The following is a 57,671-nucleotide window of genomic DNA, read 5'->3' as shown; positions in this document are numbered from 1 at the left end:
GGCTTCATGACGGCGGTGCGGGAGGCAGGCATTGCCTATGAAATCCCCGAGGCAGTCGATCTCGATACACCGGCAGACGTGCTGCGCGACTTCATCCGCAGCCGCGCTGATGCCCCGGATGCTCCTGATGGTTTCATCTGTCCCGGCGAAGTTTCGGCGCTCGCCGTCATCAGCGGCGTGAGCGATGCCGGCCGCATACTCGCCGTCGATTACGATATCGTCGCAAAGGAGACGTCCCGCCTTCTCACCCAGCTGCAGCCGAAGGTCGACACTATCCACGAGGACCTGACGGCGGCCGGCGAGGATCTGGGACGCATGCTGCTGCAGCGCATCAGCAATCCGGACGCCGAGGATCTGCAGCTCCTGCTGCCGCCGCAGATCAACTTTCCGATCGGTTAGGCTACTCGGCTATGGGAGGCGCTAGCACCCCGAAGCCAAAAACCGCCGTGAAATCAATGTCATCTCATCGTTTAATGACGCTCACGCTTCAAAACTGTTTCCATGACGCGTGATTTGTCCTAGAAGCACCGCTTAATCCGGTCGCAGCCCACCCGGTCAAAACAAGGGATCCAAAATATGAAAACCATCGTCGTCTGCTCCGGCGGACTGGACTCCGTTTCGCTTGCTCATAAGGTAGCGACGGAAAAACAACTTATCGGTCTCGTCTCCTTCGACTACGGCCAACGGCATCGCAAGGAACTCGACTTCGCCGCCAGATGTGCCTTACGCCTCTCCGTTCCCCATCATATCGTCGACATCGCCGGCATCGGCGGCCATCTCAGCGGATCGGCCCTGACAGACAATGTCGAGGTTCCGGATGGCCACTACGCCGAGGAAACCATGAAAGCCACCGTCGTGCCGAACCGCAATGCCATCATGCTGGCAATCGCATTCGGTCTGGCTGCGGCGCAAAAAGCAGATGCCGTTGCCGTCGCCGTGCATGGCGGCGACCACTTCATCTATCCGGACTGCCGGCCTGGCTTCATCGATGCCTTCCAGCGCATGCAGAACGAAGCGCTGGACGGTTATGCCAGCGTGAAACTGCTGGCCCCCTACGTCGATGTTTCCAAAGCCGCGATCGTTGTTGACGGCGAAAAACACGGCACGCCGTTTTCGGAAACCTGGTCCTGCTACAAAGGCGGCGAACTTCACTGTGGGCGCTGCGGAACCTGCGTGGAACGCCGCGAAGCGTTCCATCTTGCCAATGTTCCCGATCCCACGGAGTACGAAGACCCGGACTTTTGGAGAGCGGCCGTGTCGCGATACTCGGCCACGGAGGTGCGTTGATGTACCGCATCACCAAGGAGTTTCATCTCTCCGCCTCCCATCAATTGGATCACCTGCCTGTCGACCATCAATGTGCTCGGCTCCACGGTCACAACTACGTCGTCGTCGTCGAACTGGCTGCGGAAAACCTGAATGATGATGGCTTCGTCCGTGACTATCACGACCTCTCGCCGCTCAAACGCTATATCGACGAAACTTTCGATCATCGTCACCTGAACGATGTCTTCGGCCATTCGAAAGTTACCTCCGAATTTCTGGCAAGGCACTTTTACGACTGGTGCAAACAGCGCTTCCCGGAGACATCGTCCGTTCGCGTCAGCGAGACCCCTAAAACCTGGGCGGAGTACAGGCCGTGAGCGTGGGGAGCATTCGCGTCAGCGAAATCTTTGGCCCGACCATACAGGGTGAAGGTGCTTTGATCGGGCTGCCGACTGTGTTCGTGAGGACAGGCGGCTGTGACTATCGGTGTTCCTGGTGCGACAGTCTTCACGCGGTCGACAGCGCATTCCGGGATCAATGGATTCCCATGTCCACTGAGGCGATCTGGCATAAAGTCACCGAACTCTCCGGGGGAAAGCCACTGACGGTTTCCCTTTCCGGAGGCAATCCGGCGATTCAGCCCTTAAAGCCGCTGATCGAGCTTGGCCATTCGCAAGGATATCGCTTCGCCCTGGAAACACAGGGAAGCGTAGCCCAGGGCTGGTTTCGCGATCTCGACACCCTGGTCATCAGCCCCAAACCGCCATCAAGCGGAATGCTGACGGATTGGAACCAGGTGGATCATTGTCTTCAACTGGCCGCCGGCGGACCGGAGGTCGCATTGAAGATCGTTGTCTTCGATGAAACCGACTACGAATTCGCCCAACAGGCGGGGCAGCGCTATCCCCAAATTCCCTTGTTCCTTCAGCCCGGCAATCATACGCCGCCGCCGCCCGATGACGATGACGCGCGCGTTGATATCGACGGCGTGATGGATCGGATGCACTGGCTTGTCGATAAGGTGACGGCCGACCAATGGTTTGCGGTACGCGTACTGCCCCAATTGCACGTGCTGCTCTGGGGAAACAAGCGAGGCGTATGAGCCTGCCTGCACTGAAACTATGCGGCAACACGCTCCGGAAAGGCGAAAACATCGACGGGCTCTCCAAGCCCGCGCAGCGGGAAAGTGCCGAGGCTATCCATGTCCTTCGCGCAGTCCGCCATTTCGACGAAGGCCCGCGATAAGAGTACTGGACGCTTGACCTCCTTGGTCAAGGTTTCCAGCCGAGAGGCGACATTGACCGCAGGGCCGATCACGGTGAAATCCAGCCGCCGGCGCGAGCCGATATTGCCGTACATAACGTCGCCGACATGCACGCCGACGCCATAGCGCAGCGGTTCGCGTCCGTTGCCCGCATACTGCTCATTCAATTGCGCCATTAAAGCCTGCCCTTCGCGGATCGCCTGCAGCAGATCATGACAGGCCGTGTTCTTGCTCAATGGGAAGATCGCCAGCAATCCGTCGCCCATGAACTTCAGGATTTCTCCTCCATACCGCTCGATCGGGTCCGACATGGCGTCGAAATAGTCGTTGAGCAGATGGATGACATCGTCACGCGGCCAGAGATCGGAGATCGCCGTAAAGTCGCGCAGGTCGCAGATCATGATGGCGGCACCGACGGTCGCGCCGCTGCCGCGCGTCGTGACGCCCGACAGGATCTGTTCGCTCGCATGCGGTCCGACATAGGTCTGCAGCAGCGTGCGTGCCATGATGTTCTTCAGCCGGATTTCGCTGACGAGGGTTAATGCCGGCAGCAGATCGCGCAGGAAATCGACATGCTCGCCGGTAAAACCTCCCGGGCGACTGGTGGAAAATGTCGCGACATGCCGTTTGCCGAAAGTATGCTCGAGGGGCCAGGCGATATACTCTGTGAGGCCGTCATCGCGCAGTTCCTGATAGAATGAATCCTCGTCGCCGCTGGCTGTGCCTTCCAGTTGTCTGCGCACCTCCTCCGCACCCTGATGGATCGCGTTGACGGGACTGTTCAGGAACTCCGGCGTATTTTCGACACCATAGGCGAAAGTGTTGATCTTCGCCTCGGCCAGGCCCTCCTTCCAGAGGATGCGGGCGCCGATCCATTGCGGATGGTTCGTCCTGAAATGCAATGTCGCCCGCGCCAACGGCACTCCTGAGGCCAAAAGCTTCTCGCACATCTCCACCAGGATATTGTCGATGAACCGCTCGCCGCGCGTCTCGTTCACCAGCCAGTCGAGAATCCGTCTTCTGCGGATCGGCCAGACGCCCTCTTCCGCTTCGACAGCAGTCCCGACCTTGTTCAAAATAGACGACATCAAAAACTCCCGCTATGCCGCATCATCGGCGAAGACCGAATTTAGTTTCCGCTGAATGTGGGCGATCAGAGAGCAAATGATAAGAGGCAGACGGCGATCGAGCCTCAGAAATCCCAGTCTTCGTCCTCCGTCGCGACCGCCTTGCCGATGACATAGGAGGAACCGGAGCCGGAGAAGAAGTCGTGGTTCTCGTCGGCATTCGGCGAAAGCGCCGACAGGATCGCCGGATTGACCTTGCAAGCCTCAGCCGGGAACAGCGCCTCATAGCCAAGGTTCATCAGCGCCTTGTTGGCATTGTAGTGCAGGAATTTCTTGACGTCCTCAGTCAGCCCGACGCCGTCATAGAGCGCCTCGGTATATTTCGCCTCGTTGTCATAGAGTTCCAGCAGCAGCTCGAAGGCGAAATCCTTGATCTCCTGCTTCCGCTCGTCGCCGAGCCGCTCCAGCCCGCGCTGGAACTTGTAGCCGATATAATAGCCGTGCACCGCCTCGTCGCGGATGATCAGCCTGATCATGTCGGCCGTGTTGGTCAGCTTGGCGCGGCTCGACCAGTACATCGGCAGGTAGAAGCCGGAATAGAACAGGAAGCTTTCGAGGAAGGCGCTCGCGACCTTCTTCTTCAGCGGATCGCCGGAGCGATACTGCTCCATGATCAGCGCCGATTTCCGCTGCAGGAATTCGTTCTCCTCCGACCAGCGATAGGCATCATCGACATCAGGCGTCGAGCACAGCGTCGAGAAAATCGAGGAATAGGAGCGCGCATGCACCGCTTCCATGAAGGAGACGTTGGAAAGTACCGCCTCCTCGTGCGGGGTGACCGCATCCTCCATCAGCCGGATGGAGCCGACGCCGTTCTGGATCGTGTCGAGCAGCGTCAACCCGGTGAAGACGCGGATGGTCAGCTGCTGCTCGGCCGGCGTCAGCGTTGCCCAGGAGGGAATGTCGTTGGAAAGCGGCACCTTTTCCGGCAGCCAGAAATTGCCGGTGAGCCGGTTCCAGACTTCGAGATCCTTGTCGTCCTCGATGCGGTTCCAATTGATGGCGCGCACGCGGGAGGCGGGTTTGATTTGCATGTTCATTAGGTCGTCCCTCTTGAGAAATGTGTCCGGATTTGCCCCTCATCCGCCTGCCGGCACCGTTGCCTGGGTCGAGCCACTGGTCTCGACCCGTCCTACGGACCCCCGCCAGCGGGGCGAAGAGGACATGCCGCGCCCTTTTCCGTCTTTATTGCCGGTTCGTGTGGCAAGTCCCCTCTCCCCGTCAGAACGGGGAGAGGATTAGGGTGAGGGGAAAATGCTCCGGCGCGAAATATCAACTTACAGTGTACAAGACACGCAGCCCTGCACCTCGGTGCCGGACAGCGCCATCTGGCGAAGGCGGATGTAGTAGATCGTCTTGATGCCCTTCTTCCAGGCGTGGATCTGCGCCTTGTTGATGTCGCGCGTCGTTGCCGTATCGCGGAAGAACAAGGTCAGCGACAGGCCCTGGTCGACATGCTGGGTCGCCGCCGCATAGGTGTCGATGATCTTCTCCGGCCCGATCTCATAGGCGTCCTGATAATAGTCGAGATTGTCGTTGGTCATGAACGGCGCCGGATAGTAGACGCGGCCGATCTTGCCCTCCTTGCGGATCTCGATCTTCGAGACGATCGGATGGATCGAGGAGGTCGAGTGGTTGATATAGGAGATCGAGCCCGTCGGCGGCACCGCCTGCAGGTTCTGGTTATAGAGGCCGGAGGCCATCACCGCCGTCTTCAATGCGGCCCAGTCTTCCTGCGTCGGAATGTGAATACCTGAGCTCTCGAACAGCGCCCTCACCGTCTCCGTCGCCGGCTCCCAGAGCCGGTCGGTATATTTGTCGAAATATTCGCCGGAGGCATATTTCGAGTTTTCGAAGCCCTTGAAGCTCGTGCCGCGTTCGACCGCCAAAAGGTTCGAGGCGCGGACTGCGTGATAGGTCACCGTATAGAAATAGATATTGGTGAAATCGATGCCTTCCTCGGAGCCGTAGAAGATGCGTTCGCGGGCGAGGTAACCGTGCAGGTTCATCTGACCGAGGCCGATCGCATGGCTCTCGTCATTGCCCTTCTCGATCGAAGGAACCGAAGAGATGTGGCTCATGTCGGAAACGGCCGTCAGCGCCCGGATCGAGGTTTCGATCGTCTTGCCGAAATCGGCCGAATCCATTGCCGCGGCAATATTCAGCGAGCCGAGATTGCAGGAAATATCCTTGCCGAGATGTTTGTAGGAGAGGTCGTCATGATATTCGCTAGCCTCGCTCACCTGCAGGATCTCCGAGCAGAGATTGCTCATCGAGATGCGCCCGGCGATCGGGTTCGTCCGGTTCACTGTGTCCTCGAACATGATGTAGGGATAGCCGCTCTCGAACTGGATTTCGGCAAGCACCTGGAAGAATTCGCGCGCCTTGATCTTCTTCTTGGAGATGCGGGCGTCGTCCGCCATCTCGCGGTACTTTTCCGTCACCGAAATCTCGGTGAAGGGCACACCATAGACGCGCTCTACGTCATAGGGCGAGAACAGGTACATGTCCTCGTTGTTCCTCGCCAGTTCGAAGGTGATGTCGGGCACGACGACGCCGAGCGACAGCGTCTTGATGCGGATCTTCTCGTCGGCATTTTCGCGCTTGGTATCGAGGAAGCGCATGATATCGGGGTGGTGGGCATTGAGATAGACGGCCCCCGCGCCCTGGCGCGCGCCGAGCTGGTTGGCATAGGAGAAACTGTCTTCGAGCAGCTTCATCACCGGGATGATGCCTGACGATTGGTTCTCGATATGTTTGATCGGCGCGCCCGCCTCGCGGATGTTCGTCAATGACAGCGCCACGCCGCCACCACGCTTCGACAATTGCAGCACCGAATTGATCGACCGGCCGATCGATTCCATATTGTCCTCAACGCGCAGCAGGAAGCAGGAAACCAGTTCGCCGCGCTGCTTCTTGCCGGCATTGAGAAAGGTCGGCGTCGCCGGCTGGAAGCGGCCGGAAATGATCTCCTCGACCATGTCGCGGGCAAGCCCCTCGTCGCCGCGCGCGAGCGCCAGCGCCACCATGCAGATGCGGTCCTCATAACGCTCGAGATAGCGCTTTCCGTCGAAGGTCTTCAGCGTATAGCTGGTGTAGTATTTGAAGGCGCCGAGGAAGGTCGGGAAACGGAATTTCTTGGCATAGGCCTGGTCGAACAGGTCGCGCACGAAATTGAAGGAATACTGGTCGAGAACCTCCTGCTCGTAGTAACCCTCGGTGACGAGGTAATCGAGCTTTTCCCGAAGGTTGTGAAAGAACACCGTGTTCTGGTTCACGTGCTGCAGGAAATACTGCTTGGCAGCCATTCGATCCTTGTCGAGCTGGATCCGTCCCTCATCGTCATAGAGGTTCAGCATCGCGTTCAGCGCGTGATAGTCGAGCATTTCCGCCGCTTTCAAAGGGCGTTCGCCGGCGGGATGAGCAAAAGTGTTATGCGGTTTTGCGCCCGCATCCCGCGTCAGAGTTGTTCCCGTGTCCAAAACCGTTCCATTCCGTGTTTGACGTTGGCGACATCCACCTCCGTGCCCAGCAGCTCGAACCTGTAGAGGTAAGGCACCTGGCATTTCTGCGAGATGACGTCGCCGGCGAGCCCGTATGTCTCGCCGAAATTGCTGTTGCCCGCGGCAATCACGCCGCGGATGTGTCCTCGGTTTTCCGCATCGTTGAGGAAACGGATCACCTGCTTGGGAACGGCACCCTTGCCGCCGTCGCCGCTATAGGTCGGCACAACAAGCACGAAGGGTTCGCGGATATGGAACGCGTCAGCTGCGCCTGCCGGAATGCGCGTTGCGCGCAGTCCGAGCTTGGCGACGAACCGATGGGTGTTCTCGGATCGGCTGGAATAATAGACGATCAGGCCCATCGCTTTTCTTCAGGAGAGCGCGCTGATCATGTCGGGGCGGAAGCCTGCCCAATGCTGCTCGCCGGCGATGACGACAGGCGCCTGCATGTAGCCGAGGCTGCGGACCCGATCGAGCGCTTCGGCATCCTCAGAGATATCGACGATGTCATAATCGACGCCCAACCGGTCGAGGGCTCGGTAGGTGGCAGTGCACTGGACGCAGGCAGGCTTGCTGTAGACGGTAATGGTCATGATATTCCTCGTGACGACGCGATTGGGACGCAGAAGATCGATCGGAAATCTGTCGATATCCGTCGAAAAATCTCTGATGATTTGAGCTATGCGGCTGTTTAGCCGCTGGGCATACTCCGCCCTCTGCCTCTAGCGGGTGGCGGCCTGAACTGAGATACTGACATGACTTCACCCCGAAGTGGCTCAATACGAAGGTTTCGGGGGCGGAGGCTCAGGCCTGCGAAACGTGATGCGGAGATTCCCCGCAGCCATGTAACGCGATCTTCCGGACACCCCGCCCGTGGACGTTTCGTTCGAGGCAGGTCTCCTGGCTCACGGGTCAAAGCACCCTGCCCCAGCCTTCCCGGAGCATCATGCTCCAGTGACCTGAAATCGGACAGTTGCTCGCCGCTTACAGTTGCGGGGGCAGCTCCGGCATTGCCGCGCCATGATGGCGAGGCGCACCGTATTCCCGTCTTAGCCGCCGATCCTCACGAATCGATGGAACCTCGAACACTAGATATAGTACGCCAATCCAAATTCGCGTCAACGGATGGTTTGTGCATTGCGTTACGACAGGTTTGAAATCGCTACGTTCCTGTGAAAAACATGGATAACGAAAGCTTAAAGAAAGCAAGCTGTGGAGAAAGCCCCCACGATGAGAGCCGACCTATGGCCGGTCCCGCGATTTTCGATTCGAGATCTGGCTCGAATCGTCGATGGCACATCCCGCCGGTGACGAGCGCCGGAGGAGGAAGTCAGAAAAGTTATATTTTTATCCGGAGCAGCCTCAGCGCGTTGATCGTCACCAGCACGGTGGCGCCGGTATCGGCGAGGATCGCCGGCCAGAGCCCGGTGATGCTGGCGATCGTCGTCACCAGAAACACCGCCTTCAATCCGAGGGCGATGGTGATGTTCTGCAGGATGTTGCGCATCGTGCGTTTGGAAAATTCGATCATCCGCGCCACATCGCTAACGCGTCCGTGCAACACGGCGGCATCCGCCGCCTCCAGCGCCACATCGGTGCCGCCGCCCATAGCAATGCCGATATCGGCAGCCGCCAGCGCCGGAGCATCGTTGATGCCGTCGCCGACTTTGGCGACGATGAAACCCTGGCGCTTCAATTCGCCGACGACCTGCTGCTTGTCCTCCGGCATCATCTCGCCGCGCCAGTCGATGCCGAGCATGCCGGCAACGGCTGCTGCCGTCCGCTTGTTGTCGCCCGTCAACATCATTGCCTTGACGCCTGCTGATTTGAGGGCAGCGAGCCCGGCCTCGGCATCCTCACGCGGCTCGTCGCGCATGGCGATCAGACCGGCCGCAACACCGTTGACGAGCAGCACCGACACGCTCTTGCCCTCGTCGTTCAGCGCCGCGATGCGTGCATCCTGTTCAGCACTGAGCGCCCCGCGCTCACAGGCGGCGGGCGGCGACAGCAGGTCCAGCGTCTCGCCGCCGACTTTGCCGCTGACGCCCTTGCCCGCCAGCGCTTCCAGCTCGAAGGCCGGCGGCACGGGAACGCCGTCTGACTTGGCGCGGTTGAGGATCGCCAGCGCCAGCGGATGGCTGGAACCCTGCTCCAGCACCGCCGCGCGCGACAGCACCTGCGCCTCGCTCAATCCGAAGGAGATGATATCGGTGACCTGAGGCCTGCCTTCCGTCAGCGTGCCTGTCTTGTCGAAGGCGACCATCGTCACCTTGCCGAGCGTTTCCAGCACCGCGCCGCCCTTCATCAACAGCCCGCGCCGCGCACCTGATGAAAGCGAGGCGGCGATTGCCGCCGGCGTCGAAATGACGAGTGCGCAGGGGCAGCCGATCAAGAGGATCGCAAGGCCCTTATAGACCCATTCGCCCCACGGGCCGGCAAACAGCAGCGGCGGAACGACCGCGACCAGTGCTGCAACCACGACCACGCCGGGCGTGTAATAGCGCGAAAACCGATCGATGAAGCGTTCGGTCGGCGCCTTCGATTCCTGCGCTTCCTCCACCAGCTTGACGACACGGGCGATGGTGTTGTCGGCGGCCGCCGCCGTGACGCGAACCCTCAGCACCGCATCGCCATTGACCGTGCCGGCAAAAACGACGGCATCGACGCCCTTGCGCACCGGCGTGCTCTCGCCCGTCACCGGCGCCTCGTCGATTGCACTCTCGCCTGAGATGATGATGCCGTCCGCAGAGATACGGTCGCCAGGACGAACCATGATAGTCGCGCCGACCGAAAGGCTTTCTGCCGGCACTTCCCGCGTCTGCCCATTGTCTTCGAGCAGCGCATTCTTCGGCACCAGACCCGCCAACGACTGGATGCTTTCGCGCGCCTTGCCGGCCGCCACCCCTTCCAGCATCTCGCCGACGAGGAACAGGAATACGACGGTTGCCGCCTCTTCGCCGGCATTGATGATGACGGCGCCGACGGCGGCAATCGTCATCAGCATCTCGATCGAGAACGGTGTACCTGATAGGGCGGCAATGATAGCGCGCCGCGCGATCGGCACCAGCCCGACCAGCATGGCGACGATGAAGGCATAGGACGCAATCGCCGGCACAAGATGGCCGACGGTGTAGGCGGCAACGAGTGCGGCACCGGAAAGGATGGTCAGCCGGCCCTTCCGGCTCTGCCACCAGAGACCCGCCATCGGCGCGTGGTCATGCCCGTGCAGCCCCTCGATTTCCTTCTCGCCATGATCGTGAAGGTGGTCGTGGTCATGACTTGCATGATCATGGTCATGGCCCGCGTGATCGCCGCAGTCATGTCCATGGTCGTGACGATGCTGCGAGCCCTGGGTGCGCGCAGGCGCAGCGCTTCCAGCAAGCGGCGCGACGGAATAGCCGAGCCCCGTCACCTTCCTCTCGATCACCTTGAGATCGCTGCTGCCATCGTGCCGGACGGTCATCGTGCCCGCCATCACCGAGACGGAAACATCGGCGACACCCGCCACGCGTCTGACCGCCGTATCGATCTTGGTTGCGCAGCCGGCGCAATCCATGCCGCCAACCCGGTATCGTGTCTCGCTCTCAGCCATCATCCGCTTCCTTGTCAAACAGAAGCATCCCTCCTACATCCTCTAGCGACTAGAGGTGCAAGAGGAAAATCATGAAAAAGATCACCATTGGTGAAGCTGCTCGCCAAAGCGGCGTCAAGGTGCCGACGGTCCGTTATTATGAGAGCATCGGCCTGCTCGCGGCGCCGAGCCGCAGCGAGGGCAACCAGCGCTCCTTCGAGCCCGCCGATATCAGCCGCCTCGCCTTCATCCGCCACGCCCGCGAACTCGGCTTCGAGATCGAGGCGATCCGCACGCTGCTCACCCTGCAGGATGATCCGTACCAGTCCTGCGCCTCGGCCGACGCCATCGCCAAGGCGCGTCTCATCGAAGTCGAGCAGCGCATCCGCAGCCTGATGGCGCTGAAGGCCGAGCTGGAAACCATGGTGGAAGGCTGCGGCCACGGCCGCGTCGACCAATGCCGAGTCATCGAGGTGCTCGCCGACCACGGCCAGTGCACACATCCGCACCACTGACCGCTGCCCTTGCAGGCGGTCCGCGCCCGCGCCAAAACTGAATGCAGACAGAATCGGGCGAAGACATCCATGAACCAGAAACGGATTGCGATCATCGGCGGCGGCCCGGCGGGTCTCGCGGCTGCCGAACTGTTGTCCCGTTCCGGTCACGCGGTAACGGTCTACGACGCCATGCCGACCTTCGCCCGCAAGTTCCTCTTGGCCGGCAAGTCGGGTCTCAACATCACCCATTCCGAGGATTACGCCCGTTTCACCACGCGCTTCGGCGCGGCTTCCGCCCATCTGCGCCCCGCTCTTGATGCCTTTACCCCTGATGATATCAGGGATTGGGCAGCAGGGCTCGGGACCGAGACCTTCGTCGGCTCGTCCGGCCGGGTGTTCCCGAAGGTGATGAAGGCCTCGCCTTTGCTGCGCGCCTGGCTCAGGCGACTGGAGGCGCAGGGCACTACGCTGCGCACCCGCCACCGCTGGACCGGTTTTGCCGAAGATGGTTATGCTTTCGAAACGCTCGAAGGGCGCAGCATCGTCCATTGCGACGCAGCCCTGTTGGCGCTCGGCGGCGCAAGCTGGCCGCGTCTCGGCTCCGATGCAAGCTGGCTGACTCGGCTATCGGAGAGAGGCGTCGAGATCGAACCCTTTAAACCCGCCAATTGCGGCTTCGCCGTTGGCTGGAGCGGTAGCTTCAGCGAGCGTTTCGCCGGCGAGCCGGTAAAGTCGGTCACCGCAACATCCGAGGCCGGCACATTTCCCGGCGAATTCGTCATCACCGGGAGCGGCATCGAGGGCAGCCTGATCTATGCCCACACCGCCAGCCTCCGCGACCGGCTGCTGAACCACGGCAGCGCTGCCCTGACCCTCGACCTCGCACCCGGCCGCACCACCGAGAGGCTGAGCCGCGACCTTGCGCGGCAGGATGCCAAATCGAGCTTTTCAAACCGCCTGCGCAAGGGTGCCGGCCTCGACGGCGTCAAGGCGGCGCTGCTGCGCGAACTCGCTCCCGAGCGCGACCGAGCCGATCCGGAGCGTCTCGCCGGCATGATCAAGGCGCTGCCGGTGCCGGTGATCGAGACCCGGCCAATCGGCGAGGCGATCTCCTCGGCCGGTGGCATCCGCTGGAGCAGCATCGACGACAGCTACATGTTGAAGGCGCTGCCGGGCACCTTCGTCGCCGGTGAGATGCTCGACTGGGAAGCGCCGACCGGCGGCTATCTCCTCACCGCCTGCCTGGCGACCGGCCGGGCGGCAGCGCGCGGCATAGAGGCCTGGTTGCAGCGCAGAGCATGATGCCGAGAAGTGTGATCGGTTTTCGGACGACATCATGCTCCAGCTCTTAATTTAGAACAGGATTCAGATTTTAGGCCGACCCGGCCTAAAATCATCCTGTTCTAGCCGCAGGCAGTCGTCTGCATCGGACAAGGCCATCTCTCGGTCAGGCCGAGGCGGGACGGAATGTCATGGCGAGCCCATTCATGCAGTAGCGAAGCCCGGTTGGCTTCGGGCCGTCATCGAAGACATGGCCGAGATGCCCGCCGCAGCGGCTGCAGTGCACGGCGTTGCGCACCATGCCGAAAGTCGTGTCGCTCGTGGTGCCGACGGCTTTTTCGAGCGGCGCCCAGAAGCTCGGCCAGCCGGTGCCGCTGTCGAATTTGGTGGTCGAGGAAAAGAGGTCCTGGTCGCAGCCGGCGCAGGCGAAATTGCCCTTTCGCTCCTCATGCAGCAAGGCACTGGTGAAGGGCTGTTCCGTCCCCGCCCGGCGCAGGATGACATATTGATCCGGCGTCAGCAGCTTGCGCCATTCCTCGTCGGTGTGCGTCACCGCAAACGTCTCGGCGGCGATCGCCTTGCCGGCCGGGCCCAGGCGAACCGCAAACGCCCCAAAAGCGGCGCCCATCAGCAACAATCGTCTATTCAGCATGGTCGGATCTCCTCATCTCGCAAACCTTGCTACCGTACAGAACTACGAGAGAGAGGCGTCATTTGTTACGCCATGGCCGCCCAAACACCGAAATGTGATCTCCGCCACTTTCGTCAGGAAGAGCCGCATGCTGACGACCGCCAGTACCGGCCGATTGCAAACCAGCCGCTTTTCCATCAGAATGTGCTGAACTTCGGTGGGAGGAGCCGATGCACGAACACTCTGCGCACGCCGAGCACGTCTACACGTCTGCCCAGCGCGATTCTGCGGCAGCCAGTTCTCCTGTAGTCGCCTCATGGCGGCGGTGCATGACCATGCACCAGCTCGCCCCCGAGGACCAGCGGGCTCCACTGCGCCTCACCGACCAGGAATTCCGCCGTGCGCGCGAGCAGTCCGAACAGCTGATCGCCAGCGCGACGGAAGAGCTCGATCGTCTCTTTACCACCGTTGGCAGGGCAGGCGGGCTGCTGCCTGCTTCTGACCGACAAGAACGGCATCGCGCTGGAGCGCCGGGGGGCTGCCGGCGACGACAAGGAATTCCGTGAACTCGGCCTGTGGACCGGCTCGGTCTGGACCGAGGCCAGCATCGGCACCAACGGCATCGGCACTGCACTTGCCGACGAGCGTGCCGTCGCCATCTTCCGCGATCAGCATTTTTTCTGCTCGAATACCAGCCTCAGCTGCACGACGGCACCAATCCGCGATCATCGTGGCCGAGTGGCAGCAGCCCTCGACATCTCCACATGCCGCGACGACGTCAACGAGATGACGCTGGCAATCCTGACGCAGACCGTGCGCGATGCGGCGATGCGCATCGAGCTCAACCTTTTCCGCTCGGCCTTTGCCGGCGCGCGTTTCCTGATGGTCCCGGCAGGCGCCAATTCCGCCGCCGCTCTGCTTGCCGTCGACAGGCATGATCTGGTGCTCGGCGCAACGCGCGCTGCCCGCATCGCACTGCAGTTGGACGACAAGCGCATCGCCGCCGGCATTCCTGCCGCCGATGCCCTGCACGAGGCTGGCGTCTCCCAGCAGGACGAGATCGTCGAGGCGGAAAAGGCGGCACTGCTACGGGCACTGTCGCGCGCCGGCGGCAATGTCTCGCAGGCGGCGATCGCGCTTGGCATCAGCCGCGCCACGCTGCACAGGAAGATGAAGAAGCTCGATCTCCACTGATCAGGGTAAAGGTTCCGCTCCTGAAGCAATCTTGACGCGATGCTGTCGCAGGTCTGCGACACTGTGCAGTGCGGTATGGAAGACCCGCCCTATTCCCTCCGCCAAAATATGCACATTTTCCTCCCACTGGTTCGCTTGGGAACCTGGATCATCAAGGGAGGATGACATGCTTCATCAGAAAATCGTCGAGTCGCCGTTCAAACTGAAATACGGCAACTATATCGGCGGCGAATGGCGCGAGCCGGTCGAGGGGAAATACTTCGAAAACCTGACGCCCGTTACCGGCGGCAAGCTCTGCGACATTCCCCGCTCCAATGAAAAGGACATTAATCTCGCGCTCGACGCCGCCCATGCGGCTAAGGAAAAATGGGGCCGCACCTCCGCTGCCGAGCGCTCCAATATCCTCATGAAGATCGCCCAGCGCATGGAAGACAAGCTGGAATTGCTCGCCCAGGCCGAGACCTGGGACAACGGCAAACCGATCCGCGAAACCATGGCGGCCGACATTCCGCTGGCGATCGACCACTTCCGCTACTTCGCCTCCTGCATTCGCGCCCAGGAAGGCTCGATCGGCGAGATCGACCACGATACCGTGGCCTATCACTTCCATGAGCCGCTCGGCGTCGTCGGCCAGATCATTCCGTGGAACTTCCCGATCCTGATGGCCACCTGGAAGCTGGCACCTGCGCTTGCCGCCGGCAACTGCGTCGTGCTGAAGCCCGCCGAACAGACACCAGCCTCGATCCTGCTCTGGGCCGAACTCGTCGGCGATCTCCTGCCGCCCGGCGTGCTCAACATCGTCAACGGTTTCGGCCTCGAAGCCGGCAAGCCGCTGGCGACCAGCCAGCGCGTCGCCAAGATCGCCTTCACCGGCGAGACGACGACAGGCCGGTTGATCATGCAATATGCCAGCCAGAACCTCATTCCGGTGACGCTGGAACTCGGCGGCAAATCGCCGAACATCTTCTTCGCCGATGTGATGGCCGAAGACGACGACTTCCTCGACAAGGCGCTCGAAGGCTTTGCGATGTTTGCCCTCAACCAGGGCGAAGTCTGCACCTGCCCGAGCCGCGCCCTCGTCCAGGAATCGATCTACGACCGCTTCATGGAAAAGGCCGTCAAACGCGTCGAGGCGATCAAGCAGGGCAACCCGCTCGACACCGCAACAATGATCGGCGCCCAGGCCTCGACGGAGCAGCTGGAAAAGATCCTCGCCTATCTCGATATCGGCAAGCAGGAAGGCGCGGAAGTGCTGACCGGCGGCTCGCGCAACGATCTCGGCGGCGAGTTGGCGAATGGCTATTACGTCAAGCCGACGATCTTCAAGGGTCACAACAAGATGCGTGTGTTCCAGGAAGAAATCTTCGGACCGGTTGTTTCGGTCACGACCTTCAAGAACGAGAAGGAAGCGCTCGAAATCGCCAACGACACGCTCTACGGTCTCGGCGCCGGTGTCTGGAGCCGCGATGCCAATCGCTGCTACCGCTTCGGCCGGGAGATTCAGGCCGGCCGGGTCTGGACCAACTGCTATCACGCCTACCCAGCCCATGCCGCCTTCGGCGGCTACAAGCAGTCGGGCATCGGCCGTGAAACCCACAAGATGATGCTCGACCACTACCAGCAGACCAAGAACATGCTGGTGAGCTACAGCCCGAAGGCACTCGGCTTCTTCTGAGGGCAGCCAATGGTGTTATGATGAAAAGCCTTCTCCCCGACACGGGGAGAAGGCCTTGTCTTTAGAGCGCCCCGCATCCCTCATGACGCTCTAACGCTTTGAATTTGCGTATGATCCTTCCGAAAATCGATCCGATTTTCGGGGTTATGCGCTGAAGGAGCAGCCATGGAACCCACCGTCAACGGCGAACCCCGTGTTCTCGCAACCGACGCCGCCCTCGATTTGATCTTGGAAATCAAGCGGGATCATCCCGATATTCTCTTCCACCAGTCCGGCGGCTGCTGCGACGGCTCCTCGCCGATGTGTTATCCGGCTAACGAATTCATGATCGGCGACGGCGACGTCAAGCTCGGCGAGATCGGCGGCGTGCCGGTCTATATCGGCGCTGGCCAGTTCGAGGCGTGGAAACATACGCAGCTGATCATCGACGTCGTGCCGGGACGCGGCGGCATGTTCTCGCTCGACAATGGCCGCGAGAAACGCTTCCTCACTCGTTCCCGTCTCTTCGGCGGCGGCGAGGCTTGCGCAGTGCCTGATGTGAAGGTCAGGGCGGTCTGATGCCGTCGCCCGTCGGGTGGGAATTTCGCCTGTAGTATTCCTATAGTACCTGCTCGCAGAAGCTCTTTGCTAATCTCCGCCAGTTGGTTTCAAAGGGAGGAAACGATGCCAGCCTCAAAGATCCTGATGATCACGGGTGACTTCACCGAAGATTACGAAACGATGGTGCCGTTCCAGACGCTGCTCGCCTGCGGCTATACCGTCGATGCCGTCTGCCCCGGCAAGAAGGCCGGCGACACCGTCGCGACCGCCATTCATGATTTCGAAGGCGACCAGACTTATTCCGAAAAACGCGGCCATAATTTCGCGCTGAATGCCACCTTCGATAGCGTGCGCGCCGAAGATTACGATGCCCTCGTCATTCCCGGCGGCCGTGCGCCCGAATATCTACGCCTCAACGCCGACGTCATCAAATCCGTCCGGCACTTCTTCGATGCCGGAAAACCGGTTGCCGCCATCTGCCACGGCGCACAGCTGCTTGCCGCTGCCGGTGTGCTGAAGGGCCGAACCTGCTCGGCCTATCCCGCCTGCCGGCCGGAAGTCGAACTTGCCGGCGGCATCTATGCCGACATCGCAATCACCGATGCAGTCTCGGACGGCAATCTGGTCACGGCGCCGGCCTGGCCGGCGCATCCGTCGTGGCTGCGCCAGTTCATGGCCGTGCTCGATGCCGCAGCACTGCTCGAAACCAACGCCGCCTGAGGAGGGCTGCACTGGGGAGGATGATATGTGTGAACTGTTCATCAAGGCGGATGCTCGGCTCTGGGAAAGCACCACCCGGTCGCTGCGCATCGACGGCATGGTCACCAGCGTCAGGCTGGAGAACTTCTTCTGGGCGAAGCTGGAGGAAATCGCGCGGCGCGACGGCATGAATGTCGTCCAGCTGATCACCCGGCTGCATCATGAATCGATCGATGCCGGCCACGATCTCGGCAACTTCACGTCCTTCCTGCGGGTCTGCTGCGCTCGCTATCTCGACCTGCAGCTCACCGGCGACATTCCGGCCGATGTCACCCGTCCGATCGCCGGCCTCGACGCGCCTGTCATCCTCGGCCGAGAACGGGCGAAATATCACTGAAATCAGGTCCGACAGACGATCAAAGACGAACGGCCCGCGGATAGCTCCGCGGGCCGTTCCGCAAACATCTGACCTTGTCTTGGGCGGCGGGCTTGCGCTGCCGCGCAGCCTGGATCAACAATGTGCGGCAGCGTCCAGCGCGGGCACCGTCAGGAGATCGATTGCCATGAACGAACAGAAAGCCGTGATCGTGACGGGAGCCGGCGGCAACCTCGGCAGCGCCGTTGTCCGCGAGCTTGCCAGCGCCGGCGCAAAACTCGTCTGCATGAACCGTTCGAGCCACGAGTTGGAAGCCTTGGCCGGCGATCTTCCAGCTTCCACCGATTTTCTGTCGATCGCGGGAACAGATCTCACCGATTATGCTTCCTGCGCCGCCGCTGTCGCCCGGGCCGTCAAGCGCTTCGGCGGCGTCAGTGCATTGGTCAACACCGTCGGCGGTTTCCAGATGGGACCGATCGGGCCGGAGGCCCCCGCGCAGTGGGAGACGATGATGACTGCAAACGCCCGCACTGCCCTGACGATCAGCGCCGCGGTTCTCCCGACCATGAAGGCCGCGGGCTACGGCCGCATCGTTCATATCGCCGCCGCACCCGGCCTGAAGGCCGGCGCCAAGCAGGCCGCTTACGCCGCCTCGAAAGCCGCCGTCATCCGGCTGACCGAGGCGATCGCTGCCGAATGCCGCGACGACCGCATCACCGCCAACTGCATCCTGCCTGGGACGATCGACACGCCTGAGAACCGCGCGGCCATGCCCGATGCGAAGACGGACGGCTGGGTATCGCCGCAATCGATCGCCCGCCTCATCGCCTTCCTGATTTCGCCGGCCGCAGCTGTCGTGACCGGCGCGGCAATCCCGGCGACCGGTCGCGAATAATGGAAGACGCGGCGCGAGCAGCAGCCGCAACGCACTACAACCGCCCGCGCCGCGCGTTGGCCGGGCCTCGGCTTGCCCTCTGTTTCGGCAGTCCCTGTCGGGAACAATGGATGATGAGATAGAGAACCTGCAAGTTTTAGTCAGTGACACACGATCTGGCTTGAGCTTCGGTTCACCTTGAGGCAGCCTCGTCTGCGCCTGCTCATGGGGCGGGCAGGAGACAGTGGGCGGACACAATGGTTTTGATGATCGCATTGCGGCGGCATTTGCCAGAAGGCGGGTGGTTTCGATGACCGACGGTCCGGCATTGCGCGCTGTCGGCGCAAGCAGCCTGATACGCGAGGAATGGTTCCTGGGTGTCAGCGTCGCGACGAGCTTGGCGTTTCTTGTTTTCCAGGAGCAACTCTTCGGGCAGCTTTCCGATCCGCTTTGGTTCACTGTCGTTTTCGCGTGGCTGTTCGCTGCCGTCCTTGGCTCCGCTCTGTCGGTTGTCCGGCACGCGGATCATTTGGCAGAGCGGCTGAAGGAGCCTTACGGCACGCTCATTCTGACGCTTGCCATCACCTCAATCGAGGTGATGGCAATATCAGCCGTCATGCTTCACGGCGAGAACAATCCCACACTTGCGCGCGACACCCTTTTCGCAGTCGTCATGATCATCCTGAACGGCATGGTTGGCCTGTCCTTGCTGCTGGGCGCATGGCGGCGACCGGAACAGCAGCATAACCTGCAGGGCGCCAACGCCTATCTCGGGGTCATCGTACCGCTGGCGACCCTGAGCCTGGTGATGCCGACATTTCTTGCGGGGCCGGAGGGTCAGCATCCATCTGCACCGAGACAACTGATACTGGGTATAATATCGGTCGGCCTTTACGCTACGTTTCTGTTCCTTCAGGCCGGCCGCCATCGCGACTATTTCACCGACGACAGCAACCGTCACGAGCGCATCAGCGAACGTGTCCCTCGTCATGGACGGGTCTGGCTTCATGCCATTCTGCTTTTCGCCCATATGGGTCCTGTCGTCTTTCTCGTCGAACAGCTTGCCCGGCCGATCGATTACATTATCGAAACCCTGCATGCTCCAACCGCATTTGGCGGTGTTGTCATGGCCATCCTCGTCGCGACGCCTGAAGCAGTCAGCGCCGTGCGTGCATCCATCGCCAATAATCTCCAGCGCTCCGTCAACATCTTCCTTGGTTCGGTGCTGTCGACGATCGGGCTGACGGTGCCGGCGATGCTCGTTGTCAGTCAGCTCTACGGACACCCCGTGACACTCGGCCTGGAGCATGGAGATCTGGTGATGCTCCTGCTTACTCTTGCTGTCAGCATCATCACCTTTGCCAGCGGCCGCACGCATCTCATGCAAGGCGCTGTCCATCTGGTGCTTTTCCTGGCTTACGTGCTGCTGATTTTCCAGCAATGAAACCCGCCCGATTGCCGCCGCACAAGATCCGGAAAGTAAAGAGTTCCGCGCTCGGTCAGTCTTCCGCTATGATGACGGGATCTACTGCACAGCTTGCACGCAATCGCGGTGGCTGCAGGACCTACGTGGCCCTCGGGAAACCGTAGCCGCAGCACGGCGTCCGTCGAGGACAAGCTCACAGTTTAATTGTGCACCAGCAGCTATTGCAATTTTTAGCAATGCCGCGACATAATATCGCATGCCCGGAACTTTTCGGAGAAGGGTGGTCTCCGCCGAAGCACGCATGGAGACTACAGCGTCGCGCGTCTTTTTCAGACGCGCAAAAGGACGCTGTGGATCTTTGAAATTACTGCACATTTCTTAAGTAGGCTCATGATGTCGGGGCGGCGGCAATGCGTGTGAGATTGTATCAGAGTCTACAACTTTCCGTGGCGCTGCTCGGCATGGCAATTCTCGGTGGATGCCAGGAAAGCGGCAACGCTTACGTTCCACCGCCGCCACCTCCGGTTCGTGTCGCCCAGCCGGTCCAGCAACCGGTAACGCTCTATTTTGAACTCACCGGCAACACCGCACCGCTCAACTCCGTCGATATCGAGGCGCGCGTCCAAGGCTACATCCAATCGATCGACTACCAGGACGGCATGATGGTGATGAAGGGCACCAAGCTCTTCGGAATTGAGCGTAACACCTACCAGGCCCAACTGGATCAGGCCAAAGCATCGCTTGCCTCGCAACAGGCATCTCAGGTTGGCGCGAAGCAGGAATACGACCGGCAGCTCAATCTATCGAAGCAACAGGTCACCACGCAGACCGCGGTCGACAGCGCCAAGGCGACACTCGACGAGGCGAATGCGTCCATCCTCAATGCCCAGGCCAATCTCGATCTCGCGACGATCAACCTCGGATATACCGAAGTGCTTGCCCCCTTCGACGGTACCGTCACCGATCACCTCGTCGATATCGGCGCACTTGTCGGCGTATCAGGCCCCACCAAGCTTGCCAGCATCGTCCAGACGGATCCGCTTTATGCCTATTTCAACGTCAGCGAAACACAGGTGCTGATGATCAAGGAAACGCTGGCAAAGCAGGGACATACCTTCAAGCAGACGGATCTTCCGAGTATCCCGGCAGAGCTCGGCCTGCAGACGGAAGAAGGTTACCCACACAAGGGACATCTCGATTACGTCTCGCCGCAGCTCGATGCCTCCACAGGCACGCTTCAGGTACGCGCCCTGTTCGACAACAAGGACCGCGCCATGCTGCCCGGTCTCTTCGTGCGCGTCCGGGTGCCGGTCGGCCATAACGACAAGGCTCTGCTGCTGCGCGACGATGCCATCGGAACGAACCAGCTGGGCAGCTACCTGCTCGTTCTCGGCAAGGACGACGTCGTCGAGCAGAAGCAGGTCAAGACCGGCCAGCGCGAAGGTGCACTTCGTGTCATCGACTCCGGCCTCGATCCGGAAGACTGGGTCGTAACCCAAGGGATCCAGCAGGCCATCCCCGGCAGCAAGGTCACGCCCGAGAAGATCGAAATGAACCCGCCGGCAGCTGCCGCTGGCGATACCAAGGCAAAGACCACCACCACGCAATGAATTCGCCACCATGCTTCACCTGACCGTCTAGTCTAGGACAACAGCATGATCTCGCGCTTCTTCATCGAGCGACCGGTACTCGCCAACGTTCTGGCGTTGGTCTTCGTGCTCATCGGCGCGGTGGCTCTGTTCCAACTGCCCGTGGCGCAATATCCGAATGTCGTCCCGCCGACGGTGCAGGTGACGACGCGCTTCCCAGGCGCCAGCGCCCAGACCCTCATCGACACCGTCGCTCTGCCGATCGAGCAGCAGGTCAACGGCGTGCAGGACATGCTCTACATGCAGTCGACGAGCGCCAGCGACGGCACCTATTCGCTGACGGTGACCTTCGCCATCGGAACGGATCCCGATCAAGCGCAGGTTCTGGTGCAAAACCGCGTCGCCATAGCGATGTCATCGCTTCCCGAAGCGGTGCAGGTTCAAGGCGTCACGACACAGAAAAAATCGACGGCGATCCTCGGCTTCGTCAGCCTGACCTCGCCGGACAGCCGCTATGACAGCCTGTTCCTGTCGAACTATGCCGTCATCAACCTGCAGAATGAACTCGCCCGCCTGCCGGGCGTCGGCAACGTCACCGTCTTCGGCGCCGGCCAGTATGCCATGCGTATCTGGATGGACCCGAACCTGCTGCAGGCACGCGGTCTGACGCCGCAGGATATCGTCAACGTGGTGCAGCAGCAGAGCCAGGAGGTCGCCGCCGGCCAGATCGGCATTCCGCCGGTCCCGAACGGGCAGGTCTTCCAATACACGCTGAATGTCAACGGCCGGCTGAACGAGGCTGCCGATTACGAGAATATTGTCGTCAAGGTCGAAAGCGGCGAAGGCGGCCGCGTCACGCGCATCCGCGATATCGGTCGCGTCGAACTCGGCGCCCAGACTTACAGCCAGTCCTTCATGCAGAACGGCCGACCGGCGGCCGGCATCGGCATTTTTCAGCTTCCGGAGGCCAACGCCATTGCGGTGGCGCAGGAGGTGGGCGCAAAAATGCAGGAGCTCTCGAAGAGCTTCCCGCAGGGCCTCGAATATCATGTGCCGTTCGACACGACGAAATTCGTCAAGGCGTCCATCGACGAGGTTTACGTCACTTTGATCGAGGCGGGCGTCCTCGTTCTCATCGTCATTCTCGTTTTCCTGCAGGATTGGCGGGCAATGCTCGTTCCGGCGACCACCGTTCCGGTCACCATTATCGGCGCCTTCGCGGCCATGGCGGCATTGGGCTTCACGGTCAACCTGTCGACGCTGTTTGCCATCGTTCTCGCCATCGGCATCGTCGTCGATGATGCCATCGTCATCGTCGAGGGTGTCGCCCGCCACATCGAGGCGGGCATGTCCGGCCGACAGGCGGCCGAGAAGGCCATGGAGGAACTCCTCGGTCCGGTCATCGGCATTACGCTGGTGCTGATGGCCGTTTTCATTCCGGCCGCCTTCCTGCCCGGCCTGACCGGACAGCTTTATCGGCAATTCGCCCTCGTCATCGCCGCCACGGCGCTGATCAGCGCCATCAATGCCGCCACGCTGAAACCGACGCAATGCGCCCTTTGGCTGCGGCCGCCGGTCCCGCCCGAGAAACGCAACGCCCTCTATCGCGGCTTCAACAGGGTCTACGACAAAGGCGAACGCGGCTATGCCGGGCTGATCGGATCGATGACCCGCCACGCCGGTGTCATGGCCATAGCGGCAATTGTGCTGATCGGGGTCGCCGTCTGGGGTCTCACCCGCCTGCCGACCGCGTTCCTGCCGATCGAGGATCAAGGTTACGTGCTGATCAGTGCACAACTGCCTGACGGTGCCTCGAAGGAGCGCACCGATGCCGTAATGAACGAGGTCGGCAAGATCGCCGAAGCCACACCTGGCGTCGATCAGGTGCTGACGATCAGCGGCATTTCCGTTCTCGACAACAATGCCAGCCTGCAGAATGCCGGCGTCGCATATGTCGTGCTGAAGGATTGGGACGAGCGCGGCAAGCAGAAGGGGCAGGATCTGCTGTCGATCTACCAGCATCTGAACGGCGCGCTGCAAAGCGTGCTCGCCGCCAAGACGCTGGTGGTCGTGCCGCCTCCGATCCAGGGCGTCGGCAATGCCAGCGGCTTCACCATGCAGGTCGAGATCAAGAACGGCATTTCCGACTACCCGCTGCTGCAATCGCTTGCCGATACGATCGTCAAGAACGGCAGTGCCCAATCGTCGCTGCAAAGGCTGAGCACGCCCTTCCGCTCGAACGTGCCGCAACTCGCAGTCGCCGTCGACCGCATCAAGGCGGAGACATTGGGGGTTACCGTCGGTCAGGTTTTCTCGGCGCTCTCCGGCTACGTCGGCTCGAGCTATGTGACCCAGTTCAACAAATTCGGCCGCACCTTCCAGGTCTATGCGCAGGCCGCTTCCGATTTCCGGGTCAGCGCGGATGATATCCGCAAGCTGAGGGTCAAGGCCGGTGACGGGACAATGGTGCCGCTCGGCACGGTCGTCGATGTCACGACGACTCAAGGCCCCTCCCTGATCAGCCTCTACAATCTCTACCCCTCAGCAACGATCGTTGGCGGGCCGGCCGCCGGCTTCAGCTCCGGCCAGTCACTCGACGTCATGGAGCAGATTGCCGATCGAACGCTGCCGCCGGGCGCCAGTTTCGAATGGACGGCGCTATCCTACCAGGAGAAGGCCGTGGGCGGGCAGATCTATTTCGTCTTCGCGCTCGTCATCCTCCTCGTCTATTTCGTGCTCGCCGGTCAATATGAAAGCTGGATCTTGCCGCTGGCGGTCATTCTGGCCGTGCCGCTCGCCCTCCTCGGCACGGTGGCGGCCCTGACGGCGGCGGGCGTTGCCAACAATCTCTATACGCAGATCGGTCTCATCCTGCTGATTGCGCTGGCATCGAAGAATGCCATTCTCATCGTCGAATATGCGCGGGAAAAGCGGGCGGAAGGCATGGAAATTCTGGATGCCGCAGTCGAGGCCGCCCGCCTGCGTTTCCGGCCGATTCTGATGACGTCCTTCGCCTTCATTCTCGGTGTCCTGCCGCTGGTGCTGGCGACGGGCGCCGGCGCATCCGCCCGCAAGTCGATCGGCATATCGGTCTTCAGCGGGATGATCGCCTCGACCTGCCTCGCCGTGCTCTTCGTACCGTCCTTCTACGTCCTGCTGCAGCGCCTCGAGGAATATTGGAAAGGGCGCATAAAGACAGCAGCCGTCGCGGGGGCGGAGATGCCGAAGGTTCAGTAAGGCTGTTGCAACAGCCTGTCGCGCAATCACCAGCGGTTTCACGCGGAGGCAGGTTGCTGTTGAGGTCTCTTCACTGCGCAAGTTTCGAACAGACACTATAATCCCGAGGTCAGGACCCGGTGGCATGCAGGCGACACGCGTTGCAAATTGTCCCGCAGACAAGCGATAGCCCGTCCTCCGCCCAAAGGCACCGTGCGGCACAGAGCCTGAAAATCCGATCCGCAGGTTTCGCGCAGGATCATCAGTTCCTCGCGCGGCGAGAAGGCCGGCATCATGGTCCGAGGAACAGGCGTGGTCGCAACCGTCGCGGCAGCACCGCCGCTGGCTGGGGTTGATCCGGCTGATCCTCCCAAGGCTGATCCTCCCAAGGCCGCAACGGCCTGCTGACACGGCGCCGATAGAGCGGCACTGTGCTGTTGCAAGCAGCTGAGCGCCTCGGTACCGCCCGGTTTGACACCAGAGCATTGCGCCATAAAATCGCGTTGGCAAGCCGATTTGACGGCATTGCGCTGCGCCTGCGTCGGTGCGGCCGTCGCCGGCGCCGGTGTGGTCGCCCCGGTGGTTGCGGGCGCAGCCGGGGCCGGTTCCGCGGATGTCGACTTGGGTTTGCTCACCGCCGACACCGCCTTCCGGCAGCCCGCCGACAGTGTGGCATTATGCTGTTGCAGACAAGTGAGCGCCTCGATGCCGCCCGGCGTCACCCCTGAACATTGCGCGATGAAATCGGAGCGACATTCCGCCTTGATCGCATTGCGCTGCTCTTCGGTCGGCGCCTGCGCGGACGAGGCGCCAGCTAAGAGCACCACTGCGCAGAACGTTGGCAATCCCGAGATAGCAAAGAGAAGAAGACGCCTTCCATGCGGGGCCGTCAGTAGAGAAGATGCCCATTTTCGCATTATTCCTCCTCCCATAAATCTCTAATCTACTTCATGAAATCGAACGTCCTGCTGAATAGGATAATAAACGCCCGTCAGTTGGAGGGACGTTGCTTGCCGCTGCGGAAATATTAAAACGGCGGCTCCACGTATATTAGAAGATTGCTATTTTAGCAACTATCGTGCGCCTGAAAACTGATCAAGGGAAACGTATCACTCATCAGCCTGATGATCGGAAATCATCCATCTCAAAGCAAGCTAACAGGTACTGCGAATACATGCTGCCGTCATGCCGCAGTCTGGTACCCTCTTGAAGCCGCGCGCTCGTGGCCTTCAAGCCGAAAGCGCGCAATCATGTCGGTAAGTGCAAGCGCCTCGGACGATAGCTGTCTGGTGGCAGCATTCGTCTCTTCCACCATCGCCGCATTTTGCTGCGTCATATGATCAATATCGTTCACCGATGCGTTGATCGAATGGAGTGTCGTCGCTTGGTCGCGGCTTGACGAGGCAATGAGCTCGATATGACCGACAATATGGACGATCTCGCTGGAAATCTCCATCAGCGCATCGCCGGTGCGACCGACGAATTCGGAGCCGGATGCAACCTCTCGGACGGAATTGTTGATGAGCTCACCGATTTCCTTGGCTGCGCGAGCCGACCGCTGCGCCAGCTCTCGCACTTCCTGCGCCACGACTGCAAAGCCCTTGCCGGCCTCACCCGCTCTTGCCGCTTCGACTCCTGCATTTAGGGCCAAGAGATTGGTCTGGAAAGCGATGGAGTCGATGGCGCTGACAATCTGAACGATCTTGCCCGACGCGTCCTCAATTCGTCCCATGGCCGAAACCGCGTTTTGGACCACTGAAGCCGAGGCGTCGGCGCCCTGTTTGGCGCGTTGGACAAGCGCAAGCGCTGCTGCTGCCCGTCCTGAAGAGGTGTTGACGGCGGAAGAAATCTCCTCCACTGCCGCTGCGGTTTCCTCAAGTGCGGCGGCCTGCTTTTCCGTTCGGCTGGCCAGGTCATCAACGGCTTCCGCCATCTGTCGGCCATTGTCGCTGATGAGGGAAGACGTCTCGCGGATATCGCAAAGCGTCTCCCTGAGACCCGCGACGGACATGTTGAAATCGGTACGGATCCGGTCGAGGTCGGCGGCAAAGGGCGTATCGATCGAAAAATTCAACTCTCCCCGCGACAGCCGCGTGAGCCCTTCTGCAAGCGCCTCGATTGCGGCGTCAACCTGGACCTTGGCGCTACGTCGCTCGAGTTCGTTACGGGCGCGCTCGGATTCCGCATCGCTCCGCGCGATCTCGGCCCGATGTTCCATATCGACATTCGACAGCGCATTTTGTTTGAAGACGGAAAGCGCTCGGGCCATTTCCCCGATTTCGTCGCCCCGTGCCTCGCCGGTGATTGCGGTATCGAGCCTTCCCTCTGCGATCTTGCGCATCGCTGCGGTAATCTGGGTGATCGGTCCCTTCAGGGTGACGACCAGCGCGGCACCCGCGGTCATAGCGATCAGGATGCCGAACACAATGGCGCCACCGGATATCCTATTGGCCTGTTGACGATCCTGCCCAGCATTTTGCCTTTGCGTCTCGGCGAATTGAGCAAGCAGGTTCCAGGTGTTGTCGATCTGCGCAGCAGCGCTGTCGAATTCCGCCAGCTTGCGCGCCGCACCTTCGGAGAGCGCCGCAGCGTTTGCTGCAAGCAGATCGAGGACGGGTTGAGCCTTCTTCGGAATTTCGGCAAAGACAGGATCGTCGTTCACCACGCCGGCAAGACGGCCGAGCTCGGTCTGATACATGTAGATCGACTGCTGGACTTTCTTCACTCGCGCGTCGTCTGGATTGCCGGCGAGTTCGGCGAAGCCGACGCGGATCTCGTTATTGCTGTTAACGATGGCGCGCAGTTCGTTGCCGACATTCGTCGCCTGCGAAATATCCTTGTCCGACGCGGCAAGCGCGACCACGGAGGTTCGCATCAGATCGTCGCCAACCGCCTTGAGACTGTCGCCAGTTACAGCAAGATTGGCAACGGTGGCATCCGTTGCTGGGACATCCAAAGTGTCAGGCGACACCTTCGAAGCGTTGGCAATGACGTCCACAGCAGCGGCATACTGCGCGGCGAACGCTTGTTTGTCGGTCGCGACCGCAGGCGAAAGCTGCTCCTTTGCCTTTTGCAAATCGGGCGCGTATTTGGCTAACAGGCTAACTTTGTCAGCCGGCGTCATCGCATTCGTATAGTCATTACGCAGTTTTGTCGCGACACTGGCGGCGGCGCTGACGGAGACGGAATTGTTCAGTCCGCCCTTGTTGGCATTTTCCGTCTTCTTCGCGCTAGCCATCAGCATGAACGAGCGCTTGCCAACCTGCCCTTGCAGATCAAGAAGTGCCGCGGAAGCAGCGTCAACATCACTGAGAATTTTCTGCTGCCCCGTTTCGATTTGCCAGATCGCTTCGATCTTCTGCGGGATGATTTGCGATTGATCGAGTGCCCGGTCAAGAAGCCCCACATCGGTCGTCGGCCTTAGGCTCTCGATCGTCTGCTTCAGGTTGCCCAGTTGCTCTCGGGCATCCGCAAGCGCGGTATCACGGGCTTCCTGCGACGGCTTCATCAGAAAGCCGGTCATGCTGGAAGAAACATGTTTGAATCCGTTCAGGGACTGCAAAACATGGTTGGAGATCTCCATCCGACCTTCGAGAAGGCTGGCCGCGTAATAGCCCGTCAGCCCCACTGCGCATAGGCTAATGACGAATGGCGCCAAAAGTACCAGCACCTTCGTCTGAATGCGAACCTGCGACATCAAACCATTTACCACGAATGCACCCCCACCACCGGTCGGAGCCAAACTGTCATTCTTTGCTTAAGAACCGATAAATGGGTTGATCCGAGGATTATGCACGCCTCATCTGTCGAGGCATGAGGCATGAGGCATCAGAAATGCGGCGATATCTGTGATGACATCCATCGATTCACCCGGATTATGGGCAACGTCTTCAACAAACGCTCTCCATTGCCGTTGCTTTTGCTGATCCTCTGCAAATGCTCCGCTAATCCTCAAGTCAATTGGCGACGATCTGGCGGCGCTAAGATTTGTCGACAGGCTCGCTGTTTGGGTTGGGCACGGGCGCCTCCCTCGTATCTCGGGGCGGATCTTTGCGATCGTCAGGGTCCGGTGGCGCTTCCTTGTGGTCGGGGCGATTGACGCGCTGGTCTTTAGGAATGCCCTTCTCGGATGGGGCAGCGTTTTTTGCGGGCATGATCAGTTCCTCCACTTCACGCGTACGAACCGATCGAAGACATTGAAGGTTCCGACCGCCATCGCAGAAGATATCGACGTATTGGCAGCCGCGGGCAGCGGAAGGTCCATGTCTTTGATATCGGGCCAAAGGTGGGCCGATCTCTTGCTCACTCTTTTGGGGGAAGAAGCGCGCGCGGGCCCTGCTACAGTGATACGATATTCTGGTTCAATTGCTCGTCAGCACGCTGCGCCGCCAAGGACCTGAAGCTCTGGCAAAAGTTTGAGGGATTCGTCGTTCAACGAGTCCTTCGCTGCGACCAACGAACGCGAAGGCACGGAGATCGCCCGGCAGATCGTCGCCACCTCGCTCGACGATCGTGCGCGCATGTTCTTCGTCACCCACATGTTCGAGTTCGCCAGCGGCTTCGCGGAGGAAGGCTGGTCCGACGTGGCGTCCCTGCGCGCCGAACGCCGGGACCCGCAGTTTCAAGCTTACCGAGGCGGCGCCTTTGCGCACGAGTTTTGGCGAGGGATCTCTATATTGGGACATTTTCGCAGCGTCGGCCGGAGGCGCCCATCAATCGAACGGGTGACCTTGAACAATCCTGCACCGCCGGCGGCGTTGCGAGCCAGGCGACGCGGGCGTAAAATGAAGTTCTGTGGACTGGGAGCGATGCAAGCATCGTGGAAGGAGGTCCGACATGAACCATGTGCTCTCAAGTGACGGCCCGTCGAGACCGCCGTCACAACCGGCTGGTGTCATCTTCGCCGACCATGTGCATGAGATCACCGTCCATGCCGATATTCTCGCATTGCTGCCCGATCCGGCAACAGCGCGCTCTTGCCTTGATATCGCCGAGGATGCCGCAGGTGCCATCAATGGCACCATGGCCGCCGCCCACGTCGGTGCGGATCCGGAAAGGATGATCGCTGCGGCCGAGGAGATCGACCTGCAGCTACTGAGAGAACACGATGAAGGCTCGCCGTCGCAGCGGTTCGAGCGTGTCGCACGCGCTTTCGAGGATTGGAAGCAAGGTAAGCCTGGTCGAGACCGGCTCCTTCTCGACGATTGCCGCGGCGATCTCGATCGTTGCGTGACGACCGAATGCCATGAGACGGCGCTCGTCGTTGCCCCGTGCCATGGCAACATGGATGCCCGTGACACGTTCCACGACATCCTGCTCAACGAACGCAAGTTGGTGCTGGTGCCGCCACCCGGCCAATATGCCGGCAACCTGCTCGGCCATGTCGTGATTGGCTGGAAGCCGCAGGATCATGCGCAGCGCGCCGTCGTCGCGGCGAGACACTGGCTGGCGACGGCCGATCGCATTACCGTTCTCTGCGTCAACGACAGACCCGACGGAAGTTATCAGTTCACGGCGCGGGAACTGCTCAAGCAACTCGGACTCGACGGCGACGTTATCGCGATCAACTCAGGCGGCCGCTCCGTCGGCGAAACGATCCTCGATTTCGCAAAAACCGAGAAGGCCACCTGCCTGCTGATCGGCGCCTACAAGCACGGATATTTCTTGGAGTTGCTGCTCGGCCGCGTCACTCGCTATCTGTTGTCACATAGAACGCTTCCGATAATGATGAAGCATTAGCTACACTTGGCGGTTATGTGACTGGCATGGGCCAACGAAAGCCGCTACAGAGTCGATATTTCCATCAGGCGCTATCGACCGCAATACCGATGAACGCAACGACAGCACCTCAGTCTCGAAGCTTACCCATTGCATTCGGCGGAGGTGCAATTATCGGCACCCTCGGCAGGCTGGTTGGCCTTGGCGGCGCGGAGTTCCGCTTGCCTCTTCTGATCGGCCTTTTCAGTTTCGCGGCCCTGGAAGTGGCCATCCTTAACAAGGCCATGAGCCTCGTTGGGGTCGCAACCGCCCTGCCGTTCCGCGCCGGAACAGTGCCTTTCGCCGCTCTCGCTGAGAACTGGCTTATCGTTTCCAACCTGCTCGGTGGAAGCCTGTTCGGTGCATGGTTTGGGGCGGGATGGGCAACGCGCCTGAAATCGGCGGCGCTCTACAAGATCATAAGCGGAGATCTTCACCACAATCAGATGACAGGCGACGATGCGAGGCCGGAGAAACTGCAGTGGAGAGCGTCTCTACTCGCGTTGGAAATTAGCGAAACAAGAAGTGGGCAGGTCAGGAGCCGCTTGACCGGCTGCCGGCCTTTGTCGACACAATGGTGCGATCGTAAACGGACGCGATGGACGACCTCACACAATGACAAATCTCGTCGTTATTCTCTTCGGGCTCACCTATCTCGGGATGGCATTGGGACGCGTCCCAGGACTTAGAAGCGATCCATTTTCCGACCTTGCTTTTGCTTGGCGGCTTGATGATCCTTTCCGCGCGTGTTGGTGCAAGCGGCTTCTACGATGCGGCGTCGGTTTGGATAGCGGGCCAGGCAGGCAGGCCGCTGCGCCTGCTCGCCTTGACGATCACGGTCGGCGGCATCCTCTCCGCCTTCCTTGTCAACGATATCGTTGTTTTCGCCATGACGCCGCTGCTGTGCACCGGCCTCAAAGTGCGGAAACTCGACCCACGGCCATTCCTGCTTGGTCTCGCCGCGGCCAGCAATGCGGGTTCGGCCGCCACCTTGATCGGCAATCCACAAAACATCCTCATCGGTCAGGCCGGCGCGCTGGGGTTCTGGCCCTATTTCGCGCAGGCCGTCATCCCGGCGATCGCAGGTCTTGTTCTCAGTTTCGGATGTATCGCGTTCATCTGGCGATCAAGTCTCGCAGCGGCAGACGACGGCGCACCCCTCGAGCCTGTAGCCTTCGACCGCGCTCAGGTTGGAATCTGTACCGTCGCCCTTCTTGCGCTGCTTGTCTTGTTTGCCACGCCGCTGCCACGCGAGATCTCGGCTCTTTTGGTCGCCGCCTGCCTGATCGTAAGCCGCACCCTTCCGACCCGACAACTCTTCGGCGAAATCGATCTGCCATTGCTGATCCTGTTTGCGGCCTTGTTCGTCGTCAACGACGCCTTCGCGCGGACCGGAATTCCGGAGGAGGCCGTGCGGATGCTCGCCGCCCATGGCCTCCTTCCCGATCGAGTTTCGTTCCTTGTGCCGATCTCGCTTTTTCTGAGCAACACGATCGGCAATGTTCCCGCCGTGGTGATGATCCTGAAGGTCTGGCAAGAGATCCCGGAGGGGGTCCTGGTCGGCCTCGCCATTCTTTCGACGCTGGCCGGAAACCTGTTTCTGGTCGGAAGCCTTGCAAATCTGATCGTGGCCGAGCGTGCCTCAGCCCAAGGGGTACGGCTGACTTTTCGGGATCACGCGAAAGCTGGCGTACCGATCACACTCCTATCCATGGTCTTCGCTGGCCTCTGGTTGTGGCTCGGTGGTTTCATGCCTCTTTAGGCATGCCTGGCAACTCAGGCTCGAACTGAGATAACCTTCAGCATCATTGTCCATGTGATCAGACCGACACCAATCCAGATCGCGATGATGGCGACCATGGCTCCGCACCGCAACCCGCCGCTACCGAACCAACAACAGCAACCAAAAACCGCTGGAGCGAACTCAAAACTGGATAAAACTTGGGGGCAAGGTCTCGACCCACCGGTAAGCAGAAACGCAAAAGGCCCGCAGGAGGCGGGCTTTTGCGTATGTGTATTTGGGATTTGGTTGCGGTGGCAGGATTTGAACCTGCGGTCTTCAGGTTATGGTCCGCAGGACGAGGAGCTACCATCGCCAGCGAAGATGAAGTCTTCGCGCCAGCGATATTGCTCAGGAGTGTATTTGGGATTTGGTTGCGGGGGCCTGATCGCACAGAGACTTGTAAAATTGGTCGAGATTCGAGGATGTCTCTGAGGCATAAGTAGATTTATGGAACTGGCGTGTCCCGAAGGCATGCCGACATTCCGATGGTCGGGGTGGCATGCCGCGCATCCGGTAGGAAATACTTAGGCACGCACCCCAGATTAGCGTCGTCGAGCGGCTGGCGGCTGAGGCGTGTACACGGCCAACCCACGGCTCATCAATGGCGAAACGGAAAACGCGGTGCCGCCGGATCTGGATTCGCCGCATTTCCAAGCATATCGGTCTTGCAGCTCTCTCTGAACCTGCGATAATCGTCTTCCGGGGGGAAACAGATGACGATCACGCGAACGCAGCTAACCAACGATGAATGGAAGTGGCTGGTGCGGCTTTGCCAGCACGAAGCGAATAGTATGCCCAAAGAAATAGAAACGAGGTTTGTTGAACTCGGCCTGTCCGGACCGAACGGTCTTCGCGAGCACGCTAAGGCCTTGGTTCAACGGGAGTTATTGAGCGAGCGCCGGAATAGGTTGCAGGGCCTTCACTGACTGATTGTCTCGACCGCTGAGTACGAACGCCACTCGCGACATCGCTGATATTGGAACGGCCGCGGCAATGAGTGGGGATGAAGACCCATTGTGACGCTCTTCGGTCACGAACGGCCGCCGACCGTTTCTGGTTGAGGCGGAACATTTGATCCATTACCGCTTCTGGTTCGAGGCAAGCAATGCAGAATTCAGGCTATTTTCTCGAGACATTTCAAACCCGCTCTGCAATAATTGCGCCCTGTTGTGAGATCATTCCTCGACCATACTCCACTGAGAAACAAGTTTCGATCTCCGGCCCCGTGAGATAGACATCACAGGCGCCATAAGCGCGTGTTCTGCTTGGACGCGCCAATCCCCGGAGTTGCATCATGATAATCGCGCCGCAGCAGCGGATCTATGTCTGCTTCTTTCTCTTCGCTGTGTCGCTGGGGGCGCTGCTGTCGAGGATGCCGGATTTGCAGGTTGCACTTGGCGTCAATAAATCCGAGCTTGGGTTAACGCTGATAGGGGCTGCCATCGGCGCCTTAATTTCGTTGACCTTATCTTCGCCCTTGATCGCCCGGCTCGGCGCGCGTACGACCGCATTCATTACTGTTCTCGGCACGTCTGCGCTGCTGTCGCTGGTGCCTTGGATCGGTGCGGCGCCAGTCGTATTCTGTGTGCTTTTCGTCGAGGGGCTGCTCGCCGGAGCGCTGGAGATCAATCTCAACGTTGAGATCGACCGCATCGAAGCGCAGCTAGGACGCGGCGTGATGAACAGAGCGCATGGTTTCTGGAGCCTCGGCTTCTTCGTCACAGCACTTGTCTCCTCAATCGTCCGCCAAGCCGGCATTTCGATGCAACTCCATCTCGCCGTGACCTTTGTCGCGGTTCTTGTCATCGGTATCTGGACGATTGCCGGCATGCGGAATGCGCCGGCGCGGATCGCGTTGCATGAAGGCAAGGCACCGCCGGTAGCGCTTCCCACCTGGGGCCTCATGCCGCTCTGCGTGATCGGCATCGCGGCCTTTCTCGTCGAAGGTGCCGGGATCGACTGGTCGGCGATCTATATGCGCGACGTTTTTTCGGTCGAGCCCTTCATTGGCGGACTGGGATTGACGCTCTTTACTTTCTGCATGGCGCTGGCGCGCCTGTTCGTCGATCCGCTGGTCGATCGGTTTGGCGCGCGGGCCGTTGCCACGATGCTGCTTATTCTTTCGGCGATTGGCATCTGCGCGGTATCGGGAGCGCCGCATCCCTATATCGCGCTGGCGGGCTTTGCCTTGATGGGCGCTGGTTGCAGTGCGGTATATCCCCTCGCCGTCTCGGCGGCGGCCCAGCGCATAGATCGAGCGGCGCATCTCAACGTCGCCGCCCTCGGCCAGATGACCTTTGTCGTTTTCTTCCTGGCGCCGCCGCTGCTCGGTTTTATTGCCGAGCATGCTGGAATCCGGATATCCTATCTGGTCTGCCTTCCGCTGATCATTTACGCACTCCTTTCGGCCAAGGCGCTTCCTACGCGCCGGGCTGCCGGCGGAGCTAGCGCCGCGGCTGTTCGGAGCCTCAACGGTTGACGGATTGTGCTGCCGGTTTCGGCGCCTCGACGAGTTCAGCGAAAAGTATAAGCGAGCACGCCGTGGAGGCGTGCTCGGCGCTCCCACAACGTGTATACGTTTAATGTCCGCGATGAAGTTTCAAGAGAACTTCGCCCCTTGGACGTTAACGCCTGGATTGCCGTCCTGAACGCGCAGCTGTCAAGATGTGCATCGCGCCCCGAACCTCTGCCAGTGTCTCGAGCCTGCTAGGCGCCACCTGGGAGACACTTCGCAGGCATCAGAACACGGCAAATCGAGACGACCGTCGCTGCAGACACCGAGGCGGGCCAGGACGAGGATATAGTGCGCGAGGTACTGAGGGCCGGTGACGAGCAAGAAGTCAAGATGCCGAAACAGGAACCCCTCCTGCATGGTTGCTTGCCGCCTCTCTGCAGATCGCCATATAACGCGCGATGACGTTTGATTCGAAGATTTTCGTAGGCCTGAGGCCAACGCGCAAAAAATCAGCTCCGCTCAGCGAGCTTTACCAGCAGAAATGCCAGTGGGACGGTTGCGAAAGCGGCGGCACCAATCGTGCGCCCGTTGGGCGAGATGCAGAAGGTTTGTACCTGATGTTCTGTCCTCAACATGCGAGGGAATACAATAAGGGTTATAATTTCGCGAGCAATCTGTCTGATCCGGTGACCGCCCGCTATCAGAGGGAAGCAGCAAACGGCAGCCGAAAGACGTGGGGGACCCGCGTTGAGCCGGCGACAGAGACGCCGCTTCCTTCGACCGTTCGCTCCGGTACGGCAAAAACTCTTAACGCACGCAAGATTGCTGCACGACATCAGGCCACGAAAGCCGATCTCCAGCAGCGTAAGCTCAAGGTATTGGAAGCAAAAGCTTTCGAAACGCTTGGCCTTTCGCAGGACGCGACGCCTGTGGAAATTAGGCGACGCTACAAACTGATGCTCAAGATGCACCATCCGGACGCTAACCGAGGAGATCGAAACTCCGAAGATGAACTCCGGGCGGCAATCGACGCCCATAAGATCCTCAAGCTGAACGGATTCTGCTAGATCCGAGACACGCTCTTTGCGGTCTATGGTGAGTGTGAGCTGTAGGTTGTTGACAGATGGATGCAGAGCAACTGGGCAGCGCGACCGCTCGCAGCAAGAGGTCGTCGCATTAAACAATGACGTTCAGCCTAAAGGCGTGAGGCAAGGACGACCGGTGCTCGATCTCTGCCGGGCCACATCACTTTTCGCAAAGCCGTCGGCTTCCGGAATATGGCTGATAAGTACAATCGGATGGACGAAAGGAGCGGTAACTGCGCGAGCAGGCGTTTATATTGCAAGATTGCCGTGCGCCTTGACCATCGTTCGCCGCTTCTGTCGATCGCACTCCGTTCAGCATCGGTTCGGTCGCCGCCTCGCGCATGAAATCCCGCCAAATATGTGCTGGCAGGGCGCCGCCCGTCACTCCCTTCATCGGCGCGTCATCATCATTGCCAACCCAGACACCGACGACGAGCGCTTCCGTGAAGCCGATGAACCAGGCATCACGATTGTTCTGGCTCGTGCCGGTCTTGCCGGCCGCAAACGTGCCGGGATCTGCCCCACGTCCAGTCCCGCGCTCGACCACCAACTGAAGGAGGCCGAGGAGATCGGATTGGTAGGGCGAAAGATCGACATTCGGCTTTGATTGTAAGCCAATTCGAAAGGCCTTAGGCTGCCCTGCCGCTTGAAAGTCGATGATGCCCCAGGGCTTCACGGGTGCCCTACCGAGCTGGACAGACGCGTAGGCGCTGGTGAGGTTGAGCAGATTAACTTCGGATGTGCCAAGCGCCAGAGACGGCGTGTTGGCCAGCGGCGCATCGATGCCGAGTTCGCGCGCCGCGGCAATCACATTGTCCAGACCTACCTCTTCGGCAAGCGCCACTGACGCGGTATTGAGCGATCGCGCGAACGCCTCAGCAAGCGTCACCCAACCGCGATAGCTGTCGCCGGAATTTTCAGGCGACCAGCCATTGATGTCGATTGGCGCGTCCAAAACCTGGTCAGACAAGGTGAGCCCAGCCTTCAATGCTGCGTAATAGACGAACAGCTTGAAGGTAGAACCGGGCTGTCGCATCGCAGAGACCGCACGATTGAACTGGCTTTCCTTGTAGTCACGCCCGCCAACCATGGCAACGACCGCGCCATCGGGCATCATCGCAACTAACGCGGCCTGCGATGCTCCGACCGTCTTTCCTTGACTGTCGAGAGCACTTTTCACGACCCTTTCGGCGATCAGCTGCAACTGCGGCACCAGCGTGGTGCGCACCGTGGTCGAACCTGGTGAGGAGCCGGCGATTTCGCTCGCTTGCGGCGAAATCCAGTCGGCAAACCAGCTTCCGGAGCGCGGCGTGGGCGTCGTAGGTTGCAGCCTGGCAAAGCTCGTCTTGGCCTGAGCCGCTTGTAGTGCGGTGATCTTGCCATTGGCCGTCATCGCATCGAGAACGACCATGGTGCGCTGCCGGGCGCCTTCGAGATTGTCGATAGGATTCCATTGGCTCGGCGCCCGCAGCAACCCCGCCAGCATCGCCGACTCCGGCAGGTTGAGGTCACCGACATCCTTGTTGAAATAGATCCGAGCGGCCGCAGGCATGCCGGTGGCGCCGGCGCCGAGATAGACGCTATTGAGATAGCGCGTCAGGATTTCCCTCTTGCCGAGCTTCCACTCCAGCCAGACCGCGATGACAACCTCCTGAACCTTTCGTTTTATTGTTCGGTCGCTGTCGAGGTATTGCAGCTTGATGAGCTGCTGGGTGATCGTGCTGCCACCCTCCACCACGGAACCGGCCTCCAGGTTCCGCAGAAGCGCCCTCCCGATGCCCCTCGGATCGATGCCGAAATGATTCATGAACCGGCGATCTTCAATTGAAAGGACGGCATCGATCAGATGGGGCGGAAACTGGTCGTATCGAGCATATGGCCCTTGATAAGGTCCCTGTCTCACCAACGGCGCCCCGTCAGCGGTTTCCAGCACTACCACCGGCTTTAACGTTCCATCCCGGATTTCGCTCCAAGGCACGTCTTTGAGTGCCCACACCAGCAGGCTTCCTGCGAGGAGGCAGCCAAGAACGGCCAAGCCAACAGCGAACTTCCGCCAGCCCGGAACGAGCGATGCGCTGCGGCGACTTTCACGCGGCTTTGAATGCTGATTGCGAAAACGGCGCCCGGCTTCGACTAAAGCAGTCGTAATGCCTTTTTGGGGAGATGACGTGAACGGCGTCGATGTCTTTAGCTTCGTCTTCCAAGCCAATGCGGCCGTGCTGATCTTTGTCAAAGCTGAACTCGCCTGCAAATCTTGGCGCAGCGCACGGAACAGCGTCCTGACGGCTCGTCGGGTTTGGCCGAAGGATTCTTGGGGCGGTTGCGGGTCGTCGGATTGAGAGGTTCCAGGCAGATCCGAGGCGGCCGCTTGCGCTGCCGAATTTACTGTCTGATTGCGAGCCGAGCTCGAGTTGCTAACGCTTTCACCTGAGGATTCGGGAGAATTGGGCATCGGTTACCGCTAAAAAGCCAACGCAGCATATCTTTATAGCCGGGCGATGCCGTGTGTTCTACCGCAAAAGGCGTCACATGGTTCCGAGCGCCTGGCGATAAACCGAGCTGGTGGGGCACCGCCGCCGGGAACGACGTTGAGCGATCACTATATTTCCGCGTTGTCGTTGAACGGTAGGCCGCGAGTCCTCCATTCGTCCCTCAGTATATCTTCCAGGTCCTCGACAGTGAACTCGTCGAAGTGTGCCCAGAGTTGGACGGCCAGCGACTTCAAATTCGACGTTGTTGCTGGGTCGGTTTCGGCCACCGCGGCAAGCCGATAGATTTCCTCGCGGAGTGCGTCATTCCCTGTCATGTCGCTCCTCATGGCACTGCGCCATCACCTCCTGAGTGATGGCAGGCGGCCATCATGGTAATTCCTAATGGCCTAGGACAGTTCCGATGAAGCTGGCGATTTCAGATGTTGCCCGCTCTATGATCTCGGATCGGCTTTTTTGATCAGTGCCGACGGAGGCAAAGAGGCTGCCCCATGAGGCCGGGCCGGCTGAGGAGCCGGCAGCAACAGCAAACGTCAAGATCCACCGCGATTGAATAGGCCGAAATTCGACCCGCAATTTGTCCCTTCGTCTGTCGAATGCGCGGACGAGACTGCGGAATTTCGACGTCACCTGATGCGACAGGTGGATGCCGAGCTGAGTTCAGCCTTGAGCCCGGCTCGGCGCGTCAGGGGTGCAGTTTGCGACCTTTCCCGGAACGGCGGTGGGCATCCGCCCTGGATTTCGCCAATACGATCGACAATCGGGGGGATCGACGGGGACCCGATCTCCTGCACTCGTATGATGATGTCGTCGTCCTCGCACAACGTCCCGGCCTCATAGATGAAGAACAAATGGCCGGACTCAGTGCGTTTGCTAAAGCTCATCCCCCGCAGAGCCGAGGCCTCATTGAAAGAAGCGGTGATCCTTCGTGAAGCAATCTATACACTCTTCCTATCGGAAGGCGCCTGCCAGCCTTACCCGCATCAAGCATTCGAAATCGTCCACGACATTGCCACGAGGGCTCGCGCCCGGCAGGTGCTATCCAAAGCCGAGGACGGTTTTCGGTGGCTGCTGCCGCTTAAGGACCCGAGCGACCTCGTTGCGCTGTTCGCCGTTTTGGCAGTTGAGTTGATCACCGGGCGCAATGGGCGCCGCCTCATCCGGCAATGCAAAGGCGATAATTGCGGGTGGTTGTTTCTCGATACGTCAAAGAGCGGACGGCGGCTTTGGTGTTCCGAGGCCACCTGCGGTACGCACGCACGCGTAAAGCGGTTTTGAACGAAGCATCGATAGAGATGCGGAAGTCATTTGCTGCGGCTCTTGATGAGATACGAACCATGGGCTTTACCGCCTCTTTTTCCAAGATGCTGAAAGTCGGCCTTGTGGTGTAACCCACAACAGATCTTTGCGACCTCAAGAACCGCTTTCGCCTTCGCCGTTGGGAGCCAGCGCAGAACGGATGTAATCAAGCAAAAACTGTCCGTTGAACGGTTTTGTCAGGCAGCCGACGACATCCGCGTCCAATGCTGACGCGCCCATATTCTTTTCCGGGAAGGCGGTGATCAGAATAGTCGGAATGCTCTTGCCCAGTGCGACGAGCCGGCGGTGCAGATCGAGTCCGCTCGTTCCGGGCATATTGATGTCCGTCACGAGGCAGGCCGTGCGGCGGATATGAGGCGACATCAAGAAATCATCAGCGGATGAAAAAGACTCGGCGTCAAATCCCATCGACCTCATGAGCCCCTTTATAGCGTCCCGCATCGACTCGTCGTCGTCGACGATCGCAATCAGAGGTCTCTTGATTGGCACTGCCGCCTCCCAACTTCGCCGACCGGCATCGGGCCGAATTAGCGTTGTGGCGCGCTTGACTGGATGGATTAATATTGAACGGCGACAAAGGCGTCGCAAGCTATACATTCGTATAGAGATCTAAGACTTGCGCGACCAGCGCGGCATCGCGGGCCATGTGGCGCATCGGCACGACACGGCAGACTGCTGGACGCGCAAGCGCTTTTGGGGCGGCCCGCATCCAGCCTTGTGGCCAAGGTAATTATCGCGCATTCTAGTGTGCGAAAGAAGACCCGTTTCGACACTAGGAAGGAGAGAGGAGTAGTGTTCTCATCGCGTGACCGGCGCTATGCTTGTTGGGCTTCGCCCGCTGCTGCTGCGATGGGGATAGATAGTATATATTCCCAAAACGTCGATTCACCTTGGGAGTTCTGACGATTGACCGAGGCGCCAGCCACCATCATTGTCATAGATGATGACCCGGAAATCCGCGAGGCGCTTGGCAGTCTGCTGCGTTCCGTCGGCTTTGCCGTCAACCTCCTTGCTTCGGTCGGCGACTTCCTCAGATCTGGGCGACCCAACGGGCCGACCTGTCTCGTGCTCGATGTCCGGCTCCCGGGGCAGAGCGGTCTTGATTTTCAGCTTGAGCTGTCGCGAGAAAATATTCAGTTGCCCATCGTCTTCATTACCGGGCACGGCGACATTCCCATGTCAGTCAAGGCGATGAAAGGGGGCGCGGTCGAGTTCCTAACGAAACCGTTCCGAGACCAGGATTTGCTCGATGCCGTTCACGTCGGCCTGGCGCGCGACCGCGCGTGGCTTGAAAATGAAAAGTCCTTGGCGACGGTCAGAGCGCGTTTCGATAGCCTGACGCCGCGGGAACGCGAGGTGATGGCTTTGGTGGTGACCGGACGACTCAACAAGCAAATTGCAAGTGATCTAGGCGTGAGCGAGATTACCGTGAAGGTTCACCGCAGCCAGGTCATGCAAAAGATGGGTACCAGATCCCTGCCCGAACTCGCGCGTATGGCTGACAAGCTGATGCTCGCGCCGGGAAAGCCACAAACGCACTCGTAAAAGTCTTGGCTCCGCGTATAGCTCACCCCCTCCCCATTGGTAATCGATCCTTCCTGGTGGCCGATAGCCCCGGCGGGGACCCTCCTCTATGATGCCGGTTCTTTCGTCCTCCACCTCCTCCTCCCAGGCCGTATCGCTCCCGATCGGCCCACCTTGAGCCTCCCCACGCGGCGGGAGGCTCTGGCTCCCTTTAGGCCTCAGAGCGGGCAAGACACTTTCGTCTTCAACAGCGACAACGAATCGCAACCGTTGGCACGACACGCCGAAGCACGCCGATGTTGACCATGTGCTGGCCTTGTATCTTAGGCGACTCCGCGGCCGTACCACCTGCCCGGCTGCTGGGTAAGACAAGGAGAGAGACCGTCACCCCGATCGTCGTCGGACCCGGACGACGTCGCCGACATGTCGATCGCCGAGCGGAAGTTCGCTGATGGGTATCCGTGCCGGTATCCCAAGGTATCGCAAGACCAAACCACAGTATAATTTCCCGTCGTCCCTTCCGTCGCTAGTGTCTACTCGTTGCCTCGGGCAGGTAGCGAATCCCCCCGTTGCTACCACTAAGCTTCGGCGCTCCTCCCTCCGAAGCTCTGTGGGGCCATGACCCGCCTGACCGCCCAGCAGCCGCTGGGCGGTCTTTCGTATAGGTGCACCACGAGCGAACGGGTGGGCGATGGCCGCTCGTTGTTGGGACGAACAGGCGAGATGTGCTAAAGAGGTGGGGAAGTGGCCGAGGTTCGTCATATGTGCTCGCTTTTGCCAATTTGACTGGACGGATCTCCGAAATGAAAGTGGCAGTGCCGGAAGCACATCCTCTTTCTTCTGCGTTGGTGGAGATAGGAGTTTGGAGGTTCTTTGGGAGGATGGTGATCGCGTGTTCCACCGTGAACGGCGCCGGGGTGCCGACGGCAAGTGGAACCAGGTACTGGTCGTACTTTCGGCGCTCGAACACCCGACACCTACGAGCCTCGGCCGCCTCGACCATGAATATGGATTGAAGGATGAGCTCGATAGCGCATGGGCGGTGCGACCGCTTGCGTTGGTACGCGAAGGCGGGCGTACCATGCTGGTGCTTGAAGATCCGGGGAGCGAGCCGCTCGCCGGGCGGCTCGGAACGGCAATGGAAACGGAGCTTTTCCTGCGCATTGGGATCGGCATCGCCGCCGCGCTCGGTGGGGCCCACCAGCGCGGTCTCCTTCACAAGGACATCAAACCGGCCAATATCCTGGTAACGGGCACGGGCACCGAGGTGCGGCTAACAGGCTTCGGGATCGCCTCGCGTCTCTCCCGCGAGCGGCAGACGCACGAGCCGCCCCAAGTGGTCGCCGGAACGCTCGCCTATATGGCCCCCGAGCAGACCGGGCGCATGAACCGCTCCGTCGATTCCCGCAGCGACCTTTATGCGCTCGGCGTGACGCTCTACGAAATGCTGACCGGCAGCCTGCCGTTCTCCGCCTCCGACCCGATGGAATGGGTGCATTGCCACATTGCACGACGGCCGACACCGCCCGACGAGCGGGTGGCGGATGTTTCACCGGCAGTCTCGGCCATCGTCATGAAGCTGCTCTCCAAGACGGCCGAGGAACGATACCAGACGGCAGGCGGCGTCGAGCACGATCTGAGCCGCTGTCTCAGCGAGTGGGCAACGCAGCGCCGGATTGACGCATTCCCGCTCGGCGAACGCGACATCCCGAACCGCCTGCTGATTCCCGAGAAGTTATACGGGCGGGAGCACGAGGTCGAGACGTTGCTCACTGCCTTCGACCGCGTGGTGTCGAGCGGGGCGCCGGAGTTGGTGTTGGTCTCTGGCTATTCCGGCATCGGCAAGTCGGCGGTGGTCAATGAACTCCACAAAGCTCTGGTGCCGCCGCGCGGCCTTTTTGCGTCCGGCAAGTTCGATCAGTACAAGCGCGACATTCCATATGCGACCCTGGCGCAGGCGTTTCAGAGCCTTGTCCGGGAGCTTCTCGCGAAGAGCGACGCCGATTTGGCACTCTGGCGCGAGACGCTGAGAGAGGCGCTGGGGCCGAACGGACGACTGATGGTCGACCTCGTCCCCGAACTAAAACTCATCATCGGCGACCAACCGCCGGTCGCTGAACTTCCGCCACAGGATGCGGAACGGCGATTCGAGCTGGTATTCCGGCGGTTCATCGGTGTCTTCGCCCAGCCGGAACATCCGCTGGCGCTTTTTCTGGATGACTTGCAGTGGCTTGATGCGGCGACGCTCGATCTGCTGGAAGATCTCTTGACGCGGTCGGATCTGCAACACCTGATGTTGGTTGGTGCCTATCGCGACAACGAAGTCACCGCCGCCCACCCGCTCATGCGGAAACTTGACGCGATCAAAACCGCCGGTGGCAAGGTCGCGGAGATCACGCTTGCGCCGCTTACTAAAGACCATCTCCGGCAGTTGACTGCGGATGCGCTCCACTGTCAGACCGATCGTGCAGCCCCGCTCTCACAAATGATGCACGAAAAGACCGGCGGCAATCCGTTCTTCGTCCGTCAGTTCCTATTTTCGCTCACCGAAGAGGGAATGCTCGCCTTCGATCATGACACGGCATGCTGGTCCTGGGATCTCGGGCGCATTCACGCCAAGGGATACACCGATAACGTCGTGCACCTCATGGTCGGCAAGCTTGAGCGCCAGCCGCCCGAAACGCGGGAAGCGTTGCAGCAGTTCGCCTGCCTTGGAAACATAGCAGATATTGCGACGCTCTCACTCGTCCTCGGGATATCAGAGGAGCAAGTCGCCGGCGCCTTATCGCCTGCCGTCGCTCATGAACTGCTCGAGCGGTTGGCAGACGCATACCGGTTCGTCCACGATCGCGTTCAGGAAGCCGCCTATTCGCTGATCCCGAAGGAGCGACGCGGAGAGTTGCACCTCCGCATTGGGAGGCTGCTTGCTGCGAACACCGCGCCGGAGCTGATTGACGATTATGTTTTCGAGATTGTCAGTCAACTCAATCGAGGAGCCGCACTGATCACCTCAACTAAGGAGCGCGAGCAATTGGCCGAGTTCAATCTGCTGGCCGGCAAGCGCGCAAAGGCGTCGACGGCATACGCCTCGGCGCTCAACTATTTTGTAGCAGGCACGACGCTGCTGCCGCAAGACGCCTGGGAGCGCCAGCGCCAACTGGCCTTCGCACTTGAGCTGAACCGAGCCGAATGCGAGTTCCACCTTGGCGCGTTACCGGACGCGGAGGAGCGATTAGCACAGCTTTCCAATCGTGCTGTCTGCTCCGACGATCAGGCTGCTGTCGCCTGCCTGCGCATCGAACTCTATGCTGCGCTCGGTCAGACCGGCCGGTCGGCCGCAGTCGGTCTCGACCATGTGAGGCAACATCTCGGCATCGACTGGGCGCCGCATCCGGCCGACGAGGAGGTGCAACGAGAATACGGCCGAATATGGTCGCAGCTCGGGAGCCGCGCGATCGAGGAACTCATTGATCTGCCGTTGATGAGCGACCCAGCATCCTCCTCGACGCTGGATATTCTCACCCGTCTGGTTGGGGCGGTATGGCATACGGATGCAGATCTGGCTTGCATGGCAATCTGCCTGGCTGTGAACCTGAGCCTCGAGCGAGGCAACAGCGACGGCTCCTGCTACCATTATGTGTCGCTTGGCTATATTGCCGGACCGCGCTTCGGCGACTATGAGGCCGGATTCAGGTTCGGTCAGCTAGGCTGCCATCTCGTCGAAAAGCACGACCTGAAGCGCTTTCAGGCCAGGACTTACAAAGACTTCGGGGCTCACGTCATACCGTGGACGAAGCATGTCAGAACCGGCCGCGACATCTTGCGGCGAGCGCTTGACATTGCCAACCAGAGCGGCGACCTCACGTTTGCCGGATACAGCTATGTCAGTTTGAATTCGAACCTGCTGGCGGCGGGAGATCCGCTTATGGAAGTGCAGCGCCAAGCGGAGATTGGCCTCACGTTCGCGCAGGAGGTGCGGTTCCAGTTCGTTGTAGATCTCGCCAGTGCGCAGCTCGGACTCGTCCGGACCCTGCGCGGGTTGACCCGCAAATTCGGCTCCTTCGACGACGAGCGATTCGACGAATTTGAGATCGAACGTCGGTTTTCCGAAAATCCGAATCTTGCGGAAACCTGCTACTTTGTCAGAAAACTGCAGGCGCGGTTTTTTGCCGGCGACTACGAGGCGGCCGTCGATGCGTCATTGCGGGCGCAGAGGCTGCCATGGACATCGGTGTCGCATTTCGAGGAAACGCCGGAGCATCATTTCTACGGTGCGTTGGCCCGCGCCGCATGCTGCGACCATGCTGTCTCTGAGCAGCGGGCGTGGCATACCGAGGCTCTCGTCGCCCACCACCGACAGCTTCAGATCTATGCGAAGAATTGCCCGGAGAACTTCGAGAACCGAGCCGCGCTGGTCGGCGCCGAAATAGCACGCCTCGAAGGCCGCGAAATCGACGCCGTGCGTCTTTATGAACAAGCGATCCGCTCGGCGCGCGCTAACGGCTTCGTTCATCATGAAGCCCTCGCATATGAACTCGCCGCCCGCTTTTATGAACTGGGAGGCTTCGAGGATTTCGCTCGTCTCTATCTCCGCAACGCGCGTGGCTGCTATCTGCGCTGGGGCGCCGACGGTAAGGTGCGGCAACTTGACCAACTCTATCCCGACCTGAGAGGCGAAGAGCGCGCCTCCTCTCCAACAAGCACCATCGGTGCACCGGTCGAACAGCTCGATCTCGCAACCGTTATCAAAATCTCGCAGGCGGTGTCGGGCGAGATTGTGCTTCAAAAGCTGATCGACACCGTGTTGCGCACCGCCGTTGAGCAGGCGGGCGCCGAGCGCGGCTTATTGATCCTGCCGCGTGGCGGTGAGTCACGGATCACGGCAGAAGCCACGACGGGCGGCGAAACGGTCTTGGTGCAGATGCGTGACGAGATCGTGACAGGAGACACCCTGCCGCAATCGCTCCTTCATTATGTCTTGCGCACAAGCGAAAGCGTCGTTCTCGACGACGCCATTGCTCAGAATCGGTTTTCCGCGGACCCCTACATTTGTCAACACCGTGCTCGTTCTGTTCTTTGTGTGCCGTTGCTCAATCAGGGCCAACTGGCCGGGGTACTCTATCTCGAAAACAACCTCGCCCCTCGGGTCTTCGCGCCGGCCAGGATCGCGGTGCTGAAGCTGCTCGCCTCTCAGGCAGCGATCTCACTCGAGAATACCCGGTTGTACCGCGATCTCGCTGAACGCGAAGCCAAGATCCGTCGCCTCGTCAAGGCCAACATCATCGGGATCGTCATCTGGGATATCGAAGGTCGCATCCTCGAGGCCAACGACGCGTTTCTCCACATGGTGGGATACGACCGAGACGATCTTGCCTCGGGTCGGCTATGCTGGACGGAGCTGACGCCGGCCGAATGGCGCGACCGCGACGCACGGACCGTCGCGGAGCTGAAGAAGATCGGGTCAGTGCAACCGTTCGAAAAGGAATACTTTCGGAAAGATGGCAGCCGTCTGCCCGTGCTGATCGGCAGTGCTCTATTGGAAGAAAGCAGGGACGAAGGCGTCTCTTTCGTCCTCGATTTGACGGAGCGCAGGCAGGCCGAAGAGGCGTTGCGGGAGAGCGAGGAAGCATTGCGCGTGGCGCAGGGGCAACTGGCCCACGCAAACCGCGTCGCCACAATGGGTCAGCTCACAGCCTCTATCGCCCATGAAGTCAATCAACCGCTCGCCGCCTCGCTCACCAACGCCCAGGCCGGCTTGCGGTGGCTAGGTACCCATCCGCCGAATCTGGAGGAAGTGGCTCAGGCACTCGGCCGAATCGCCGAGAACGCCAATCGAGCCGGCGACGTCATTGGCCGGATCCGTGCCTTGGTCAAGAAAGAGCCGCCTCGCGATGGGCAGTTCGACCTCAATGAAGCCATTCGTCACGTCATTGCGTTGACCAGCAGTGAAGCGCATCGGCAAGGCGTCACGCTACAAACCGAATTCGCGACCAGCCTTCCGTCCGTGAAAGGAGATCGCATCCAGGTGCAACAGGTGGTCCTAAACCTGATCATGAATGCCATCGAGGCGATGAGCGGCATCGACGCAGAAGAACGCGAGCTGCTGATCAGCACCGAGTCAGAGTCCTCAGGAGGCGTGGTCGTCGGGGTGCGCGACTCGGGTCCAGGTCTCGACCCGCAGACCATGGACCGTCTATTTGAGGCTTTCTACACGACCAAATCCAGCGGCATGGGTATGGGCCTGGCGATCTGCCGCTCGATCATCGAGGCTCACGGCGGCCGGATGTGGGCAACCGCCAATGGAACTTGTGGGGCAATGTTTCTGTTCACCCTGCCTCTCGAACGAGACGAAACCATCGGCGCAAAGCCAGCCGACCAAATGGCGGCGTGGGAGACTGCGTAGGACTAACAACTGGCTGAAGCTCTCGCAGAAAGTAGGTCTCTGCGAAGTGTTTAGGCCTTAGGCAGAGCCCCTCGTCGCCATCACCAGACGACGAGGTGCAGCGGAGCTGGATTCACCTCTACGATGCCGCGATCGGGCCGATGGCACTGGCGAAAAGCAACGGTCGCATCGACCACCGTGCGAAATCGCGCAACCGGAAACTGGACGGGGTTGGAGAGCATCAACATGTCTGCACCAGCTAAAGGTGCCAGGCGCCAAGCTTGCTGCTCCTCAATTCTGCACGCAAGAGGCGGTCGGGCTTAATGCATGCTCACGGAAATCGCTGAAGGAGTGAGATTTCCGAAGTCGTCTAGAAGACGGACAAGCCCAGCGGAGTAGCAAAAAAGATCGAACTGGGTTCCAGTAACGTATAGGATGAAGGCAGATCTCCAGGCGTGCAAAGCTTGTCCCCAGGGACACTCCATCGTGGTGCGTGGCATGACGGAAAACATCATCAAATGAGCCTCCAAGTCCGTGGACGGCCGTGATGCAATATCTGGCGGCGTGTGGAGCGGAGAGCCTGGAGCCCACGGCCAAGCTTCCCCCGATGCTCTAGGAAAAAGCGTCAATGGAATCAGCTCGATTTGGATGCGGTGGAGGTCGTGTATCATGGTGTCAATCCTTCGAAAGAACGCTAGGGAGCGAAGAGGCAAACGGTCTGACCCGTCGGCTCGCCGGACACCTACCCCTGGCGAACTGTGCTCAAGTCTGTTCTTGATGCAGGCATCGCGAGGCGATGAACTCCTTTGCGACCTTGATGACATTGCCGCGCGGGAGGAAGTACGACGACCGTAACAGGGCGCAGTTCGACCTGCTATTGATCTTGAGGAAGGGTCGGGTAGCGAAGAGGGAGGGGATGCCTTATACAGGGGTTTAGGAGACGCCCGTCGGGGGCCACGGTCAGAAATCAGATAGACTACCACCCGCTCCTTCCCGATGAGATGCTCTCGTCGAGAAATGTATAGACGCTTCATGCTCGAAACGCGCGGCCGAGCCGAGCATAACTCTCTAGCAGCCCGCCTGGTGCTGCCTCCGTATAAGTTGCGCATACACAAGTATGATGGCGGACCTACGCGGTTTGTTTTAGATTTTTCTCATGAGTGCAGGCTTCCCTAGGCTGGTCATGTTCGCACCGGGCGTCGGCAGCCATTGACTAGACATTGGAACCTTGGCCAATTTTCAGGTTCCAAAACCGTTAAGAAGGGACGCAGAATGCCGACGGTATCTCCGACTCCTATCACGCCTGCGGACGAGCACGTTGTTACCGCCCGAGAAGCGCTTGAGCCCCTCTACGAGAGACTTGAGCTTCACACCGACGCCACTCTGCTGTCGGCGGCGATGGAAGCCGGATGGCCGGCCGACGAGGCAACGAAGGCGCTGGCTGCCCTTAGATTGCAAGACGCCCTCAATGTTCTTCGCCGAGGGAATTGAGGTCCAAGCACATCGATGCATGTCCAACGGCCGAAAAAAATGGCAGGCTTCGCAAATCTCTAAAGGAACTAATCCGACCAGGGACTATCCGGAATTGTATAATAGATGCTACCGCAACCGAAAGCGAAAAGTACGGCTTTCGGACGTGGATGGGGTCCTCAGGAAATGGGCCGGGAATCCTAGGTCTACTGTGCTCGTTCACGCCAGCGCCAATATTGCTGATCAATCAAATGGCGGCTGCATTCTCCACACCGAATCATTTTTCCAGCATCCAAATGAACGCCGTGGTCGAAAGGACGTCGAGATTAAGGTTTTCAGTCTGTCAAAGTGCCGCACGAGCACGCCGGTATCGACCGTTGCTTCTAACACCGTTCGGCAAGACACCAGAGGCTCTCTTGGTTGCCACGATTTAATAGATCGACCAAGTTATCGGCCTCCTCGGCGGTGAGCATGTCCATGACAAACCCATCGATGGTAACCGCCTGTCCCATGACTTTGTCCAACACAGTCCAGTAAATATTGAGGTTCTTGCAACGGCTATATCTTTGAGCTGGCATTGTGAACGGCTTCCATGTGGTAACGACTTTCGTCAATTGTGAGCGGACTATCAGACATGACTGCCCGGCTGCTCTTGGACATCTGCGAGGCTCGTGACGCTAGTCGGCAGCTCGGCAGAGGAAGAAGCCCCGCATTCAGCGGGTGGTAAAGGAACCGTTGCACCACAAAGAGTTAGGCGGCTCGTTGCCTTTAAGCAGGCGCTCATAGTAGAGCATTTTTGTACCCGCTAATGAAGAGATGCGTTGGAATCAGGCATGCTATCTATTCGTATAGCCTTCCAAAAGCTTGCATCGTCTCCGTTGACGGCGAGCGGCACTTGGTGCCGCGGCCTGCGCCTCGTTCGCTGGTAGGTCTGGATGACCAAATCGAAGTGGCCTGCTGAGAGCCAGGAGTCTCGCACATTCGGACTTCGGCTCGGCACGACGAAGGGATCTGATCGTAGCCCCTAAACTTCCTCTGGAGTAAAAGGTGGCAAACGCCAACACCTCATAATCCTCCGGCCGCCGTGCTTCGCGCGCTACGCAAACAGGGCGCAGACGTACACGACGCTCGCCGGTGTCGCCGCCTGCCTATGGCTGTGGTGGCCGAGCGTGCCTTTACCTCGCGCTCAACGCTTCAAAAGATCGAAGCCGGGGACACCAATGTCAGCATCGGCATCTACGCAGGCGTTCTACAGGCACTCGGCTTGCACTGAGCCAGGTCGCCGACATTAGTAATCACAGCTGGTCAGTCGCTCGCCGGCGCGCAGTTCCGTAAACACGCCCACCTGAAGCGATCGTCGCGTGATGGCTGATTTCGAAGTTCATCTCGACTTACACGGCCGCACACGTCCAATCGGGCTGGCGCGGAGTAATCGCGTGCGTGGTGCCGAGACGATCATGTTCGAGTATGACCGAGCCTGGCGTGAGGACACTGACCGCTCCTCGCTTGAGCCCGCGCTACCGCTTCAGGACCTTCGTCAACGCTCGGCCGCCCGATCCATTCGGGCGGATCGACCCCTGAAACACTAATCAACACATCACCGGACGCTTCCTGAATAGGCGAGACTCCGATCGATCCTGCAGGAATTTACCGAAGGGCTGGCGAGCTTGCACCCTTCAACGAAGGAGCTGTTGCCCGTTGTCAAAGGTAACAGCTAGTAGCCGGTCATCTCAAGATATCCGACCCCTGACGTAGAGCCCGTGAAGCTAATCGGCCCCTCCCAATAGGGCGTTGAGGTCGCCATCCAGGACCGGTCGTTCAACGGTTTGGTCGTGATATCGAGCGACTTACCCGGTACGCGTATACGCCACGCTACCGGCATTTGGCGGCCATCGACGGTTGCGTTCCGAGTTGGCTCCAGTTGGATGTCGTCTTTCGACAGAGGTGTCGTTCGTCCATCCGCGGATATCCAGTTCGCGGAGATGAATCCGTTGTTGTCGTCACGAAGCCGAAAAGCCATCAGTTTCTCGCCGGAATTCAGGTGCAGTGAGAACCAGTCCCAGCCCGTCTGATTGGACGCAAGCGGCTGCGACGACCACTCCTGGTCCAGCCACGCTTTGCCGCTGACCTTAACCGGCGATCCGGACGTCGTGATCGTCCCCGCCACTTCATAGAAAGGCTGTGAGTAATAGTAGCTCGCCTGTCCGTTCGCCGACTTCACGGAAAAGCCGTTGTCTCCCTGAAGAATGAGCGGACCGTCGGCCTTGAGGTCTAGGGTGTAGCTGAAGTCCGGCCCGCCCGCAGAGACTGAAACGTCGCCAAGGACGTCCGAGCTGGTTCGCTCGCTACCCTCCATCCGCCAGTCGTCTATCCAAGCCCGAAATGGTGTTGCGGCCACACCCGCCTGCCCGACGCCTCCCCGCGCCAAGCGCTCCGCAACATAGTGATGGCCCCGAGTGGTGATCGCTGCGTGCCCGATCCAGATCTGCGGATCCGCGAAACCTACCCTGTCTCCCGGAGCCAGCGCAGAGCGAAACAGCGTCCACTGCGCTCCATATTGCCTGCCATTCTCATCTTCGAGATTGGCGGTCACATACCACCACTCAATGCGATAATCAGGATGAGCACCATGATCGGCGGGGAAAGAAAGAATAGAGCCCCGCTCGGGGATCGCAAAACCTTGCGCATCCGATCCCAATCCGGCAAAGCCCTGCGCAAATGTCTGACCGTTCGCCCAGATCACAGCCGCAGCTATCAGGACAGATGCCGACAATCTACCGTTCATTGGCGAAAATCCTCAGCAGGTCCGCAGGATTTACCGAGGCCAGACGCCGAACCGGCACCAGCACCGATGCCAATGCAGCAATAAGAGCGATTGTTCCCAGCCAAAACCAGTCCATTGGAAACACCATCATTGGCAATCGCCAACCAAAAGCCTCTACGTTCACGATCGCAAGCAGAACCCACGCCAGGGCAAGCCCGACCGGGATCGCAGCCATAAATGTCGCCATCCAAAGAGCAAGTGTCCGGGCAACTTCGTAGAGCGCCAGATCCCGTCGCCGGACACCCATTGCCCACACCGGCGCGAGCTGCGGAAGCCGAATAGCAGACAGCGTCAGGAGACTTGAGAACATGGCAAATCCTGCCACAGCAAGGGTGAGGACATTCAACGCGCCCGTCACCTTGAACGTCTGGTCGAAAATCGCTCTCGATTGTCGCTTGAGCGAAGCCTGATCAACGATGGCGGTATCCGACAGACCAAACTCCTCGACCAACTGGCGCTTGAGATCCTGCGCTCGCTCGGGAGCCACTCGGACCCCGTAGCGAAGTTTCGGGACATCGGGGTAATGATCGACCAGCGTTTTGATCCCGATTATCACTTGCCCATTCGGATTTCCATAGTCCGAGTACACGCCGGCCACGGTTAAGCTCCAACCTCCGGGCATGGCCAACGGCTGGCCGATCTTCGCTTCGCCTCGACGCCACATCTGCTCGTTGATGAGAGCACCCTGCCCGGCGGCGACCTTATCCCAAACGTCATTGTCGGAAGCAATCAAGGGCCAGTGCTCTCGGTAAGTTGGATCGTCCGCGACGCCAAAGATCTGGATCTGTTCGCCAAGCACCTCGCCGTCCACGCTCCAGATGGGCAAGACCGCGCTCGAGCGTTTGGTAAGCCAGGCCCGGAGCCGCACAGCTTGCTCCTCATCCTTGGCAGTCAGGTAAAGCTCGGCGGCCAGGCGTTGATCCAGCCATCCGGTGAAAGTCAGCCGGAAGCTCGATACCATCGTGCCGACGCCGATGTTTGCCGACAACGCCAGCAGCAGAGCCATCAAAGCCAGCGACAAGCCGGGAAGCTGTATGCGGGTGTCGGCCCAGAACCATTCCATGAGGGCACTTCGCGACAATTGCTGCGCTCTGGTCAAGATGACCGCAATAAGTCCAGGTAGCATCAGAGCTGTTCCAAGCAGCAGGCAGCCAAGTGTCGCAAAACCCGCCAGCAGCCCGGACGCAGTAGTCGCCAGGATAGCAGCCAAGATCACCAGAAATCCACCTATTCCCGCTTGAAAGGCAAGCGATCTGGCCGACTCTCTTGCCCACGCTCGCGGCTGTGCGGCAGCCAAAATCGGCAGTTTCCAAACCCGCCACAGGCTCTGAGCTGACGAGACAGCGGTTCCTCCGAGAGCAATCGCCAGTCCAGCCAACCACCATTCCGGCCGAATGGAAAGCGAGCCTGACACATTCGCGCCATAGAGGCCCCTGAGGGTCGCGGCGACGCCCGGCATGAGGAGCCATGCTATGACGTAGCCGAGTATGACGCCGATCAAGCCCGACATCAGCGCCAGCAGCGAAAGCTCGATCAGGAGCATCGTGGTCAATGCTTGAAGCGAGACACCAAGCGATCTGAGTGTCCGAAAAGTCCCTCGACGCTGTTCGAAGCTCAGGCCCGTGGCCGAATACACGATGAAGAGCCCGACGATGAACGAAAGGAAGCCGAAGGCAGTCAAGTTGAGGTGGAAGCTGTCTGTGAGGCGAGCGACGTCTGGTTGTTCAGGCGGTTCGCGGATCGTCAATCCCGCCTGGTCGATTGCTTCGGCGGAAATCTTTTGATTGCCTGCGACCACCAGGCGGTCGATTTTTCCATGCTTCTCGAGCAATCGATCGGCGACCGCTATATCGACGAAGGCGGCGCCGTCGGGAACGTTGCCATCGATTTTGATGCTCATGTTTGTGGCACCACGAAGCCGCTCGGCAGTGGCGCTCGACACGAGCAACTGTCCGCTGGCTGAAAAGAAGGCGGATAGATCTGAACCGCTGGCGATCGTCGCATTCGGGGAGTCCCTTGGCATCGTCAGAGGCTCGATCCCGACCAAACGGAGCCTTATGCTTCCGAAGCGGTAGCTGCCCTCAATTACGGGCGAAACATTGAGGCCCGCTCGACGCAGGCCGCCATAGACCTCAGTCGCTATGCCATCACCGTCCTTGGCGACGATCTGCCGGAGGTTGCCTTGCTCCAGAACCGATGCCGCCCGGGCATAGCTCGCTCTCGCCTCGGCGTTGATAGCTTGAACGCCGGACCAGAGAGCTGTCGCCAGCGCAATGCCCATGACCAGCGTCAGCAGCTGGAGAGGTCTCCGACACCAGTGTGACAGCAAGGCTGCGAATGCAACGAAGGTCATTCGGCAATCTTCCCACCGCGAAGGATGACCTTTCGGTCCAAACGCGCTGCAAGCCTCGTGGAGTGAGTGACGAGAAGCAGAGCCGATCCGGCCGTCCGAGCCAGATTGAGCATCAGATCGAGGACGGCATCGCCCGTTTGCTCATCCAGGTTGCCCGTTGGCTCGTCAGCAAGGATGAGAGGTGGTCGGGCAGCCAAGGTTCGCCCGATTGCAACGCGCTGCTGTTGGCCTCCGGAAAGCTGCTCGGGATACCGAGTGGTGTATTCGCGCAGTCCCAGTTTCTCGATCAACTGCGCTTCCCAAGCCTGATCGTACCGGTTCGCGAGCTTGGCGTGGAACGAAATGTTGGCTGCGACGCTCAGGGATGGGATGAGATTAAACTGCTGGAAAACAAGACCAACGCTTGTTCTCCGGTATCGAGCCCGTTCGTTCTCTCCAAATAGCGCCAGGTCGTTGCCGTTCATCACGACCGAGCCGCTGTCTGCGCGGTCGAGCCCGCCTGCCAGATGCAGCAATGTGCTTTTGCCACTGCCGGACTCTCCGGTGAGCGCGACGCTTTCGCCAGCAGCGACTTCCAAGTCGATGCCCTTCAGGATTTCGATGAGGCCCTCGGCCGTGGAATACGCTTTTTGAACACCTGAAAGGATGAGGATCATCTCGGTCTCTTAAGCACGGGGTTTGCACAGTGCAGAGACCCTCGACCTAAGAACTTTCGAGAGGGATCGCAAGCTCTTGAAGGCCGCGAGCGCTGGCTGCACCCGTTCTGCCGATGTATCGGTTATTCCGACAATCTCGGCGTCTGGGTGCTGGTTCGCCTCCCGCAGCAAATCTCCATGTTCATGTCATCGAAATTTATCCTGCAACGCGCCATTTTTTATCCCGCAGCGCCCCCAAGCCTAGTCAGAAAAAGCTCCAGTTGGTGTGGCTCTAACGCAACCTTATGCTTCTCGGCCGGGTAAGCGCCGCTTGCGACATCCGCCGCATATTCGCGAAAGGCTGGATCAGACCAACCCCACCCTCTGCTTGTTGCTACGACTGCACCGACCTCTGAAAGACCCGTGCAAGCCGCTCGGCAAATCGGCGTGGATCCGCTGGCCGATCTCCATCTAGAATACGGGCCTGGTCGAGCAATAAGAACGCGGCGTCCTCCTGGTACGAAGCATCACCCTCCACGCTCGCAATCGCTTTGATCAAAGGGTGCAGCAAATTGATCTCCAGGATCGGCTTGGACGCATCTTGAAGGCGACCGGCGTTCCGCAGGATTTTTTCCATCTGCCTGTCATAGCCGTCTTCGGGTGCTACGAGGCAGACGGCACTCTCCGTCAGACGGTCCGAAGCCCGGACATCGGCAATTTGGTCGGCAAGTTTTTGCTTGGCGAATACAAGGAAGGTCGCCGTGCTGTTGTCTTCCGCTTCCTGCGTTGTCTGACCGTCAAGCTTCGCAAACTGTGCGAGATCCGCAGCACCCTGCGTGATGGACTTGAACGCCTTGCCTTCATAGTCTGGAGCATTCATCGTCCAGAAGCTGTCGATTGAGTCCGACAAAAGCAGCACTTCGATGCCGCGCGCCCGGAACCCTTCAAGCTGTGGTGATGCCTTAAGCTGATCAAGGCTGCCGCCCGCCACATAATAGACCGCGTTCTGGCCTTCCTTGGCATCTTTGACGTAGTCGGCAAGTGAACGATAGCCTTCGTTCGATGAGGACGTCCGAAACCGAGCAAGCGCCAAGAGTTGAGCGCGTCGTTCGAAATCTTCGTAAATGCCTTCCTTGAGGACGGCGCCGAAGTTCTCCCAGAACTTGAGGAAGGCGTCGGCGTCACTTTCAGCGACTTTTTCTATCGCGGTGATGATCCTGCTGGTGATGCCCTTGCGGATCGCCGCCAGGATAGGGCTTTCCTGGATCATCTCACGAGAAACATTGAGCGGCAGATCGGCGGTATCGACCAACCCACGAACGAAGCGCAGGTATCTCGGCAGCAGATCCGCATCATCGGTTATGAACACCCGCTTGACGTATAGCTTCATTCTTCCTTTGCGTTCGGGATCGAACATATCGAAAGGCTGTGTTCCGGGTATGAACGCCAAAGCCGTATATTCCTGCCGGCCTTCAGCACGGAAATGTACGGTCAGCGCCGGTTCATCGTACTGCCCGGAGACGCCACGATAAAAGTCCGTATACTCTTCCTTGCTGACATCGCTCTTCGACTTCGTCCATAGTGCGGTGCCGTCCGTTATCTGGACTGGCTCTTTGCCCGGTTTCTCAATAAGGCGGATCGCAACTGGCACGTGGCCGGATTGTTCCTTGACGATACGCTCGATGGTCCAGCGGGACGTATATTGCTTAGCGTCCTCCATCAGATGCAAGACGATACGCGTTCCACGGGATGGAGCGTCAGTGAGGCTCGTTGCCGAGCTCACGCTGTAACTTCCCTTGCCGTCCGACGTCCATGTCCAGGCTTCCTGCGTTCCGGCTCGACGCGAGATCACATCGACACGCTCCGCCACCATGAAACAGGAATAGAAGCCGACGCCGAACTGCCCGATCAGTTGAGCATCTTCTGCGGCTTTGCTTGCTTCGATTCGCTCCATAAACGCCCGGGTCCCCGATCTCGCGATCGTTCCCAGCGCCTCGACCATTTCGTCGCGGCCCATGCCGATGCCATTGTCCTCGACGATAAGCTGCCGGTTCTCTTCGTCCAGCGTTAGCGTGATCCGGTTTTCGGCATCAGCACCAAGGAGTGACGGTGTCTCGATCGCCTCATATCGAAGTTTCTCGCAGGCATCGGCCGCATTCGAAATCAGCTCACGCAGAAACACATTCCTATCCGAATAAACGGAGTGGACCATCATGTGCAGAAGGCGGGCAACGTCGGCCTCAAAGACATGGCTTTCGGCGGTCTGTTCTGCAGTCTTTGTCATGTGCTCGGGTTCTCCAGGAAAGCGAATTAGCGCCGATCAAATGGCGAAACAGGTTTGAAAAATCAAGGTGGGAACAGCCCTGATCGTGATGGAATCATGCGCCGCCCAATCCTCGCAGCGTCTCTTTGAGAACCGTCTGGCGACTTCGGGCTCCAGAAGGCATTAGCGCCTTTCACCGGAGCGGTGCAGTTTTCCAGAAGACAATTGCCTTGCGACACGATCGTACTTGCATGCCAGACGGTCGAGACCTAAATTGGCTGAATGCTTGACCATTCGTCTCGACCTTTGTCGCCGCCAAATATCCCCATGGATGCGCTAAGCGAAGTACTACAAGACTTTCGCTTGAGTGGCGTCAACTATGGGCGCTGCGAACTCAGACATCCGTGGAGCATCGCCTTTCCGAAACAACAGCTGCTTCGTTTTCACTTCGTGAGCCAAGGTCCGTGCTGGATCCATACCGAAGCTCAAGGGTGGCAGGAGTTGAACGACGGAGATCTCGTTCTGCTGCCGCAAGGTATCGCGCATCGATTGGCCAGCGCGCCCGATGTTGAGGGCGACTCCCTCAAAAGCTGTCAGATAAC

Annotated in this window: 42 protein-coding genes, 4 pseudogenes and 1 riboswitch (2 of these 47 cut by a window edge); of the genes and pseudogenes, 29 read left to right on the top strand and 17 right to left on the bottom strand. The window is 59.8% G+C overall.

All coding sequences use genetic code 11. From position 1 onward, the window contains the following. The 4 genes from ACS4RR_RS05185 to queE all read left to right on the top strand — a co-directional run. Positions 1 to 399: the 3' end of a LacI family DNA-binding transcriptional regulator gene (locus tag ACS4RR_RS05185; protein WP_260109483.1), read on the top strand. The gene continues 654 nt to the left of window position 1, outside the view; the window shows 399 of its 1,053 coding nt (coding positions 655-1,053); its start codon lies beyond the left edge, outside the window; the stop codon is at positions 397 to 399. A gap of 177 nt (positions 400 to 576) precedes the next feature. Beyond that, positions 577 to 1,287 carry a 7-cyano-7-deazaguanine synthase QueC gene (gene queC / locus ACS4RR_RS05180; protein ID WP_456189797.1) on the top strand — a complete coding sequence of 237 codons (711 nt, stop codon included), beginning with the start codon at positions 577 to 579 and terminating at the stop codon, positions 1,285 to 1,287. Continuing rightward, complete coding sequence (gene queD, locus ACS4RR_RS05175) at positions 1,287 to 1,643, top strand: 6-carboxytetrahydropterin synthase QueD (protein WP_260056795.1); 357 nt, start codon at positions 1,287 to 1,289, stop codon at positions 1,641 to 1,643. Before queC ends, queD begins: the two co-directional genes overlap by 1 nt. Beyond that, a complete protein-coding gene (gene queE, locus ACS4RR_RS05170) occupies positions 1,640 to 2,368 on the top strand; it encodes a 7-carboxy-7-deazaguanine synthase QueE (protein ID WP_260297175.1) in 729 nt (242 codons plus the stop codon). Before queD ends, queE begins: the two co-directional genes overlap by 4 nt. 17 nt (positions 2,369 to 2,385) lie before the next feature. Here the strand turns inward: queE and ACS4RR_RS05165 are convergent, their stop codons facing one another. The 6 genes from ACS4RR_RS05165 to ACS4RR_RS05140 all read right to left on the bottom strand — a co-directional run bounded on the left by ACS4RR_RS05165 (position 2,386) and on the right by ACS4RR_RS05140 (position 10,752). Next, positions 2,386 to 3,618, bottom strand: a complete 1,233-nt coding sequence (locus tag ACS4RR_RS05165) for an adenylate/guanylate cyclase domain-containing protein (RefSeq protein ID WP_456189796.1) — start codon at positions 3,616 to 3,618, stop codon at positions 2,386 to 2,388. 104 nt (positions 3,619 to 3,722) lie between these two features. Then, positions 3,723 to 4,697, bottom strand: a complete 975-nt coding sequence (nrdF, locus tag ACS4RR_RS05160) for a class 1b ribonucleoside-diphosphate reductase subunit beta (protein WP_260297178.1) — start codon at positions 4,695 to 4,697, stop codon at positions 3,723 to 3,725. Positions 4,698 to 4,934: 237 nt separating this feature from the next. Further along, positions 4,935 to 7,139, bottom strand: coding sequence for a class 1b ribonucleoside-diphosphate reductase subunit alpha (gene nrdE, locus ACS4RR_RS05155; protein ID WP_456189795.1), 2,205 nt, complete (start codon positions 7,137 to 7,139; stop codon positions 4,935 to 4,937). Then, on the bottom strand, positions 7,118 to 7,522 hold the full coding sequence (gene nrdI, locus ACS4RR_RS05150) for a class Ib ribonucleoside-diphosphate reductase assembly flavoprotein NrdI (protein WP_456189794.1): 405 nt from the start codon (positions 7,520 to 7,522) through the stop codon (positions 7,118 to 7,120). The genes nrdE and nrdI overlap by 22 nt, the downstream gene beginning before the upstream one ends. A 9-nt stretch (positions 7,523 to 7,531) precedes the next feature. Further along, on the bottom strand, positions 7,532 to 7,753 hold the full coding sequence (gene nrdH / locus ACS4RR_RS05145) for a glutaredoxin-like protein NrdH (RefSeq protein ID WP_017968025.1): 222 nt from the start codon (positions 7,751 to 7,753) through the stop codon (positions 7,532 to 7,534). 280 nt (positions 7,754 to 8,033) lie between these two features. Beyond that, positions 8,034 to 8,259: riboswitch (cobalamin riboswitch) on the bottom strand. Positions 8,260 to 8,499: 240 nt separating this feature from the next. Next, complete coding sequence (locus ACS4RR_RS05140; protein ID WP_456189793.1) at positions 8,500 to 10,752, bottom strand: heavy metal translocating P-type ATPase; 2,253 nt, start codon at positions 10,750 to 10,752, stop codon at positions 8,500 to 8,502. A gap of 71 nt (positions 10,753 to 10,823) precedes the next feature. Between ACS4RR_RS05140 and ACS4RR_RS05135 the strand changes: the two genes are divergently transcribed. Together ACS4RR_RS05135 and ACS4RR_RS05130 are read left to right on the top strand one after the other, a co-directional pair. After that, positions 10,824 to 11,246 (top strand): MerR family transcriptional regulator, encoded by a 423-nt coding sequence (locus tag ACS4RR_RS05135; protein WP_138334972.1) that lies wholly within the window; start codon positions 10,824 to 10,826, stop codon positions 11,244 to 11,246. Between the two features lie 69 nt (positions 11,247 to 11,315). Continuing rightward, the gene (locus ACS4RR_RS05130; RefSeq protein ID WP_260297189.1) at positions 11,316 to 12,530 is read left to right on the top strand and encodes a TIGR03862 family flavoprotein; all 1,215 of its coding nucleotides are present in this window, start codon (positions 11,316 to 11,318) and stop codon (positions 12,528 to 12,530) included. Between the two features lie 145 nt (positions 12,531 to 12,675). Here ACS4RR_RS05130 and msrB read toward each other — a convergent pair whose 3' ends face one another. Further along, positions 12,676 to 13,161, bottom strand: coding sequence for a peptide-methionine (R)-S-oxide reductase MsrB (gene msrB / locus ACS4RR_RS05125; protein WP_260109492.1), 486 nt, complete (start codon positions 13,159 to 13,161; stop codon positions 12,676 to 12,678). A gap of 209 nt (positions 13,162 to 13,370) precedes the next feature. Here msrB and ACS4RR_RS05120 point away from each other — a divergent pair. From ACS4RR_RS05120 to ACS4RR_RS05080, 9 genes and pseudogenes are all read left to right on the top strand, one after another. After that, positions 13,371 to 14,334 (top strand): annotated as a pseudogene (locus ACS4RR_RS05120) (helix-turn-helix domain-containing protein). A gap of 166 nt (positions 14,335 to 14,500) precedes the next feature. Continuing rightward, on the top strand, positions 14,501 to 16,009 hold the full coding sequence (gene adh / locus ACS4RR_RS05115; RefSeq protein ID WP_017968031.1) for an aldehyde dehydrogenase: 1,509 nt from the start codon (positions 14,501 to 14,503) through the stop codon (positions 16,007 to 16,009). A gap of 165 nt (positions 16,010 to 16,174) precedes the next feature. Next, positions 16,175 to 16,567: a DUF779 domain-containing protein gene (locus ACS4RR_RS05110; protein ID WP_260109493.1), complete on the top strand. Its 393-nt coding sequence runs from the start codon at positions 16,175 to 16,177 to the stop codon at positions 16,565 to 16,567. A gap of 105 nt (positions 16,568 to 16,672) precedes the next feature. Then, positions 16,673 to 17,269 (top strand): DJ-1/PfpI family protein, encoded by a 597-nt coding sequence (locus ACS4RR_RS05105; protein WP_064250232.1) that lies wholly within the window; start codon positions 16,673 to 16,675, stop codon positions 17,267 to 17,269. Between the two features lie 25 nt (positions 17,270 to 17,294). After that, positions 17,295 to 17,645: a ribbon-helix-helix domain-containing protein gene (locus tag ACS4RR_RS05100; RefSeq protein WP_017968034.1), complete on the top strand. Its 351-nt coding sequence runs from the start codon at positions 17,295 to 17,297 to the stop codon at positions 17,643 to 17,645. 166 nt (positions 17,646 to 17,811) lie between these two features. Then, on the top strand, positions 17,812 to 18,519 hold the full coding sequence (locus ACS4RR_RS05095; protein ID WP_017968035.1) for an SDR family NAD(P)-dependent oxidoreductase: 708 nt from the start codon (positions 17,812 to 17,814) through the stop codon (positions 18,517 to 18,519). Positions 18,520 to 18,808: 289 nt separating this feature from the next. Next, a complete protein-coding gene (locus tag ACS4RR_RS05090; RefSeq protein ID WP_260297193.1) occupies positions 18,809 to 19,942 on the top strand; it encodes a calcium:cation antiporter in 1,134 nt (377 codons plus the stop codon). Positions 19,943 to 20,334: 392 nt separating this feature from the next. Beyond that, complete coding sequence (locus ACS4RR_RS05085; protein ID WP_456189792.1) at positions 20,335 to 21,534, top strand: efflux RND transporter periplasmic adaptor subunit; 1,200 nt, start codon at positions 20,335 to 20,337, stop codon at positions 21,532 to 21,534. 45 nt (positions 21,535 to 21,579) lie between these two features. Then, positions 21,580 to 24,750: an efflux RND transporter permease subunit gene (locus ACS4RR_RS05080; RefSeq protein WP_260109495.1), complete on the top strand. Its 3,171-nt coding sequence runs from the start codon at positions 21,580 to 21,582 to the stop codon at positions 24,748 to 24,750. Between the two features lie 95 nt (positions 24,751 to 24,845). Here ACS4RR_RS05080 and ACS4RR_RS05075 read toward each other — a convergent pair whose 3' ends face one another. Then, positions 24,846 to 25,646, bottom strand: coding sequence for a hypothetical protein (locus tag ACS4RR_RS05075; protein WP_456189791.1), 801 nt, complete (start codon positions 25,644 to 25,646; stop codon positions 24,846 to 24,848). 266 nt (positions 25,647 to 25,912) lie between these two features. After that, positions 25,913 to 28,441: a methyl-accepting chemotaxis protein gene (locus ACS4RR_RS05070; RefSeq protein WP_456189790.1), complete on the bottom strand. Its 2,529-nt coding sequence runs from the start codon at positions 28,439 to 28,441 to the stop codon at positions 25,913 to 25,915. Between the two features lie 703 nt (positions 28,442 to 29,144). Between ACS4RR_RS05070 and ACS4RR_RS05065 the strand changes: the two genes are divergently transcribed. From ACS4RR_RS05065 to ACS4RR_RS05040, 6 genes and pseudogenes are all read left to right on the top strand, one after another. Then, positions 29,145 to 29,588: a P-loop NTPase family protein gene (locus ACS4RR_RS05065; protein ID WP_456189789.1), complete on the top strand. Its 444-nt coding sequence runs from the start codon at positions 29,145 to 29,147 to the stop codon at positions 29,586 to 29,588. After that, a complete protein-coding gene (locus tag ACS4RR_RS05060) occupies positions 29,566 to 30,468 on the top strand; it encodes a universal stress protein (RefSeq protein WP_456189788.1) in 903 nt (300 codons plus the stop codon). Before ACS4RR_RS05065 ends, ACS4RR_RS05060 begins: the two co-directional genes overlap by 23 nt. A gap of 89 nt (positions 30,469 to 30,557) precedes the next feature. After that, a pseudogene (locus tag ACS4RR_RS05055) lies at positions 30,558 to 30,911 on the top strand (TSUP family transporter); the annotation flags it as partial. A 305-nt stretch (positions 30,912 to 31,216) separates the two neighbouring features. Further along, on the top strand, positions 31,217 to 32,248 hold the full coding sequence (locus tag ACS4RR_RS05050; protein ID WP_456189787.1) for an SLC13 family permease: 1,032 nt from the start codon (positions 31,217 to 31,219) through the stop codon (positions 32,246 to 32,248). A 1,315-nt stretch (positions 32,249 to 33,563) separates the two neighbouring features. Continuing rightward, positions 33,564 to 34,748, top strand: coding sequence for an MFS transporter (locus ACS4RR_RS05045; RefSeq protein WP_170259929.1), 1,185 nt, complete (start codon positions 33,564 to 33,566; stop codon positions 34,746 to 34,748). Positions 34,749 to 35,182: 434 nt separating this feature from the next. After that, positions 35,183 to 35,791 (top strand): J domain-containing protein, encoded by a 609-nt coding sequence (locus tag ACS4RR_RS05040; protein ID WP_222386950.1) that lies wholly within the window; start codon positions 35,183 to 35,185, stop codon positions 35,789 to 35,791. A gap of 178 nt (positions 35,792 to 35,969) precedes the next feature. Here ACS4RR_RS05040 and ACS4RR_RS05035 read toward each other — a convergent pair whose 3' ends face one another. Continuing rightward, complete coding sequence (locus tag ACS4RR_RS05035) at positions 35,970 to 38,261, bottom strand: PBP1A family penicillin-binding protein (protein WP_456189786.1); 2,292 nt, start codon at positions 38,259 to 38,261, stop codon at positions 35,970 to 35,972. Between the two features lie 147 nt (positions 38,262 to 38,408). Then, positions 38,409 to 38,615 carry a hypothetical protein gene (locus ACS4RR_RS05030; protein ID WP_026154474.1) on the bottom strand — a complete coding sequence of 69 codons (207 nt, stop codon included), beginning with the start codon at positions 38,613 to 38,615 and terminating at the stop codon, positions 38,409 to 38,411. 279 nt (positions 38,616 to 38,894) lie between these two features. On the opposite strand from ACS4RR_RS05030, the gene ACS4RR_RS05025 reads away from it, so the two are divergent. Together ACS4RR_RS05025 and ACS4RR_RS05020 are read left to right on the top strand one after the other, a co-directional pair. Continuing rightward, positions 38,895 to 39,230 carry an ABATE domain-containing protein gene (locus ACS4RR_RS05025; protein ID WP_456189785.1) on the top strand — a complete coding sequence of 112 codons (336 nt, stop codon included), beginning with the start codon at positions 38,895 to 38,897 and terminating at the stop codon, positions 39,228 to 39,230. Further along, on the top strand, positions 39,139 to 39,576 hold the full coding sequence (locus tag ACS4RR_RS05020; protein WP_456189784.1) for a CGNR zinc finger domain-containing protein: 438 nt from the start codon (positions 39,139 to 39,141) through the stop codon (positions 39,574 to 39,576). Before ACS4RR_RS05025 ends, ACS4RR_RS05020 begins: the two co-directional genes overlap by 92 nt. A 135-nt stretch (positions 39,577 to 39,711) precedes the next feature. Here the strand turns inward: ACS4RR_RS05020 and ACS4RR_RS05015 are convergent, their stop codons facing one another. Continuing rightward, positions 39,712 to 40,107 (bottom strand): response regulator transcription factor, encoded by a 396-nt coding sequence (locus ACS4RR_RS05015; RefSeq protein WP_170276268.1) that lies wholly within the window; start codon positions 40,105 to 40,107, stop codon positions 39,712 to 39,714. Between the two features lie 417 nt (positions 40,108 to 40,524). On the opposite strand from ACS4RR_RS05015, the gene ACS4RR_RS05010 reads away from it, so the two are divergent. The 3 genes from ACS4RR_RS05010 (at position 40,525) to ACS4RR_RS05000 (ending at position 49,015) form a co-directional block, all read left to right on the top strand. Next, on the top strand, positions 40,525 to 41,163 hold the full coding sequence (locus ACS4RR_RS05010) for a response regulator transcription factor (protein WP_162115682.1): 639 nt from the start codon (positions 40,525 to 40,527) through the stop codon (positions 41,161 to 41,163). Between the two features lie 841 nt (positions 41,164 to 42,004). Next, entirely contained in the window at positions 42,005 to 47,545 is a 5,541-nt protein-coding gene (locus ACS4RR_RS05005; RefSeq protein ID WP_456189783.1) for a trifunctional serine/threonine-protein kinase/ATP-binding protein/sensor histidine kinase, read from the top strand. 1,251 nt (positions 47,546 to 48,796) lie between these two features. Further along, complete coding sequence (locus ACS4RR_RS05000) at positions 48,797 to 49,015, top strand: hypothetical protein (RefSeq protein ID WP_017967289.1); 219 nt, start codon at positions 48,797 to 48,799, stop codon at positions 49,013 to 49,015. A 362-nt stretch (positions 49,016 to 49,377) separates the two neighbouring features. Here the strand turns inward: ACS4RR_RS05000 and ACS4RR_RS04995 are convergent, their stop codons facing one another. Next, positions 49,378 to 49,572, bottom strand: coding sequence for a hypothetical protein (locus ACS4RR_RS04995; protein WP_017967288.1), 195 nt, complete (start codon positions 49,570 to 49,572; stop codon positions 49,378 to 49,380). Positions 49,573 to 50,078: 506 nt separating this feature from the next. Between ACS4RR_RS04995 and ACS4RR_RS04990 the strand changes: the two are divergent. Together ACS4RR_RS04990 and ACS4RR_RS04985 are read left to right on the top strand one after the other, a co-directional pair. After that, positions 50,079 to 50,366, top strand: a pseudogene (locus tag ACS4RR_RS04990) (hypothetical protein). Then, positions 50,359 to 50,520, top strand: a pseudogene (locus tag ACS4RR_RS04985) (type II toxin-antitoxin system HipA family toxin); the annotation flags it as partial. The pseudogenes ACS4RR_RS04990 and ACS4RR_RS04985, both read left to right, overlap by 8 nt. Positions 50,521 to 50,708: 188 nt before the next feature. Here ACS4RR_RS04985 and ACS4RR_RS04980 read toward each other — a convergent pair. The 4 genes from ACS4RR_RS04980 to htpG all read right to left on the bottom strand — a co-directional run bounded on the left by ACS4RR_RS04980 (position 50,709) and on the right by htpG (position 57,090). Continuing rightward, a complete protein-coding gene (locus ACS4RR_RS04980; RefSeq protein WP_456189782.1) occupies positions 50,709 to 51,779 on the bottom strand; it encodes a lipocalin-like domain-containing protein in 1,071 nt (356 codons plus the stop codon). Continuing rightward, positions 51,769 to 54,171: an ABC transporter permease gene (locus tag ACS4RR_RS04975; RefSeq protein WP_456189781.1), complete on the bottom strand. Its 2,403-nt coding sequence runs from the start codon at positions 54,169 to 54,171 to the stop codon at positions 51,769 to 51,771. Before ACS4RR_RS04975 ends, ACS4RR_RS04980 begins: the two co-directional genes overlap by 11 nt. Next, positions 54,168 to 54,827 carry an ABC transporter ATP-binding protein gene (locus ACS4RR_RS04970; protein WP_170259934.1) on the bottom strand — a complete coding sequence of 220 codons (660 nt, stop codon included), beginning with the start codon at positions 54,825 to 54,827 and terminating at the stop codon, positions 54,168 to 54,170. Before ACS4RR_RS04970 ends, ACS4RR_RS04975 begins: the two co-directional genes overlap by 4 nt. 373 nt (positions 54,828 to 55,200) lie before the next feature. Further along, positions 55,201 to 57,090: a molecular chaperone HtpG gene (gene htpG, locus ACS4RR_RS04965; RefSeq protein ID WP_456189779.1), complete on the bottom strand. Its 1,890-nt coding sequence runs from the start codon at positions 57,088 to 57,090 to the stop codon at positions 55,201 to 55,203. A 261-nt stretch (positions 57,091 to 57,351) separates the two neighbouring features. Here htpG and ACS4RR_RS04960 point away from each other — a divergent pair, with 261 nt between their 5' ends. Continuing rightward, positions 57,352 to 57,671, top strand: the start of a protein-coding gene (locus ACS4RR_RS04960) for an AraC family transcriptional regulator (RefSeq protein ID WP_170262965.1). 670 nt of this gene lie beyond the right edge of the window; 320 of the gene's 990 nt are visible here — the first part of the coding sequence; the start codon lies at positions 57,352 to 57,354; its stop codon lies off the right edge, out of view.

It is taken from the genome of Rhizobium zaerense (assembly GCF_051810725.1).
In the GTDB taxonomy this organism is placed as follows: domain Bacteria; phylum Pseudomonadota; class Alphaproteobacteria; order Rhizobiales; family Rhizobiaceae; genus Rhizobium; species Rhizobium leguminosarum_I.
Note: the sequence above shows the minus strand (reverse complement) of the source record. Positions and strands in the feature narration are given on the sequence as shown.

What these genes read in the sequence shown, in the direction of transcription:
- ACS4RR_RS05135 (WP_138334972.1), top strand. Translation starts at nt 10,824, where the DNA reads ATGAAAAAGATCACCATTGGTGAAGCTGCTCGCCAAAGCGGCGTCAAG.
- nrdF (WP_260297178.1), bottom strand. Translation starts at nt 4,697, where the DNA reads ATGAACATGCAAATCAAACCCGCCTCCCGCGTGCGCGCCATCAATTGG.
- ACS4RR_RS05035 (WP_456189786.1), bottom strand. Translation starts at nt 38,261, where the DNA reads ATGCCCAATTCTCCCGAATCCTCAGGTGAAAGCGTTAGCAACTCGAGC.
- ACS4RR_RS05020 (WP_456189784.1), top strand. Translation starts at nt 39,139, where the DNA reads ATGAAGAACAAATGGCCGGACTCAGTGCGTTTGCTAAAGCTCATCCCC.
- ACS4RR_RS05075 (WP_456189791.1), bottom strand. Translation starts at nt 25,646, where the DNA reads ATGCGAAAATGGGCATCTTCTCTACTGACGGCCCCGCATGGAAGGCGT.
- ACS4RR_RS05100 (WP_017968034.1), top strand. Translation starts at nt 17,295, where the DNA reads ATGTGTGAACTGTTCATCAAGGCGGATGCTCGGCTCTGGGAAAGCACC.
- ACS4RR_RS05045 (WP_170259929.1), top strand. Translation starts at nt 33,564, where the DNA reads ATGATAATCGCGCCGCAGCAGCGGATCTATGTCTGCTTCTTTCTCTTC.
- nrdI (WP_456189794.1), bottom strand. Translation starts at nt 7,522, where the DNA reads ATGGGCCTGATCGTCTATTATTCCAGCCGATCCGAGAACACCCATCGG.
- ACS4RR_RS05105 (WP_064250232.1), top strand. Translation starts at nt 16,673, where the DNA reads ATGCCAGCCTCAAAGATCCTGATGATCACGGGTGACTTCACCGAAGAT.
- ACS4RR_RS05130 (WP_260297189.1), top strand. Translation starts at nt 11,316, where the DNA reads ATGAACCAGAAACGGATTGCGATCATCGGCGGCGGCCCGGCGGGTCTC.
- msrB (WP_260109492.1), bottom strand. Translation starts at nt 13,161, where the DNA reads ATGCTGAATAGACGATTGTTGCTGATGGGCGCCGCTTTTGGGGCGTTT.
- htpG (WP_456189779.1), bottom strand. Translation starts at nt 57,090, where the DNA reads ATGACAAAGACTGCAGAACAGACCGCCGAAAGCCATGTCTTTGAGGCC.
- ACS4RR_RS04970 (WP_170259934.1), bottom strand. Translation starts at nt 54,827, where the DNA reads ATGATCCTCATCCTTTCAGGTGTTCAAAAAGCGTATTCCACGGCCGAG.
- nrdH (WP_017968025.1), bottom strand. Translation starts at nt 7,753, where the DNA reads ATGACCATTACCGTCTACAGCAAGCCTGCCTGCGTCCAGTGCACTGCC.
- ACS4RR_RS04980 (WP_456189782.1), bottom strand. Translation starts at nt 51,779, where the DNA reads ATGAACGGTAGATTGTCGGCATCTGTCCTGATAGCTGCGGCTGTGATC.
- ACS4RR_RS05060 (WP_456189788.1), top strand. Translation starts at nt 29,566, where the DNA reads ATGAACCATGTGCTCTCAAGTGACGGCCCGTCGAGACCGCCGTCACAA.
- ACS4RR_RS05140 (WP_456189793.1), bottom strand. Translation starts at nt 10,752, where the DNA reads ATGGCTGAGAGCGAGACACGATACCGGGTTGGCGGCATGGATTGCGCC.
- ACS4RR_RS04995 (WP_017967288.1), bottom strand. Translation starts at nt 49,572, where the DNA reads ATGCCAGCTCAAAGATATAGCCGTTGCAAGAACCTCAATATTTACTGG.
- ACS4RR_RS05165 (WP_456189796.1), bottom strand. Translation starts at nt 3,618, where the DNA reads ATGTCGTCTATTTTGAACAAGGTCGGGACTGCTGTCGAAGCGGAAGAG.
- ACS4RR_RS05085 (WP_456189792.1), top strand. Translation starts at nt 20,335, where the DNA reads ATGCGTGTGAGATTGTATCAGAGTCTACAACTTTCCGTGGCGCTGCTC.
- ACS4RR_RS05090 (WP_260297193.1), top strand. Translation starts at nt 18,809, where the DNA reads ATGACCGACGGTCCGGCATTGCGCGCTGTCGGCGCAAGCAGCCTGATA.
- ACS4RR_RS05025 (WP_456189785.1), top strand. Translation starts at nt 38,895, where the DNA reads ATGCGCGGACGAGACTGCGGAATTTCGACGTCACCTGATGCGACAGGT.
- ACS4RR_RS05040 (WP_222386950.1), top strand. Translation starts at nt 35,183, where the DNA reads ATGACGTTTGATTCGAAGATTTTCGTAGGCCTGAGGCCAACGCGCAAA.
- ACS4RR_RS05095 (WP_017968035.1), top strand. Translation starts at nt 17,812, where the DNA reads ATGAACGAACAGAAAGCCGTGATCGTGACGGGAGCCGGCGGCAACCTC.
- ACS4RR_RS05080 (WP_260109495.1), top strand. Translation starts at nt 21,580, where the DNA reads ATGATCTCGCGCTTCTTCATCGAGCGACCGGTACTCGCCAACGTTCTG.
- adh (WP_017968031.1), top strand. Translation starts at nt 14,501, where the DNA reads ATGCTTCATCAGAAAATCGTCGAGTCGCCGTTCAAACTGAAATACGGC.
- queD (WP_260056795.1), top strand. Translation starts at nt 1,287, where the DNA reads ATGTACCGCATCACCAAGGAGTTTCATCTCTCCGCCTCCCATCAATTG.
- queC (WP_456189797.1), top strand. Translation starts at nt 577, where the DNA reads ATGAAAACCATCGTCGTCTGCTCCGGCGGACTGGACTCCGTTTCGCTT.
- ACS4RR_RS05110 (WP_260109493.1), top strand. Translation starts at nt 16,175, where the DNA reads ATGGAACCCACCGTCAACGGCGAACCCCGTGTTCTCGCAACCGACGCC.
- ACS4RR_RS04975 (WP_456189781.1), bottom strand. Translation starts at nt 54,171, where the DNA reads ATGACCTTCGTTGCATTCGCAGCCTTGCTGTCACACTGGTGTCGGAGA.
- ACS4RR_RS05050 (WP_456189787.1), top strand. Translation starts at nt 31,217, where the DNA reads ATGATCCTTTCCGCGCGTGTTGGTGCAAGCGGCTTCTACGATGCGGCG.
- ACS4RR_RS05000 (WP_017967289.1), top strand. Translation starts at nt 48,797, where the DNA reads ATGCCGACGGTATCTCCGACTCCTATCACGCCTGCGGACGAGCACGTT.
- ACS4RR_RS05030 (WP_026154474.1), bottom strand. Translation starts at nt 38,615, where the DNA reads ATGACAGGGAATGACGCACTCCGCGAGGAAATCTATCGGCTTGCCGCG.